The sequence below is a fragment of the Leptothermofonsia sp. ETS-13 genome, from assembly GCF_049200465.1.
Classification (GTDB): domain Bacteria; phylum Cyanobacteriota; class Cyanobacteriia; order Leptolyngbyales; family Leptolyngbyaceae; genus Leptothermofonsia.
The window spans coordinates 4,089,210-4,146,880 of record NZ_CP120836.1 but is presented as its reverse complement, the minus strand read 5'-3'; the positions used below and the strand labels follow the sequence as shown (position 1 = coordinate 4,146,880).

Annotated in this window: 44 protein-coding genes and 2 pseudogenes; 20 read left to right on the top strand and 26 right to left on the bottom strand. The window is 49.0% G+C overall.

Going from position 1 to position 57,671, the window contains the following annotated elements; all coding sequences use genetic code 11:
- Positions 1-73: 73 nt before the first annotated feature.
- From P4D80_RS18850 to shc, 3 genes are all read right to left on the bottom strand, one after another.
- Positions 74-1,009: a DUF2259 domain-containing protein gene (locus tag P4D80_RS18850; RefSeq protein ID WP_421655545.1), complete on the bottom strand. Its 936-nt coding sequence runs from the start codon at positions 1,007-1,009 to the stop codon at positions 74-76.
- A gap of 347 nt (positions 1,010-1,356) precedes the next feature.
- Complete coding sequence (locus P4D80_RS18845) at positions 1,357-1,674, bottom strand: hypothetical protein (protein ID WP_421655544.1); 318 nt, start codon at positions 1,672-1,674, stop codon at positions 1,357-1,359.
- The gene (gene shc / locus P4D80_RS18840; protein ID WP_421655543.1) at positions 1,637-3,820 is read right to left on the bottom strand and encodes a squalene--hopene cyclase; all 2,184 of its coding nucleotides are present in this window, start codon (positions 3,818-3,820) and stop codon (positions 1,637-1,639) included. Before shc ends, P4D80_RS18845 begins: the two co-directional genes overlap by 38 nt.
- 959 nt (positions 3,821-4,779) lie before the next feature.
- Here shc and P4D80_RS18835 point away from each other — a divergent pair.
- Together P4D80_RS18835 and P4D80_RS18830 are read left to right on the top strand one after the other, a co-directional pair.
- Positions 4,780-5,025 (top strand): hypothetical protein, encoded by a 246-nt coding sequence (locus P4D80_RS18835; RefSeq protein ID WP_421655542.1) that lies wholly within the window; start codon positions 4,780-4,782, stop codon positions 5,023-5,025.
- A 360-nt stretch (positions 5,026-5,385) separates the two neighbouring features.
- Positions 5,386-6,621 (top strand): glycosyltransferase, encoded by a 1,236-nt coding sequence (locus P4D80_RS18830; RefSeq protein ID WP_421655541.1) that lies wholly within the window; start codon positions 5,386-5,388, stop codon positions 6,619-6,621.
- A gap of 380 nt (positions 6,622-7,001) precedes the next feature.
- Here the strand turns inward: P4D80_RS18830 and P4D80_RS18825 are convergent, their stop codons facing one another.
- The 4 genes from P4D80_RS18825 to P4D80_RS18810 all read right to left on the bottom strand — a co-directional run bounded on the left by P4D80_RS18825 (position 7,002) and on the right by P4D80_RS18810 (position 10,065).
- Positions 7,002-7,139 (bottom strand): hypothetical protein, encoded by a 138-nt coding sequence (locus P4D80_RS18825; protein ID WP_421655540.1) that lies wholly within the window; start codon positions 7,137-7,139, stop codon positions 7,002-7,004.
- Positions 7,140-7,244: 105 nt separating this feature from the next.
- Complete coding sequence (locus tag P4D80_RS18820) at positions 7,245-7,493, bottom strand: hypothetical protein (protein ID WP_421655539.1); 249 nt, start codon at positions 7,491-7,493, stop codon at positions 7,245-7,247.
- Positions 7,494-7,626: 133 nt separating this feature from the next.
- Positions 7,627-8,451 (bottom strand): SDR family NAD(P)-dependent oxidoreductase, encoded by an 825-nt coding sequence (locus P4D80_RS18815; protein ID WP_421655538.1) that lies wholly within the window; start codon positions 8,449-8,451, stop codon positions 7,627-7,629.
- 993 nt (positions 8,452-9,444) lie between these two features.
- Positions 9,445-10,065: a class I SAM-dependent methyltransferase gene (locus P4D80_RS18810; protein ID WP_421655537.1), complete on the bottom strand. Its 621-nt coding sequence runs from the start codon at positions 10,063-10,065 to the stop codon at positions 9,445-9,447.
- A gap of 151 nt (positions 10,066-10,216) precedes the next feature.
- Here P4D80_RS18810 and P4D80_RS18805 point away from each other — a divergent pair, with 151 nt between their 5' ends.
- The gene (locus P4D80_RS18805) at positions 10,217-11,146 is read left to right on the top strand and encodes an ATP adenylyltransferase family protein (protein ID WP_421655536.1); all 930 of its coding nucleotides are present in this window, start codon (positions 10,217-10,219) and stop codon (positions 11,144-11,146) included.
- 266 nt (positions 11,147-11,412) lie between these two features.
- On the opposite strand, the gene P4D80_RS18800 is transcribed toward P4D80_RS18805, so the two are convergent.
- Positions 11,413-12,126, bottom strand: coding sequence for a CADD family putative folate metabolism protein (locus tag P4D80_RS18800; protein ID WP_421655535.1), 714 nt, complete (start codon positions 12,124-12,126; stop codon positions 11,413-11,415).
- Positions 12,127-13,258: 1,132 nt separating this feature from the next.
- Between P4D80_RS18800 and P4D80_RS18795 the strand changes: the two genes are divergently transcribed.
- The 4 genes from P4D80_RS18795 to pstB all read left to right on the top strand — a co-directional run bounded on the left by P4D80_RS18795 (position 13,259) and on the right by pstB (position 17,181).
- Complete coding sequence (locus P4D80_RS18795; RefSeq protein WP_421655534.1) at positions 13,259-14,320, top strand: PstS family phosphate ABC transporter substrate-binding protein; 1,062 nt, start codon at positions 13,259-13,261, stop codon at positions 14,318-14,320.
- A 121-nt stretch (positions 14,321-14,441) separates the two neighbouring features.
- On the top strand, positions 14,442-15,380 hold the full coding sequence (pstC, locus tag P4D80_RS18790) for a phosphate ABC transporter permease subunit PstC (protein ID WP_421655533.1): 939 nt from the start codon (positions 14,442-14,444) through the stop codon (positions 15,378-15,380).
- Complete coding sequence (gene pstA, locus P4D80_RS18785; RefSeq protein ID WP_421655532.1) at positions 15,377-16,309, top strand: phosphate ABC transporter permease PstA; 933 nt, start codon at positions 15,377-15,379, stop codon at positions 16,307-16,309. Before pstC ends, pstA begins: the two co-directional genes overlap by 4 nt.
- A gap of 92 nt (positions 16,310-16,401) precedes the next feature.
- Positions 16,402-17,181 carry a phosphate ABC transporter ATP-binding protein PstB gene (pstB, locus tag P4D80_RS18780; RefSeq protein WP_421655531.1) on the top strand — a complete coding sequence of 260 codons (780 nt, stop codon included), beginning with the start codon at positions 16,402-16,404 and terminating at the stop codon, positions 17,179-17,181.
- Positions 17,182-17,983: 802 nt separating this feature from the next.
- Here the strand turns inward: pstB and P4D80_RS18775 are convergent.
- The 5 genes from P4D80_RS18775 to P4D80_RS18755 form a co-directional block, all read right to left on the bottom strand.
- Positions 17,984-18,304, bottom strand: a complete 321-nt coding sequence (locus tag P4D80_RS18775) for a hypothetical protein (RefSeq protein ID WP_421655530.1) — start codon at positions 18,302-18,304, stop codon at positions 17,984-17,986.
- 133 nt (positions 18,305-18,437) lie between these two features.
- Positions 18,438-19,526: an alanine dehydrogenase gene (gene ald / locus P4D80_RS18770; RefSeq protein WP_421655529.1), complete on the bottom strand. Its 1,089-nt coding sequence runs from the start codon at positions 19,524-19,526 to the stop codon at positions 18,438-18,440.
- Between the two features lie 830 nt (positions 19,527-20,356).
- A complete protein-coding gene (gene thiS / locus P4D80_RS18765) occupies positions 20,357-20,569 on the bottom strand; it encodes a sulfur carrier protein ThiS (protein ID WP_421655528.1) in 213 nt (70 codons plus the stop codon).
- 180 nt (positions 20,570-20,749) lie between these two features.
- Positions 20,750-21,796, bottom strand: coding sequence for a thiamine phosphate synthase (locus P4D80_RS18760; protein ID WP_421655527.1), 1,047 nt, complete (start codon positions 21,794-21,796; stop codon positions 20,750-20,752).
- 445 nt (positions 21,797-22,241) lie between these two features.
- Positions 22,242-23,210, bottom strand: coding sequence for a ribonuclease Z (locus P4D80_RS18755; protein WP_421655526.1), 969 nt, complete (start codon positions 23,208-23,210; stop codon positions 22,242-22,244).
- Between the two features lie 735 nt (positions 23,211-23,945).
- On the opposite strand from P4D80_RS18755, the gene P4D80_RS18750 reads away from it, so the two are divergent.
- Together P4D80_RS18750 and P4D80_RS18745 are read left to right on the top strand one after the other, a co-directional pair.
- Positions 23,946-25,082 carry a SpoIID/LytB domain-containing protein gene (locus P4D80_RS18750; RefSeq protein WP_421655525.1) on the top strand — a complete coding sequence of 379 codons (1,137 nt, stop codon included), beginning with the start codon at positions 23,946-23,948 and terminating at the stop codon, positions 25,080-25,082.
- Positions 25,083-25,141: 59 nt separating this feature from the next.
- Entirely contained in the window at positions 25,142-25,417 is a 276-nt protein-coding gene (locus tag P4D80_RS18745) for a hypothetical protein (RefSeq protein WP_421655524.1), read from the top strand.
- A gap of 7 nt (positions 25,418-25,424) precedes the next feature.
- Here the strand turns inward: P4D80_RS18745 and P4D80_RS18740 are convergent, their stop codons facing one another.
- From P4D80_RS18740 to grpE, 6 genes are all read right to left on the bottom strand, one after another.
- A complete protein-coding gene (locus tag P4D80_RS18740) occupies positions 25,425-25,853 on the bottom strand; it encodes a hypothetical protein (protein WP_421655523.1) in 429 nt (142 codons plus the stop codon).
- 557 nt (positions 25,854-26,410) lie between these two features.
- A complete protein-coding gene (rsgA, locus tag P4D80_RS18735) occupies positions 26,411-27,598 on the bottom strand; it encodes a small ribosomal subunit biogenesis GTPase RsgA (RefSeq protein WP_421655522.1) in 1,188 nt (395 codons plus the stop codon).
- Between the two features lie 3 nt (positions 27,599-27,601).
- Positions 27,602-27,871, bottom strand: coding sequence for a sulfurtransferase TusA family protein (locus tag P4D80_RS18730; protein WP_421655521.1), 270 nt, complete (start codon positions 27,869-27,871; stop codon positions 27,602-27,604).
- The gene (gene dnaJ / locus P4D80_RS18725) at positions 27,868-28,995 is read right to left on the bottom strand and encodes a molecular chaperone DnaJ (protein ID WP_421655520.1); all 1,128 of its coding nucleotides are present in this window, start codon (positions 28,993-28,995) and stop codon (positions 27,868-27,870) included. Before dnaJ ends, P4D80_RS18730 begins: the two co-directional genes overlap by 4 nt.
- Positions 28,996-29,113: 118 nt before the next feature.
- The gene (gene dnaK / locus P4D80_RS18720) at positions 29,114-31,063 is read right to left on the bottom strand and encodes a molecular chaperone DnaK (protein WP_421655519.1); all 1,950 of its coding nucleotides are present in this window, start codon (positions 31,061-31,063) and stop codon (positions 29,114-29,116) included.
- A gap of 204 nt (positions 31,064-31,267) precedes the next feature.
- Positions 31,268-32,017, bottom strand: coding sequence for a nucleotide exchange factor GrpE (gene grpE / locus P4D80_RS18715; RefSeq protein ID WP_421655518.1), 750 nt, complete (start codon positions 32,015-32,017; stop codon positions 31,268-31,270).
- A gap of 657 nt (positions 32,018-32,674) precedes the next feature.
- On the opposite strand from grpE, the gene P4D80_RS18710 reads away from it, so the two are divergent.
- The 4 genes from P4D80_RS18710 (at position 32,675) to P4D80_RS18695 (ending at position 38,198) form a co-directional block, all read left to right on the top strand.
- On the top strand, positions 32,675-34,672 hold the full coding sequence (locus tag P4D80_RS18710; protein WP_421655517.1) for a GspE/PulE family protein: 1,998 nt from the start codon (positions 32,675-32,677) through the stop codon (positions 34,670-34,672).
- A gap of 195 nt (positions 34,673-34,867) precedes the next feature.
- On the top strand, positions 34,868-35,986 hold the full coding sequence (locus P4D80_RS18705) for a type IV pilus twitching motility protein PilT (protein ID WP_421655516.1): 1,119 nt from the start codon (positions 34,868-34,870) through the stop codon (positions 35,984-35,986).
- Positions 35,987-36,261: 275 nt separating this feature from the next.
- Positions 36,262-37,485, top strand: coding sequence for a type II secretion system F family protein (locus tag P4D80_RS18700; protein WP_421655515.1), 1,224 nt, complete (start codon positions 36,262-36,264; stop codon positions 37,483-37,485).
- A gap of 104 nt (positions 37,486-37,589) precedes the next feature.
- On the top strand, positions 37,590-38,198 hold the full coding sequence (locus tag P4D80_RS18695) for a hypothetical protein (protein WP_421655514.1): 609 nt from the start codon (positions 37,590-37,592) through the stop codon (positions 38,196-38,198).
- A 37-nt stretch (positions 38,199-38,235) separates the two neighbouring features.
- On the opposite strand, the gene P4D80_RS18690 is transcribed toward P4D80_RS18695, so the two are convergent.
- Positions 38,236-40,752, bottom strand: a complete 2,517-nt coding sequence (locus P4D80_RS18690) for a CHASE2 domain-containing protein (RefSeq protein ID WP_421655513.1) — start codon at positions 40,750-40,752, stop codon at positions 38,236-38,238.
- Positions 40,753-41,465: 713 nt separating this feature from the next.
- Here P4D80_RS18690 and P4D80_RS18685 point away from each other — a divergent pair.
- Positions 41,466-41,984: an NYN domain-containing protein gene (locus P4D80_RS18685; protein ID WP_421655512.1), complete on the top strand. Its 519-nt coding sequence runs from the start codon at positions 41,466-41,468 to the stop codon at positions 41,982-41,984.
- A gap of 147 nt (positions 41,985-42,131) precedes the next feature.
- Entirely contained in the window at positions 42,132-43,733 is a 1,602-nt protein-coding gene (locus P4D80_RS18680) for a 2-isopropylmalate synthase (protein WP_421655511.1), read from the top strand.
- Here the strand turns inward: P4D80_RS18680 and P4D80_RS18675 are convergent.
- The 5 genes and pseudogenes from P4D80_RS18675 to P4D80_RS18655 form a co-directional block, all read right to left on the bottom strand.
- Entirely contained in the window at positions 43,728-46,682 is a 2,955-nt protein-coding gene (locus tag P4D80_RS18675) for a glycerol-3-phosphate acyltransferase (protein ID WP_421655510.1), read from the bottom strand. The genes P4D80_RS18680 and P4D80_RS18675 overlap by 6 nt on opposite strands.
- 18 nt (positions 46,683-46,700) lie before the next feature.
- Positions 46,701-47,156 (bottom strand): bactofilin family protein, encoded by a 456-nt coding sequence (locus P4D80_RS18670; RefSeq protein WP_421655509.1) that lies wholly within the window; start codon positions 47,154-47,156, stop codon positions 46,701-46,703.
- Positions 47,157-47,624: 468 nt separating this feature from the next.
- Positions 47,625-48,705 (bottom strand): annotated as a pseudogene (psbA, locus tag P4D80_RS18665) (photosystem II q(b) protein).
- Positions 48,706-49,186: 481 nt separating this feature from the next.
- Entirely contained in the window at positions 49,187-49,537 is a 351-nt protein-coding gene (locus tag P4D80_RS18660) for a DUF1815 family protein (protein ID WP_421655508.1), read from the bottom strand.
- 448 nt (positions 49,538-49,985) lie between these two features.
- The gene (locus P4D80_RS18655; protein WP_421655507.1) at positions 49,986-50,222 is read right to left on the bottom strand and encodes a DUF2839 domain-containing protein; all 237 of its coding nucleotides are present in this window, start codon (positions 50,220-50,222) and stop codon (positions 49,986-49,988) included.
- Positions 50,223-50,534: 312 nt separating this feature from the next.
- On the opposite strand from P4D80_RS18655, the gene carB reads away from it, so the two are divergent.
- The 3 genes from carB to P4D80_RS18640 all read left to right on the top strand — a co-directional run bounded on the left by carB (position 50,535) and on the right by P4D80_RS18640 (position 55,522).
- Positions 50,535-52,508, top strand: a complete 1,974-nt coding sequence (gene carB / locus P4D80_RS18650) for a carbamoyl-phosphate synthase large subunit (protein ID WP_421655506.1) — start codon at positions 50,535-50,537, stop codon at positions 52,506-52,508.
- Positions 52,509-52,558: 50 nt separating this feature from the next.
- Positions 52,559-53,773 carry an ATP-grasp domain-containing protein gene (locus tag P4D80_RS18645; protein WP_421655505.1) on the top strand — a complete coding sequence of 405 codons (1,215 nt, stop codon included), beginning with the start codon at positions 52,559-52,561 and terminating at the stop codon, positions 53,771-53,773.
- 792 nt (positions 53,774-54,565) lie between these two features.
- Positions 54,566-55,522 carry an RNA polymerase sigma factor, RpoD/SigA family gene (locus P4D80_RS18640; RefSeq protein WP_421655504.1) on the top strand — a complete coding sequence of 319 codons (957 nt, stop codon included), beginning with the start codon at positions 54,566-54,568 and terminating at the stop codon, positions 55,520-55,522.
- Positions 55,523-55,619: 97 nt separating this feature from the next.
- Here P4D80_RS18640 and P4D80_RS18635 read toward each other — a convergent pair whose 3' ends face one another.
- Complete coding sequence (locus P4D80_RS18635) at positions 55,620-56,666, bottom strand: DUF1611 domain-containing protein (protein ID WP_421655503.1); 1,047 nt, start codon at positions 56,664-56,666, stop codon at positions 55,620-55,622.
- Between the two features lie 537 nt (positions 56,667-57,203).
- Between P4D80_RS18635 and P4D80_RS18630 the strand changes: the two genes are divergently transcribed.
- Both P4D80_RS18630 and P4D80_RS18625 read left to right on the top strand, forming a co-directional pair.
- On the top strand, positions 57,204-57,437 hold the full coding sequence (locus P4D80_RS18630) for an alanine racemase (RefSeq protein ID WP_421659567.1): 234 nt from the start codon (positions 57,204-57,206) through the stop codon (positions 57,435-57,437).
- Between the two features lie 88 nt (positions 57,438-57,525).
- Positions 57,526-57,648, top strand: a pseudogene (locus tag P4D80_RS18625) (alanine racemase C-terminal domain-containing protein); the annotation flags it as partial.
- Positions 57,649-57,671 lie beyond the last annotated feature (23 nt).

Below are 57,671 nucleotides of genomic sequence, written 5' to 3'. Positions count from 1 at the left end.
AGTGGGGGGATGTCACTCCCCCCACTCCATCTTCCTTTCCCCTTCATCCCTTTACTCCTTCATCCCCCACCTCTCACCTCAAATCAAACCCCTGCACCAGGGTTGTGCCTAGGGTACCTTCAAAGGTCGGCCTGGTTGCAGTGATGAGAATGGCTAAATGTTTGCCATTGGTAGACAGGTGTACTTCTCGGATGGAGTAGTCCAGTACCCAGGGTCGGAAGTTGTTCAGGGAGTCGAGCGATCGCCGTTGTCCATTGCTATCAATCTCTAGCATCATCGCAGTTTGAGGATTTCCTTTTTCCATTGCCCCCACTTGCTTCTGCCGCAATCGCAGTTTTAGCAAAGAATTCCGGTCATTCAGCCGCACAGTCACAGTTTCGATGCCATCGCTGGTGCGCGATCGCGATACAATTGGCAGACTTGTTCCCGCAGCAGGAGGGGTCAAGTTCAAAGCCTGTCTTAACTTCCATGTTTGTTGCAGCAGGTCATTTTCTGCGTCGGCAATATCCAGCCTGGCATCGGCTTCACCATAACGGGTTTCAATGCAACCTCGATCAATACATTGGTTAGACGATATTTCAACTAGTTGCATCGCCGCTTTGGGAATGCCAGCCCCACTATCCCGTGAGCTTTCCATGTAAATGAAGTAGCCTCCATCCCTGGAGAAGCCTGCCATCCGCTGAGCCATCCACTCAGTTGGGGTGAAGCGATTTTTGACAACTAATGTTGTCTCTACAACATTTTGCTCTCTGGCCTTTGCAATCGGGTAGTCAGAAGCGTCAGGGATGGAAGGAATTTTGGAAGAAGTCTCGATTTTTGATGGAATGGGTTGAGCCGATTCAACTTGCCTACCCTCATCAATAGGTGAATTCTCTGTCTGGACCACTATTGGACTGGGTAGCTCAACCAGAGGAGACGGGGGAAGATTTGCCTGAGAGCAGCCAGCCAGTAAAACCAGGAAAAATGAAGCCGACCAGGGTCGAAAAATCATTCTAAAACGTTGCAGCATAGTTATGAAAGAACCAGGAAACACACCGATCGCGCTGGGTGTTTGCCATCTCCCATCCCAGCGAAGATCTCTATAGCTGTCGCCAGGTTGCTCAGGACATTGGTTTTAAGAGGGTGTGGAGGCTTTGCCTCAGCAAGGGGTGGAACCCCTGCACCCCGTCCTAAGCCTGGTGGCTATCGCTATATTAGGCAACTACACGACTGACAGATCAGACTCCGGATGCCCTTTATTCAAAGTTTGCAGGGAAGCGTTGCTGAAAAGCAGTATGAATCGAAACGAGGTTTCGAGCATACAGCATCCATTTCATACCCAGATTCAGTCCATGCCGCAGGGAAGTTGGTTGCCAATCACTGGGAAAAATAACGGCCCCAATAGCCAGTTTTCGCAGCATAAAAACCAACACCTGCCATCAGGAGCCCCAGAGACAACAGGGCTGTGAGGCGGATCTGGCGGGTATGGGCAGAGGGAGTAATCGCTTCACGCACCAGAATCGAGGCGATCGCTCCCACGATATAGCTGAGGCACAGAACGAGATATAACTCATTTTGCATAAAAAACCAAGCACCACAGAATGCCAGTGCCAGCAGCAGCATCACTCCCTCCACAAACTGGGGCGGATTTTGCTGACTAATCAGAACCAGATTTCGCCATCCGTTTTGCCACATTCCGGTAACGGCCCAGAGCTGTTAATGGGAAGTGTTGATAATACAGATGGTAGCGTAAATAAAAGTGGCAGGGAAATCCAGTGCCTGTGAAGTAATCTTCATACCAGGTACCATCTGGACGCTGGGTTTCAATAAGGTAGCCAACACCCCGCTCAATCGCTTCCATTGCATAGGTGCCCGTTGCTTCTCCCGCTGCCATCAACCCAATCAGAGCCCAGGCCGTCTGGGATGCAGTGCTGTCACCCTGCCCCTTCAGTTTCGGGTCGTTATAGCTGAAGCAGGTTTCACCCCAGCCACCGTCCTGATTCTGACAGCGCACTAACCAGGCAGCACCCCGTTCAATTTCCTTCCTGTGAGATTGGGGCGCAATCAATGAAAGGGCTGACAAAACCCCGCTTGTGCCGTAGATGTAGTTCACTCCCCAACGGCCAAACCAGCAACCTTCTGGTTCCTGCTCACGGCGGAGATAAGCCAGTGCGCGGGCGATCGCATCAGGAGTGAGAGCAGTCGTTAGTTTTTGGTTGTTAGTTGTTAGAGAGGGATGGGGAGTAGGAGGGTGGATGGGTGGATGGGTAGATGAGTCTTGAGAGCTGAAGGCTGAGGGCTGAGGGCTGAGGGCTGAGTTAAAGCCTAACTCCTGACCGTTAGACCCTGGTCCCCAGGCCCTACCTTCTGACTTCTGACTTCTGACTTCTGACTCCTGGCCCCTAGCCCATCCCAACTTACCTGCCATTTCCAGCACTCTGGCAGTGACATCAGCGGTGTTGGGGTCAATCATCGCTTTGAGATCGCCGTAGGGAACGAGGTTAAGCCAGTCCTGATCGTTGTTCAGATCAAAAGCTGCCCAACCACCGGGTTTGCATTGCATGGTGGCAATCCAGTTCACGGCGCGGGCGATCGCTTGCTGCTTCAGTGGCTCATTTTCCAATTGAATGGCATGGAGAGCCATCACGACGACCGCCGTATCGTCTACGTCAGGGTAGAAGCGGTTGTCGAACTCAAATGCCCAGGCTCCTGGCTTACCTTCGCGATTTTTGACAGCCCAATCGCCATAGTCGAGGATTTGCTTCTCCAGCAACCAGTTACCGCCGCGCTGAAGGGCGGGATGGTCGGGGTTTAAGCCAGAGTCCACCAGCGATCGCATCACGAGGGCTGTATCCCAGACAGGTGAAATGCAGGGCTGGGTCCAGTACTGGTCCTCGGTTTGCAGGCAAAAGTTGTCAACCGCTTTCAGTCCCCGTTCCACAATTGGATCGGCAACGTTGTAACCGAGCGATCGCAACGCCAGCAGGGAATTGAGCATCGCAGGAATAATGCCACCCCAGTCTCCTGTATCTTCCTGACGCTCCAGCACCCATTTCTCTGCTGCTTTCAGTCCTTCTTCGCGGAAGGGGGTTAGTTTCAGGTTCTCGGCCAGCTTAAAAAGATCATCCAGGGTCACGAAAATATCCGTCCAATCACCGTGCCGGGGCAACTCAAAGCGCACATTCTCGCGCCCTTCGGCATACAGTTCATCCAGGTTGATGGCTGGATCAACTTTGTAAACAGGCTTCTGGTCAAACACAATCAGGAGAGGTACGGTGCTGCCCCGCGCCCAACTGGACATTTCATAAATAGTGAAGGGAAAGTTTTCTGGAAACAGCATGACCCAGGGGGGAATGGAGGGCAGCCCCCGCCAGTCGTAGCAGCCAATCAGAGCCAGGTGCATTTTGGTGAAAATGCGCGTTTTGCTGATGCCACCCCGTTCCAGAATGAACTGACGCGCTCTTTGCAAAGCCGGGTCAGAGGCGGGAACGCCAAGCAATCTCAATGCCATGTAAGCTTCAACGGTGGTACTCAGTTCCCCGCCATCCCCGTAGAAAAGCTCCCAACCACCGTGGTCTCGCTGTTGAACCCGCAGGTACTTTTCAACCTTATGGAGCGGGCGGGTGCGATCGGTTCCCCAAATCTTGTGCAGCAAAACCGCTTCTGCGGTAATGGTGACATTTGATTCCAGTTCTGCCCACCAGTAACCCTCTGGATACTGGATAGAAAGGAGATAGCGCTGGCTTTTGGCGATCGCGTCCTCCAACTTTGCTAAAGCGCCATCCAATGGCTCTGCTACGACTTCCAAATTGGATGCCGCATCCTTATCTTGAGTTTGCATGTTCCTATTCCCCACTCAACACACCACACATTCCACCATTCACCATTACCTCACTGCGATCTGCTTCACCTATTGGCATGAATTCAACCGTTTAAGTAGGTAGCCAAAGTTAATTTTGGCGTCGCTGAATTTGGGTACGAAACAGGTGCTGTATGCTCGAAACTTCGTTTCGAGGTAGACCTAACAAGGTAATGATGTACGGCGCTAGTTGCACATCATTATCCACTCAAGAACCATTACGATTTGGGCACCACCCGTTTCGATTCATACTGCTTTTCAGCAACGCCTTAATTTTAAAGGGGGGAGTAGGGGCTGCGCCCCCAGACAAGGGGTTTCACCCCCTCCACCCCCAAAATTATCCTTAATTTAATTATTGCGCCCAGCTACTTATAGCGGTTTTCATTTGAATAAAGTACGGGATTGTGAGTACAGTGAGTACTTCACACCCTTGAAAAGAGCTATACGTAAGCCAATGGTGGTAATTGGTAGATATTGTATTTTCCCTTGTGAGAAAGAGGATTGGCAACCAGGATAAGGCCGGTGAGCACTGTTTTGACAACAGATGTTTTTGGAGCAAGCCAGGAATCAGCAATCAGATTCATTCTGACTCCTGGCTCCCGACTCCTGACTTCCCAATCGTTGAATATAGCGTTCTCAAATAGTTTGTGAACCCTGCACCTCGTTCAAATTTCAAGAAGGATCGCTATAGTCAGGTTGCGATCAATGCTGGCCCAAACCTTCGCAAGTAATTCTGTAAACTTCACTACTTTTTCATGGCCGATTTACCGTTGCTATACCTATTCTGTCTACGAACCGGAGCATCTTATTAAAAGTTGTCCCCACAAAAAAAATGGTTTTAGATTACTGCGCTGAATTTTGCACAATATCTCAACTCTCGTGCCCGTGCAACGGTTCCCACTGGCATCTCAATTTCCTTTTCCGGCAGCGGGAGGTTTAGGATGCAAACCTCTGCTTCTGGCGGTTCTCATCAATCTTCAATTGCCCGATCTGTTTCGCAAGCACAGCCCAGTTTTTCAACCAATCGTCCCTATTCAACCCTGGCAGAGTACTGCCTGCTTGGTGTTCTGGTTTCCTTGGGAGTAGGAGCTTTGCTGTACAGGCAATACCGATTATGGATTTTTGGACGACGGGTAAAAACTCTGGAACGATTGTGGAAACTCAACATTGAAAGGAAAGCCCTTTAACCATTAGTGGGCACATCGCCCCACCGCCTTCGGCACCTCCCCTTGGCAAGGCTACTGTGTATACATCAGTGATTTGTTTCCGCTGGAAACCTCTCAGACTTAACCCCCAACCCCTTCTCTCCAAGGGAAGAGAGCTCTGATTCAAGTCCCTCTCCGTGTCGGAGAGGGACTTGGGGAGGGGTCAAGTGATTTGTGTATACATGGTAACTTGGCAAGGGTAGGTTGGGAGGTCGGATTTGCACTGTTTTCAAATCAAATTGGTATAAGCAACCTGGCGACAGCTATAAAACAATCTGAGACAATCAGTGAGGCAGAACTCTTGTTGCAGGAGCTTTTATCACAGAAAAAGTTGAGATTGGCATGGCGATCGCGTTGGGTTTAGCGCTCCTCTCTCTTAGCATCTGGCTGGTTTTGCTGCTGGGCTGGGGAGGGTTTTGGTTATGTGACCAGCGCCTGGAGTTGGGAACCGATTGCTCTGAGGATTCCACTTCTCAAGATTCCATGTCCGAATCGCGGTTGCCCTCAGTTTGTGCAGTGGTGCCTGCCCGCAATGAAGCGGATGTATTGCCGGTGAGTTTGCGATCGCTCCTGGTTCAAAACTACCCTGGCAATTTCCAGATTGTCTTGGTGGATGACCACAGCGCCGATGGAACGGCTCAGGTGGCAAAGGAAACGGCTGAAGCATCGGGCAAGGCTCACCTGTTGCACCTCATTTCCGCCGAACCACTACCAGCTGGCTGGTCGGGCAAGCTGTGGGCAATGGATCAGGGAGTTCAAAAAGCTCAAACCTTTTCCCCTGACTACATTCTGTTGACGGATGCGGATATTGAACATGACACCGCCAATCTGAACCGACTGGTTTCCAAGGCGGTAAAGCAGGATCTAGATCTGGTATCCGTCATGGTGCGGCTACGATGCGAAAGCTTCTGGGAAAAGCTGCTGATTCCAGCGTTTGTCTTTTTCTTTATGAAGCTCTACCCCTTTCGTTGGGTCAACAACCCTGCCAGGAAAATGGCGGGTGCGGCAGGAGGCTGCATTTTAATTCGGCAATCAGCGCTGGATCGCATCGGTGGACTGCAAACCATTCGGCGGGCGCTGATTGATGACTGTACGCTGGCCCAAAGGGTGAAAGGAACAGGGAACAGGGAGCAGGAAACAGCAGACACAGAAGCAAGGGATGGAGCAACTGGTCGGATTTGGTTAGGACTCAGCGACCTGACGCAGAGCCTCCGCCCCTATCCCAACCTGAAAACGATCTGGAATATGGTGGCCCGGACAGCCTATACACAATTGAATTACAGTCCTTTACTGTTGCTAGGCACACTGGCAGGAATGGGGTTGGTTTATCTGGTGCCACCAATTGGGTTAGTCGGGGGAATCCTGACAGGACAATGGGCGATCGCTCTTATCTCTCTGACAACCTATCTCCTGATGACGCTGGCCTACTTTCCCACAGTCCGGTTCTATCGATGCCCTCCTGGGTTTGCCCTTTGTCTACCTGCGATCGCCTTCCTCTATACCCTGATGACCCTTGATTCTGCTATCCGCCACTGGCGAGGGAAGGGAGGAGCCTGGAAGGGAAGAGTGTATCCCTAATGCATTTTCAGGAGACCTTTTTTGCTAAGGGTTCTAGCAAGGGAAAATCAAAATAGTCACAGACTCTGGTCTTAACTTCTTGTCCGCTCAGTATCCGTTGTGGTTCTACAATGGCCCGCTTGGCATGAATCCACTTCGGCTCAATCGCATTCAAGCAGAGACTCTTTACAGGTAACTGAGAGAGAATCAATCGCCCCCCTATTTCCCGTTCGCTTGACTTGAGCCTGGTGTTGCCTGACCCATGGCCGCACAGGCTTGGAGAGGTGCCAGCTCACGTTATCCCCAATTAAGGGCTGCACTCGCTGACCCATTTGACTCACTTGCTGAGCGATCCAGGCTAAAAACTCACCAGTGATCTCGCTATGTTCAGTGATGCCCTGCTAGTGAACCACTTCTGCCAACAGGTCTAACGTCCAGGTGGAGCGAACTTTGCCATCCTGCCAAAGATTATAGCGGTAGTCATTATGGTTAGGACGGGGTGCAGGGGTGGAACCCCTGGCTGGAGGCGAAGCCCCCACTCCCTCTCTAATTCCAATGTCCTAACGCACCTGCGTAGAGCTATAGCATGGAGCACCTGCCGCAATTGGGCGCGCTTGTCCTCATCCAAGATGGGTTTGACCGTTTTAGGACAACTCGATCAGGCGTGCAAACAAGCTAACCCCTGCTGCTCGAAGGCACGAATCACCTTGCAAACAGTTTTGGACACTACCACCGACCGTGGTGGCAATGTCTCTGGGCTGGATACGTCTAGCCCTAGCCAGCAAGATTTGGCAGCGCCGCAGAGTAAAAGCATCTTTGCAGCGTAGTCCCTGTTTGAGGGCAGCTTGTTGTTGGGTTTCACTCAAGGGACACACGTATAGAGGGGGAAGCATCAAGATTATGAGCCAGTGGAAAGTGTCTCCTCTAAAGGATCTTTGACTCCTGCTAATTGCATAATCGGTGCGCTGAAGTCACATTAGTAGTCCTTCAAATTAGTAGACGGGTGGATAGGAATTCCTCACAACCCTAGCGGGAAACGACTCTGGCTTCCCTGAAGTTAGGGTAGAAATTTGGCTGTCTTTTGGGTAAGGGAGCAGCCATTACCAATAGTTTTTCCATTAACCAGGGAGCGAGGCGGTTCACCCACACTGCCAGGTGGCTCTGCCATCCCACCAGAATTTCATTGGAGCCTTTTGCCAATCCGGAAACGAGGGCCTGTGCGACCTGCTCAGGTGTCATGGGCATGACCCAGCGAAACCATTGCAAATTTCGCACCATATCCGTATCTGTCAGGGATGGGAGGAGGGTAACCACCTTGACGTTATGAGCGCTTAATTCACCCCGCAGTGCCTGGCTGAAGCCGAGGATGGCAAATTTGGTGGCTGAATAGGTTGCCATAGTTGGAGCTGCCAGCTTGCCCATCAGGCTAGAGACGTTGACAATCACGCCTTCCTGCTGAGCAACCATTCGCCGGGCCAGGAGACGGGTGATTGTATACATGCCAATTAGATTGGTAGAAATTTCTTCCTGTACTTGTGGTAGGCGAGTTTGCAGAAAGGGCGATTGATGGGCTACTCCAGCACAATTCACCAGCACATGAATGGGGCCGTGATCCCGCCAGGCTCTGGCAATAGCAATGCTGACTTCAACCGGTTGGCTTAAATCAATGGCCAGGGTGATGACATCAACCCCTAGGGCGGAGACTTCGGCGGCAACGCTGGCAAGACGCTGGCGATCGCGAGCAACCAACAACAGGCGTTTGACTCCGTGGGTTGCAAATTCCAGGGCGATCGCACGCCCAATGCCGCGGGAAGCTCCTGTAATGAGAGCCGTTTTTCCTTGAATATCCATGAGACAACCTCCAGAGTAGAGAGCTCACGATGCTTCTAGACAACTAAATTGCAATCAGTCGCCAGACTCACTGGTTTCCTATCATTGGGGTTCAAAACCAATCCGAAAATCCATTCATCTCTTTGATCTGTCCTCAGATTGGCACTTCCAACCTGAAGATTGGATTTTCAAATAACCTTTCAAAGGCTGGCTCGATCCTGACTCAGGTGGAAAAGAGACTGCCAGCAACCAATGGAAGCAACGTGAAACAAAGATTGATTCGCAATCAAAAATGGCGTGATTGCAAGGAAAGAAAATGACCGTGCCTCTGGGCTTGCAAAATTTTTAGCAAGGGTGAGAGGCGATTGCGGGATGATGAGCGATTAACTTCAACAATTCAGTGGATCAATCCAGTTCGTAATGAGTGTAACGGTTCAACGCATAGTCACATGAGCAACAGGGAAGATTCAGCTAGCTGAGCAGATGAAGACGTAGAGCGAATCGATTTTACGCATAGACCATGCATCCTCAGAAGGGTTGCAGAAACGTTACTTAACAACCTAAAACAAATGTTAACCTAATTATGATTGAGTGAGACTCTCCAATCGGGTGATTTTGCTCACTCATTTGCCCGCAAATAAGGGCAGAGCCTTGTCCCAGCGCGGGTTCAACAAACTCAAGCAAATTAGGCGATGGGCTGACGAATCGGCTTAAAACCAGCCATTGCACAATACCTCCTGACCAATAAATCCTGAAAATGATCCAACATGCACACCCTAACAACGGGATCAAGAACCTGCAACATTTATTAACTGAAAAATCGGATTGTTACATTTAGCGACATCTCTCTCAGAATTCCGTAGGATTACCAATCGCTTTGAGAAATTGATGAATTCAGGATTTTGAGAATTTTAGCCACTTAAGTTAATGAGAAAGAAAGGAAAAGATGAGAGTGGAGAGGGTAGGGGATAGAAGGAACTGGGGGATAGGGGAAGGGTCAGGCATTCGTCATGGTCATTCTTCGTTTGCCTTAGCGTAAATTGTCAATACTACAGGACCAAGTAAGTAATGATGCCCCTGACAAATCAATCCTGCCTGTCTGCCTAACTGCTCTCGCGCGGTAAAACCATAGAATTTGATGGCACCGGCGGGCATGGGAAGGGTTTGAGTTCCTGCTTGCCAGCGCAGGACAGGATCAACCAGATAGAAATGACCGGCTGGACGCAATACCCGGCTGACTTCAGCAAACACCATCTCTGGATTGGGGTAGTGCAAAAAGCTGAGGGTACTGAAGACCGTATCAAATTCGTTCTCTTGAAAGGGCAATGCTTCTGCGCTGCCCTGCACAAAGTTGAGCCGTGAGGGATGGCAATTCTTAAGCTCGGCCTGGCGTAGCATTTCAGGAGACAGATCCAGCCCCTTCCCAGTGAGATTGGGAAACTGGTCTGCTGAGCGGTTGAGCAGTCGTCCAGTGCCACACCCTAGGTCAAGGACGGAAGCCTGTACGGGAAGGTGAACAAATTCAAGCAGGCGCTGGTGAATCGCTTGATAGACAATGGATGGAAAGAGCCAATCGTAACTGGGTGCCCAGCAATCGAAGATCGATTGCTTGCGGCGGAGGAAATCGTTGCTCATGGTGAGAAGAAGATGGAAAGGCGTTTACAACGTTAACGCAGTATGCGACTACTCTTAAATCTCCGGTTTCTGGCAAGATAATCGGGTAAATCGATCTTTGATCAACGAGAAACTGGATTTAACCGCTCGCGATCGCCCTTAAAAAGAACCCATGCCTGCACAGAATATCCTTTTGCCGCCCGGTACATTATGGAACAAAGTCACCAAGCGAACAAAACACGCGCTTCAATGTGGCGCGTTGCAGTCAATTCCAACCACCTACGAGCTGGTTGAACAGAGTGGAATTTCTTTCCTTGTGCGCATGCTGGTCAACCTGATTCACAAGGAGGAGGCAAAGAAGCGACAGGAAGAAGAGTCTGACGGAGCGGGTAAGAGGGGGAATCCTTTTTTACCTTATGAAGAAGATTTGTTTGTAGCTGACCTTTCCGAGACTCACCTGTGCTTACTGAACAAGTTCAATGCCGTAGACTACCACCTGCTGATAATCACCCGTGCCTATGAGGAGCAGGAAAGGCTGCTCAATGCTCAAGATTTTGTTGCTACCTGGGTGTGTCTGGATGAGATCAATGGCCTAGTCTTTTACAACGGTGGACAAAAAGCAGGTGCCAGCCAGCGCCACAAACACTTGCAGCTCATTCCTCTGCCACTCATACCAAAAGGTCCGGCCATCCCTATTGAACCAGTCCTGGCGTCGGCTCACTTTCAAGGCGCGATTGGAACCGTGCTAGTGTTTCCGTTCAGGCATGCGATCGCCCGTCTCACCTTTCCACCGTCTGCCCCACTACCCTACCGGGTTGAAAAGACTCTGGAGTCCTACCAGTCCCTCCTCAAAGCAGTGGATTTACTGGATGACACAACCCTTTCCATTGGCTGGCAGCAAGGTCCCTATAATTTGCTGATGACCAGAGAGTGGATGCTACTGGTACCGCGATCTCAGGAGCGATTTGAGGCGATCGCCGTCAACTCCCTGGGATTTGCCGGAGCCTTGCTGGTTCGCAATCAGGAACAAATGGCTTTTCTGAAAGAAATCGGTCCCATCACAGTTTTGAAAGGAGTGGCCATACCTAGGCAAGGGTCCTGATGAAAGCAACAGGCAAGAGGATAGATGAGGGGAAAGCTAGATGAGTGGTAGGGCGATTACCTGACATCCATCACTCAACACCATAGCTTTGCCGAATTTGGGTATGAAATAGTTGCAGCAATGCCACGCCACCCATCTACCCATCTATAGCTCTACGCGGGAGCGTTAGGACATTGGAATTAGAGAGGGAGTGGGGGCTTCGCCCCCAGCCAGGGGTTCCACCCCCTGCACTCCGTCCTAACCATAATGACTACCGCTATACCTAACTATCTCGCCATTTCATGTTTCAAATCGCCTTTCAAATCGCCGCAGTAGGCTTCATACACTCCGTCGAGAAACTGCCACAGGGCACCGGCCGCTTTTTCAGCTACCGCCAATACTTCAGTTTGTTTTTCGGGAGTATCAGCATATTGCTCAATTAACTTCAGTTCTGCCTCAGTGTGCCACACGTCTACTTTTTCATGCACGCTGAAGAACTTATAGTCTTCAGCATTGGTCATGCCATAGAACTGCTTCAGTCCGTCGATTTTAACCGCTGCCACTTCAGGAATTTGCGATTCATAGGCATACAGGGCTGCTAAACCTGCGTAGAAGGGAGAGTTGAGGCAAAGGTTGCGGAAAGTTTCAATCAGATTTGTGGTTGTAGGCAGTGGTACTGTTTCAGCCAGTTCCGCTTCCGTTGCCCCCAGAGACATGGCAAACCGTTGCCACAGTGCCGGATGGTTGTTGTCACCCCGCTCTTCCTCAATCAGGTTCTCCAGAATTTCCTGACGCACGGCAACAGAGTTACCCAGGGCAGGCGTGTTGAAATGTACGGCGCTGAGATAGGTCGGAAACGCCAGGACATTCTGAAAATACTGAATGGCGTAATGTTTCAAATGGTCGCGAGTGAGTTTTCCTTCAGTCCAGGCAACATAAAAAGGATGGGTCAGCAAATGCTTTTGCTCAATCGTTGCCTTGAGTTGTTCACGAATAGACATGCGTCCTCCACCAGATGGGTAAGGTAATAATTCTATTCACTATATATTAAGTAGCTAATACCAATGTTTTATGAAGCTGTATATCATCAACCCGGTTGTCGCCGTCCCCCTTACTAAAAGAGACTACAGAGGGTTCTAATCCTATGCATCCTTAATATTGAGGTATAAGCCTTAAAATTATCTTTATAAGAAATTAGCTCTAAAACAACACCAATGAGCATCCTTAAAAAGATCTTGAGCAACAATTTCATACTGATGCCAATGCACTAAGGGGGATGCTAAATCAGTTAGTTCCCAAAAGACATGTGCAAAAGATAGAGGGTAACAAACATAGTTACTCACTATTGCCAATGTGCGCCAGAAGCGATCGAGTTTTATGAATGGACGAATTAGGAGAATCAAATTTTATCCAAGCTGTGATCAGTCGGTTAAATAAACAAAATCAATCTGGAAATGTTTTCGTCTTACTTTATACTTTCACATGAGTTCGTGGTGTGCTTACAAAGCATTTAGATAGATTTGCGCGATTTTCTTAAACTGACATGCAAATGAAGAGTAGATGCGCCAAAGCGCTTGCAAAGGGGGCATGACTTGCCCTAACCAGCCCGAATACCTGGAACTCGTGCTTGCGACCGACCAGTTCGAGCACTCTGACTCGGATAATTTCCATGGCTCGTTTCGCAGATTGTTTGAAATGGACTTTGCTCTAGCGCATCAATTGAACTCGACCATACTTGGGGGGCATCGATATAAATCATCTTGGTTGCCTCCAGCCAGGTACTCGAGTCGTTGGGCTTGAATTTCACACCATACTTGCGGGGGCACCTCGCCTCCATAGGCAAACAGTTCACCGGTAAACCTCAGGAGGTAATGATGAGCGGCTACGCCGCTCATCTAAAACTGAAAAAATCATTAACTGAAAAAACTATTATGATTTGGGCACTACTCCCAAGGTTTAACCCGTCCTTAAGATGAACTTAAAAGAAACTTACTTAAAAGATTGTTTTTGCAGTACAGTATTGACATCGTGATATTTTTTGAAATAATGCAAATGACCGCCATATCGAAATGTGTTCATTTCATGCTGGCTTTGAGTCTGGAACTGTTTATTTCACTGATGTAAAAGAGTTTTATGGTGTTTGTTATGCAACCGAAGCAAAAGCTTCTTTTAGCTTCACTAGCAGTCGTTTCTCTGGTGGTGGCTGCCTGTGCCGGAAATCAAACCTCTAACCAAGGGGGAACAACCGGGACGGCTAACCCTGCTGCAACGACTGCTCCCTCCAATCTCTCAGGCAGCGTACTAATCGACGGTTCTAGTACTGTGTTTCCCATCTCTGAGGCAATGGCTGAGGAGTTTCAGAAGGTAAACCCTAATGTGAAAGTAACCGTAGGTTCATCAGGAACTGGTGGTGGTTTTAAAAAGTTTTGTGCTGGTGAGACCGATATTACGGGTGCATCTCGTCCGATTAAGCCATCTGAAGTGGAACTTTGTAAAAAGAATAACATTGAGTACGTTGAGTTGCCAGTTGCCTTTGATGGTCTTTCTGTGGTGGTCAATCCTAAGAATGAGTTTGTCAAATGCCTGTCGATTGATGAACTGAAGACGGCATGGGAACCTGCGGCTCAGGGCAAAATTAAGACCTGGAATCAGATCAAATCTGATTTTCCAAATAAACCGCTTGCTCTGTATGGTCCCGGAACTGACTCTGGAACTTACGATTACTTTACGAGTGTGATCGTCGGGGAAGAAGGGAAGAGCAGGGGTGACTACACTGCCAGTGAAGATGACAACGTATTGGTGCAAGGGGTTGCGTCTGATGTTAACGCAATGGGTTTCTTTGGCTATGCCTACTATGTGCAAAATAAAGATAAACTAAAGTTGGTTGCCATTGATGGGGGCAAGGGTTGCGTTGATCCCTCTCCAGAGACAATTCAAAATGGTACTTATACCCCCCTATCCCGCCCTGAGTTTGTTTATGTGAATAAGAAATCCCTAGACAGGCCGGAAGTCGAAGCAATGGCTAAGTTTTATGTTGCTCCTGAGAATGCCAAGTTAGTAGAAGAAGTAGGCTATGTGGCTTTGCCAGCTTCGTTTGAGGAAAAAATAGCTGCACGAATTGCAGAACGGAAGACAGGTTCTGTATTCCAGGGTAAAGGATCTACGAAAGATGTAAAACTGGAAGATTTGCTCTAGGTCATAGCTAGCCTATCCCTCGACTATAGATGATGACTAGAACAGTTTTCATCGCTTAGAACTTACATGGGGTCAGGGTATTAAAGCTGGCCCCATTCGATTTGATGCTGGAGTTTTGCTGATGACCCAACCCATGTTTCCAGAAACGTCCGACTCTACCTTGTGGCAGCCTACTCGTGGGCTAAATCGTTTTGTGCAACGTTCCATTGTCATTCTATTTGGTATCTTTGCGCTGGTTTCTGTTGCTACGACGATCGGTATTGTTGTGTCGCTCATTTTTGAAACCATTGAATTCTTTAAAGAAGTTCCCCTGTCGCGCTTTTTAACCGATACTCAGTGGACTCCGCTGTTTGCGGACTCTCAGTATGGAATTTTTGTGCTCATTAGTGCAACTGTTCTGACTTCTGTGATTGCGATCGCGGTTGCGGTGCCACTAGGTTTGTTTTCTGCTATTTGCTTGAGTGAATATGCTTCGCGAAACGTACGAAAGTGGCTGAAGCCAGCAATGGAGCTTTTAGCCGGAATTCCAACGGTCGTTTATGGCTATTTTGCTCTCTTGTTAGTGACTCCATTTCTTAGGAGTTTCGCCCCCTGGATTTCTGGTTTCAATGGACTCAGTGCAGGATTAGTTTTAGGGATTTCGATTACGCCATTAATTGCTGCTTTAAGTGAAGATGCAATTTATGCCGTCCCAGATAGCCTTAGACAGGGGAGTTATGCGCTAGGCGCGACCAAGCGGGAAACAATATTGGGAGTCGTATTACCTGCAGCCTTGTCAGGTGTTGTTGCCTCTATTATTCTGGCAATATCGCGAGCAGTTGGGGAAACAATGATTGTGGCGATCGCGGCGGGACAGAATCCAACTCTAGGATTAAATCCCTTTGTCCCGATTGCTACTATGACTGCATACATTGTGCAAGTGAGTCTTGGTGACACCCCTGCAGGTTCGTTGGCATACAAATCAATTTTTGCTGTGGGTACGACATTGTTTACAATTACGCTGGTGCTTAATGCATTTAGTTTTTGGTTTGTTAGAAGGTTTCAGGAGAAGTACGAATGACTGCATCCAACCAAGCGTTTCAGGACGACTCACTGGAGGCAAAGAAGTCCAACTTTATTCCTGATCTACCCACACGATACAAAATTGATGGAATATTCAAGTTTGTTGCTTGGGCAGCAATTATCTGTGCCTTGACGGTTCTAGTAATTTTGCTAATCGATGTTGCCGTTGATGGGCTATCTAAAATCAATTGGCAATTTCTGACCAGCTATCCGTCTCGGAGACCCTCTGAAGCGGGGATTTTATCTTCAATGGTGGGAACGATTTGGGTGATGGTATTGGTTGCTATCTTTACTTTCCCAGTTGGTGTTGGAGCAGGTATCTTTCTGGAAGAATTTGTTGCTGATAGTTTCTTTGAAAATATTATCGAAGTCAACATTTCCAATCTGGCGGCTGTTCCTTCCATTATTTACGGTTTGTTAGGCTTGCAAGTATTTGTTCGATGGATGTTTCCAATCACAGGTGGACGAACGATTATATCTGGTGCGTTCACTCTCACCTTGCTGGTCTTGCCGATTGTCATTATTGCCACCCGTGAAGCATTGAGAGCGGTTCCAGGCAGTATGCGTCAGGCAGGGTTTGCTTTGGGGGCAACTCGTTGGCAGGTGGTGCGGGATATTATCTTCCCACAAGCGCTTCCGGGAATTTTGACTGGAACGATTTTGGCATTGTCACGGGCGATCGGGGAAACAGCACCTCTGATCACGATTGGAGCACTTACCTACGTTGCCTTCTTACCTCCGCTCTCACTTGAAGGCTTACAGAGTACATTTTCCGTGATGCCCATTCAGATTTTTAACTGGGTTTCTCGTCCCCAGAAAGAATTCCATCTTCTAGCAGCAGGTGCGATTCTTGTGCTGATGGTGTTGTTATTGATGATGAATGGAATCGCGATTTATCTCCGCAATCGGTTTCAGATAAGCCGCTAATTACTTATTCTGTTGCTTCTAACTATTTGCTCTTCCGTCATTCTTCACTCAAGGCTCTCTCGATTATGGCTTTCAACTCTTCCACTACAACGATGACTGAGGCAGTTCTTAGCCTTAAGCATCTCAATGTTTTTTATGGTTCCAGTCTGGCGGTCCGAGATGTAGATATTGATATTCCTCCGAATCAGGTTGTGGCATTTATTGGACCCTCGGGCTGTGGCAAAAGTACAGTGCTACGGTGTTTGAACCGGATGAATGATTTGATTCCATCTGCACGAGTTGAAGGTCAAGTTCTTTATCACAGCAAAAATATTTACGATAAAGACGTTGATCCAGTTGATCTAAGACGGCGAATTGGTATGGTGTTTCAAAAACCCAATCCATTTCCAAAATCCATCTATGACAACATTGCCTTTGGTGCCAAGATAAACGGCTATAAAGGCAATATGGATGAATTGGTCGAAACGTCTCTCAGGAAAGCTGCTCTATGGGATGAGGTAAAAGATCAACTGAAGAAAAGTGGTTTAGCGTTATCCGGTGGGCAACAGCAACGGCTGTGCATTGCGCGGGCGATCGCCCTTCAGCCGGATGTCATTTTAATGGACGAGCCGTGCTCTGCCCTTGATCCCATTTCAACCTTGAAAGTGGAGGACTTGATTCACGAACTGAAAACCCAGTACACCATTGTGATTGTGACCCACAATATGCAGCAGGCTTCGCGCGTATCGGACCATACAGCTTTCTTCAATGCTGAATCGACTGCAAAAGGAGGAAAAGTTGGTTACTTGGTGGAATATGGTGCAACTGAGAGGATATTTAACAACCCCCAAGAGCAATCGACTCAAGCATATGTCTCTGGACAATTCGGTTAGTGCCTAATTTTGGCGATACGGATCACATTTACTTAGATTCATCTAAATTGAAAATAATAATCGCTCCCTGTACGACAATGTGCTGATGTGGGATTGTTTTTACTCCGGAGATGAGGGTCATAAACTCGTGGTTGCAGTTAATTTATTGGTAATTGTATTTTTTATTGGTAATGTATTTCTCTATGCTCCTTTTAGTCGCTGACTGTTAGCAGTCGATGATCTGACCATTTCGTCGCCGACAATCACTTTTCAGTCTTGATTTATGTGGCGTTACCGCTGATTGCAGGAATTTATTTTCGCTACTAGCTTTTTAAGCACAAAGGACGGGAGTGGTTTGAACGACGTTTTCTGAAATACCTGAGTCCGTTTGTAATTTCGGCCCCTACTAATCACGCTGGTTTTGCTGTTTGCGTTCAGAGTTTGCTGTCTGCATCCAAAGGTGAACTAAGCGTTGCTTTTCAGCAACGCTATGAATTTATTATTATTGTGGTTTCTAAGAGAGCTAGAGAAGGCAACTCTACAAAGTAGACCTCAATAAGTAATAATAAGCGGCACTAGCCGTCATCATTTCAAACTGAAAAATCATTATGACTTGCGCACTACCCTCTACAATATCATTGCTGTGTCAGCCGTTATCAAGCCCTTATCATTAGTTCATTGCAATATAGCTTTACGCGAGCGCGTTAGGACATTGGAATTAGAGAGGGAGTGAGGGCTTCGCCCCCAGCCGGGGGTTCCACCCCTGCACTCCGTCCTAACCATAATGACTACTGCTATACGAACGAACACATTTCATCAGCGCTCACTTCCTCAGTGTCCACCCGACGTGGTCATTGTGAACCAGCAAGGCTCTCGAACTGAAGAAGCGAATGATGCGGACGACCGTGTTGTATGCTAGCCCATTAATGCGGCTGATGCCTTGAAAACCGGTGCCTTCGCTGTGGGCTTGCAATACTTGGTCAATCTGCTGAGGTCTGGTGTGACGATAGTAGGAGAAGGGTATCGAAACTTTCAGCAAACCTTTGCTGAAAGTGGGGGCAGAAATAGCGTTGACGACCGTTGGGCATTGTGCAATGTTTATGCGTTTTGGCGTGACCACAAGGCTGACATTCCATTGCTTCACTCCAGGCAGAAGGATGCTTCTACCTTACCCATCCCACACTAGCTTGACGCACTACCCAACAAACCTTTTCAGCCAATGTAAGCAGGATCTTGGTAGTGAAGTAAAGATTATATTCTGCTTCTAAAGAGGAATGTTAATTCACCAAATCGGGGAAGACTTCCTGTACAGCGGGATGGATTAGATGGTGGTTTTGAACGTTTAATCCTTTTGCCAGCACCAAGTCTTTATCAAGGGCAGCCCAGCCGTAATCAGCCAGTTTCAAAACGTAGGGCAGTGTGCTGTTGTTCAACGCCTGCGTAGCTGTCCAGGGAACAGCTCCAGGCATATTGGGTACGCCGTAATGAATGATACCTTCTTCAACATAGGTGGGATGGGAGTGAGTCGTGGGTCTGACGGTTTCGATACAGCCCCCCTGGTCCACAGCTACATCCACAATGACAGAGCCGGGACGCATTCTCTTTAGCAATTCGCGCCTGACCAGGATCGGGGGGCGGCGTCCGGGAACCAGTACCGCACCTATCAGCAGGTCTGCCTTGGGAACAACCGCCTCAATATGGCTGGTGCTGCTATAGAGCAATTCAACTCTGGAGCCAAACAGGGTTTCCAGGTAGGAGAGGCGATCGACACTGATATCTAAGATTTGTACCCGGGCACCCATACCAACGGCAATCCGGGCAGCTTCTGTGCCCACCACACCTCCCCCTAAGATCACCACATCGCCAGGGCTAACGCCGGGAACTCCACCCAGCAAAACACCCCGCCCACCCTGTTGCCGCTCCAGGTAACGGGCCCCAAACTGCACGGCCAATCGTCCGGCAATGATGCTCATGGGAGCGAGGAGCGGAAAGCGTTTGTCGGGAAGTTCGACGGTTTCATAGGCGATCGCCGTCGCGCCACTGTGCAACAAATGTTCAGTCAGGGTGCGATCAGCAGCCAGGTGCAGATACGTAAACAGCATCTGCCCTTTACGGAGGTAAGGATATTCACTGACCTGGGGTTCTTTCACCTTGATGACCAAATCTCGATCCCAGGCATCTTTAGCCAGGGAAACAATCTTGGCACCGGCCTGGATGTAGTCTTCATCGGTGAACCCAGCGCCTATCCCGGCACCCGTTTCTACAAAGACAGTATGCCCATGCTCGGTTAAACTTCTGACGCTACCAGGACTGAGCCCCACCCGGTATTCCTGATCTTTCGTTTCCTTTGGAACACCAATCTCCATGGCGACCTCGCTCTAGTGGTTTGTCAAATTTGGATTTGACAGGTAGCTTAAGCAGAACGGGGTGATTGGGGTTCAAAATTGAGGGTTTCGACCCGTCAAAATTTTCCTGCTGAAATAGCAGAAGAGAACCGTTTATCGCCCCTTCTGCTTCTAGCTTAATCTGGAGAAATCAAAATCGGTGTAACGGTCCTTCTCTATGTGGGTAGATTCCCATTTTTTTACAGAATCTTCTTCCAGGGAGTTGACTTTCTTCCAGCCATAATCATCGGTAATTCTGGGTTGGATAGACTCCAGTTGATTCAGCATTTCGCAGAGTGCTGTGGCCAGACACTGGCATTCACCGGATCATTCGTTAACTGGGCACACTGGAGATAAGTCAACAAAGTAATAGAACTGTTCAAAGTTAATTGTTCGAGAGTCATCATGAGCTTATTTCTGCTGTAGAACACACACTTTAGAGCAGGTGGCTGTCCTGGGAGCTTGGTGATAAACTTTGCTTATCATTAAAACAAAAGCGATATTTCAGGGACTTTGTTTGAGATGAAAGAGTAGCATAAGCTACTCTTTCACCGGCAAGCCGGAAGAACCGAGTAGGTATTCAGGTATTCAGCGTTAGGTGGACAGATGATAGGGGTAAAAATACGGTTTGTTTGGGTTTTCGCCTATTATCTTTCCTAACTTTTGGAGGTATGTTATGCCTACTCTTAGTAAGGGATACAAACTGACGGTGCATCCTTTTTGAGAGGAAAGTTTTTGAGAGGAAAGGATGTATACCCCGTAGGAGGAATGGGAGTGGAAGGAATTGTAGGGGAAACGTGGTTCTCTACTCTTTAACCACCACCAACAATGGTGACAATTTCGAGGCGATCGCCCTCTTTCATCTCCGTTTCTTCCCAAAATTGGCGGTGCAAAATCTCACCGTTATACTCTACAGCAACCAGACGAGGATTCATCCCCAGTTGTTCTAGAAACCTGGGTAAGGTTGTTTTAAGGGAACACGTTTTAGACTCACCATTAACTTGAAGTGTGATTAAGTCAGTCATCGTTATAAATTAATTCAATAATTCAATCTAAAGATTTGGAAACGTTAATGTGAACTCTAAATCAGTAAAAGAACATTAGTATGTGGGCTGTGTTAGTTGAGACATAATGCATCAACCCCCAGAACAGTATAAGTTATGCAGTAATCGCCAGCCCTGCAATAGTTGGTTTCAATCCTATCTTCATGGTTTGCTGACTTCTTTTGATTTTAACCGAGACAAAAAATACTGAGTTACTAGAGCCGGATCTTCCGCATGCATGATGGCGCGGACAACAGCAACGCGATCGCTTCCAGCCTGCATCACCTCCGGCAGATTGTCGAGATCAATACCACCGATCGCAAACCAGGGAATAGTTGCATGTTCAGCCGCATACTTTGCGTATTCCAATCCAGCAGCAGGTCTGCCCTCCTTGGTGGGAGTTTCGTAGATAGGACCAACGCCAATATAATCAGCCCCTTCCTGAATAGCTCGATGTAAGTCATCAGGACAGTGAGTAGATCGCCCAATCAGACGCTGGGAGCCGAGAAGCTGGCGGGCCAGAACGATCGGGATATCCTGCTGGCCCAGATGAACGCCATCGGCATCGACAGCAGAGGCCAAATCAACGCGATCGTTGACAATAAACAGGGCACCGTAGCGACGGCATAGTTGACAGAGTTTATGAGCGTTTTCGAGCCGGACACAATCATCAGCATTTTTATCCCGGTACTGCACCAGAGTCAGCCCACCCTGGAGTGCCGCTTCCACAACAGCCAATAAATTATCGGTGGGAGAGGTCACCAGATACAGTAGGGAACTCTTTAATAATTGCTGACGCTGGTAAACCATCAAAGTACTGTCCAGGGTGTAAACCCGGTAGCGCATCTGCTTGAACGCGGCTCCCATTTGGGGGCTGTAAAGTTTGCCGTATTCTTCCAACACCCGCAATGCCTCCTGCACGCGACACAGGTTGACTTCCAATACCTGCTGCACACTCGAACGCCGCGCTTCCTGAGCATGGGTCAGGTCAGTCCCCAAATCACCGGGAGTATTTCTGGCCGCCCGAATGTCAGCAGAATGCCAGCGAGCCAATTCTTGCCGCAAATTCTTACACTCTTCAGTTAACCGGACATCATCCAGTCCAAATCGGCACCATTCCTCTACAACCCGCAACCCCTCACGGGCACGATCCAGATTCGCATCCAGAATCCGGTAAAGCGCCGATTGAACAAATCGGATCGGGTTCATTGTTTCGCCCATAATATAGTCGCTATAGTTGTTGAAGTGTGCTTGAAGTAAGGGAATAATGAAAACAGTGTCAGGTGGACTTTACAGAAAGTCGCAATGGATTACTTCCAGTTACATTGTATAGATCCCTGTATCACATGACATGCATAGATAACCTTGCTTCGATTATTGAAAATGTTCTGTTGTTTCATAACGCAGCATACAGACGAGGGCTGGTAGAAGCCCTGAATTTAAAGCTGTCAAATGGTAAGTGGAAAGTAGCAGATTATCAGATCCTGAATTAAGGATTAAGAGCAATAGAGTTAGTAGATCAAAACAGGATTAAGAGCAATAGAGTTAGTAGATCAAAACAAAAGTTTTGAAGAGGGTGAAACCCTCTTTTGGGGGCGAAGCCCCACTCCTCATGTTGCAAATCCTCATGTTGCAAAATTTAGCGTTTGCAACACTACTGGCATGAAATTCCTACCCCACTTAGTTCTATTAACTCCCGGCGAGAAATTTCATAAGTCCAAAAATCAGATGCCAGCTCTGTGTTGGGAAAAATGGAGCGGGCTTCTGCCAACAGGTCCTTCACTTCCAGTTCATTTCCAGGTGCGTAGCGAGGGCTGAAGTGTGTCATGATTAACTGCCGTACCTGGGCCGCCAGTGCTACCTGAGCCGCCATCGTCGAAGTTGAATGCAGTCGCTGGTAAGCGAGTTCGGCATCCTGGTGGGCAAATGTTGCTTCATGAATCAGCACATCAACATCCCGTGCAAGTTCTACAGCAGCATCACAATAAATGGTATCCGTACAGTAAGCGAGCTTGCGCCCAACCTGGGTAGGACCGCACAATTCTGCCCCATGAATCTGCCGCCCATCTGGTAACACAATCACTTCACCCCGTTTTAATCGGCCATAAATGGGGCCAGGTGGAATACCTATTGCAGCTGCTCGCTCCGCATCAAAGTGGCCAGGACGATCTTTCTCAGCAACCCGATAGCCAAAAGCAGGCACCCGGTGCTTCAACAAGGCGCAACTGACTGTAAATTCTTCATCTTCAAAAATGACACCGGGACGAACGGTATGAACTTTCACAGGGTAGGAGAAATGGGTTTGGGAGTAACGACGGCAAGCCTTGAGGTAATCTTCTAAGTCGGGAGGACCATAGATATCGATTCGTTGAGCATTGCCTGCCAGCCCACAACTGGCAAGTAAACCCATCAGCCCAAAGATGTGGTCTCCGTGCATGTGAGTAATGAAAATTCGCGTCAACTGGCTGATCTTAAGGTCGCTTCGGAGAATTTGATGTTGAGTTCCTTCTCCGCAGTCAAATAGCCAGAATTCGGCTCTTTGAGGTAAGCGCAAGGCAACACCTGAAACATTTCGTATCCGGGTTGGTACACCAGAGCTGGTTCCTAAAAATGTAATCTGCAAAACTCAGCAACCCAAGCTAGTCATTCTTCTGAAACTATACTGACACAGGCAAGAAGAAACCAGGAAAAGGAAACAGAACCTTAAGAACCTTACTCGCCTCCAATCCAGTAGCGTTTCAGAAATATTGTTTTTATCTGTAGGGACGTTCCACAAATATTCCTATAAATAATCATCACAGACTTAGAACAAATCTTTCAATTCCCTATTCCCCAATTCCGCCAATTCCTCTTCTGGCTTGCCTTCAATAGACACTGTAACCCTACTGATTGGGCTCTGAACAGGTTTATAGCATTAGTCATTATGGTTAGGACGGGGTGCAGGGGTGGAACCCCTGGCTGGGGGCGAAGCCCCCACTCCCCCTCTAATTCCAATGTCCTAACGCACCCGCGTAGAGCTATAACTTCAAGAAACCTCGCCGCTTTAGAAAACTTAACAAAAGTATCAGTACGCTATATATGTGGTTTGCATCCGATTTCTGTGGGATAGAAGACTGAATCTGGCGTGTTGAGGGATGGATTTGTCAAGTATCTAGTTCCAGTTTGGGAAATTTGACTTATATTAAGCGTCGGTGACAATACAAGCTGGGCTAAACCTTCTCGATTGAAGCGCTGCGAGGCGTCTTTTTTGTTAAGTGCTTGAACCTGTGAGGAGTCTTCAGAGATGCCATTGGAACGCTTCTCCTTCTTATTGCTATCTCAGCCTAAATCACTCACGCAGTCAGGAAGATATGGTTTGTTGCTTGTCTTGACTTGGCTGGCAATACTTGCTGAGTTTTTGGTAGGGATTGCTCCAGCTCACTCCGCTTCGGTAGATTTGCGCGTTGCGATTGAGGATGGCGTTAGTCAGGTAACGGTGGGCAGCTCTACTCAAGCCGTTGTCAAGGATGGGGCGGGACGTCAGGTGGGTGAAATTGCAGCCATGAATGCTTTCGTCGCTCAGCCCAAAAAGGGCCTGATCACGATGGATCGCTGGCAGGCGGGGCAGTTTTGGATCGAGCCAACGGGTAGCGGTTTCGTGTTCATTGGCGATCGCTGGTACCGCGGACGCACCCAGGTAGTTCCCAACGGAAAAGGAATCACAGCGATAAACCATGTAAATCTAGAACACTACCTCTACAGTGTTTTGGGTGGAGAAATGAACGGAAACTGGCCCCAGGAAGCCCTCAAGGCCCAGGCCGTAGCGGCTCGCTCCTACGCGCTCTATCAGCGAGAACGGGCCGGAAATCGAGCATTTGATCTGGGCGATACCCCAGCCTGGCAAGTTTATGGTGGAATTGTAGATGAGTCTGCCGGAACGCAAGCTGCTGTCAATGCAACCGCAGGGCAGGTGCTGACCTTTAATGGTCAAATTATTGAAGCTGTTTTTCACTCTTCAGCAGGAGGTTGCACCGATAATGTGGAAGAAGTATGGGTTCAACCCCTTCCCTATCTCCGCTCAGTGCAAGATTATGATCAGGGCTCGCCTGTGTTTCGGTGGTCAAAGACTTTTTCCCGCAGCGAGCTGAGTAAACTCATCCCCGGTGTCGGAAACGTTTTAGCCCTTCAACCCGAAAAAACAACGAAATGCGGTCGGATTATTTCCGCGCAGGTGATTGGGGATGCGGGCAGGCGAACGATAAAGGGTGAGAGCTTGCGAACGGCTTTAGGGCTAAGAAGCACTCTATTTGAAGTGGTTCCTCAGACGGGCTCGACCTCTGGTAAGGGAAAAGCCCAACTTCCAACTGCGTTTCATATTAATGGTCGTGGATTTGGGCATGGTTTGGGTATGAGCCAGTGGGGTGCTTACGGTCTAGCAGCACGGGGTGCCAATTACCAACAAATTTTGGGGCATTACTACCAGGGCACAACCCTCGCTAAAATTCAGGTTAAGTGAGCAGTGCCATTGTCCAGATGGACTGTTCATTTACAGTTTGAGTCATAAGGTCTTCGAGAGTGGACGTTCAAAGTCGTCTGGAATCCCTAGAGTCGATTGTTCAGCAAATTGGAGAAGCTGTCCTGGCAACCACTGAAACGATTGATCGTCTTTCTGACCGCATGGATGCACTGGTTGATCAGGTTCAACAGCAGGGCTATCAGAACTTTGCCCTCAGTGATGCGGTTCAAACAATTACTGAAGTTCAGCAAGAGTCACTCAAACGACTCGACAAGGTGGCGGATGCTTTAGAACGTCTGGTGCGGGCCATTGAACAACCAGACCCCCCACCCTAATACCTGGTTACCAGCGCCAGTAAGAACGCCCCTTCCAAAATACACCGACAATCATGCTCACGATATGGGTTGGGTCAATGTCAAAGAGTAGCGCAGGCAAGGGAAACAGACGTCTGACCAAAAAAATCAAGAAAATGCACGCCACCAAGCCCCACAGGCTATTGGTGTTCATCGTCGGACAGCCCAATCGTTCCAAAATAATCACGGCGAGTGCTCCTACTCCTACTCCTGCGGCAACAATTAGCAAGACATCCAGGGAAGTCGCCAGCACTTCATCTATAAACCCTTTTAGATCAGGAAACTGCTGAGTTGCCACCAGCAGTACAAATTCCAGAAAAATGATAATCAGTGCCGTCAGGAGAGCTGCTTGAAACAGCGATCGCCACGGCATAAACTTGAGAGGACGCAGGGGATTACTCATCTGGTCAACCACCATAAATTGTCTCGTTTCTATTCTGTCAGTTATCCCAGCTTGCCAGTGAAAGAAGCAAGACTCACCATCAAGCTCCTGAAGGAGTCATTCTGTCTAAAAATTAGAAACCAAAACAGTTGAGAGATGAAATCATCAAGATGGCTTTGCTACTTTCTAAAAATCCACCGAGATTTTGCCAGGAGAAAGATTTTATGAGCGTAGACCAATTCAACTGATTCAAAAGGTTTTCTGGGCCCTGTCTCTCAGTTCTGTTTTTTCTTTCAGTGCTCCTTAGCCTATTTAACACCCGCCCAATCTAGGCATAGGAACCCGTTCCCCTCCCCTCACCCGTCTTATCCTGCGCGATCGCATCGTCACAATCGCCTCCACCGCAAGTGGTCTGGTCTATTCCATCAGCACAGAAACCGGCACCGTATTGAAACAGAACCTCAGCGAGAAGGAACTGATTACCAGGTATCCTGATTTGTACGAAAGTATTCGTCCAGCAATCGCCAAACCTGAAGGGCACAGTTCGACTATTCCATGGGCTGGAATGTGAATCTTGCCTCCTCCATCCTCACCTACTCGTCATCCAGCGGTGCTTCCTCAAGCTCTGCGCTAAATTCCTGGAGCCCCTGTTGTTGGGTGCGACGAGAGGCACGCCGGTACTTCTTTGCCTCCAGCTTTGGTTCGTAATACTGCTGACCGTGGCGTCTGGTTTTCAGCTTCAGGCTTGACTCTTCATCCCCCATCTGATTGAGCCGTTCCCTGCGGGCGATCGCCTCCTCCAAAAAAACTAGATAGTGGTCATAGCGTTCCCAATCTCCCCGCACGGCACAGTTGGGTTCCTCCCGATGCAAGCAGTTACTAAACTGGCAATCTGCTACCGCAAGACGTTGTCGGGCTTCAGGAAAGTAAGACGCCAATGCTTCTGGCGCACAATCAAGTTCAGGTTGGTTAAATCCTGGCGTATCGGCAAGGAGCCCACCAAACGGCAACTCAAACAGTTCCACATGACGGGTGGTATGACGACCTCTAGCAAGCTTGCCCGAAACAGTCCCAACCCGTAAATTTACCTGGGGAATCAACCAGTTAATTAAACTCGACTTACCCACCCCAGAGGGTCCAGAAACAATCGTCATGCGATCGCGGAGCCGGGTTTTCAGATCATTCAGCCCCAAAACTGCTCGAACGCTAATCAACACAGGAACGTAGCCCCATTGCTGCAACCGTTTCTGCCATTGTTCTTGCTGTTCCTGGGGCATTAGGTCACTTTTATTCAGGCACAGGCAAACCTGCAATTTCGTAGACTCGGCTTTGATCAGAAAACGGCTGAGTTGGTAAGGGTCAAGATCCGGTTCCTTGAGGGCGAACACCAGCAGAATTTGATTAGCGTTGGCGACGGGTGGGCGATCCAATTCAGACTGGCGAGGAAACACCTGGGAAATAGCTCCTCGTCCGCCTGCCCAATCAGGTTCTTCGATCTCAACGCGATCTCCCACCATTACCCGCTGTCCGATTTTTTTTAAGCGCGATCGGCGGGTGCAAAGGAGGATAGGGGGTGAGAGAGCAAGAGGGAGAGTGGAAGGAATCTCACGATGGGAGTTATCTGTCCCACTCCATTCCGGTGTTTGTTCGTTTACTCCTGCTACTGACTCTGGTAGCTTATCAAGCTGAACCCGATAGTAATTCGCCTGAATCGCCAGCACAGTTCCGACCAATGTGTTTGTGTCTGAGTTTTTTTGCGGCTCTTGCAACTCAGAACTCATAATTCAATACTCAGCATTCTTCAGCTCAGGTCGCCGCACTTTGACCGCAAAAAAGCCAGCGCAGTCTTCAATCTGCTCAATACTATAGCCTTCCATCGTGAGACTGTCAGGCACCTGCTCAATCGGTTCCCCCGGATCTAACCAAACTTCCAGGAGCGACCCCGGAGACATTTGCTCCAGGCGTAGTTTCGTCCGCACAAAATTGATCGGGCAGGGAGTTCCCCGCAGGTCAAGTTGAGCATCGGGAGTAGTAGAAATATCAGACTGACTCATCCGCCAAAAATCTTACCAAAAATACCTTCGCCACCTTTACCAACGCGATCGCCCCTCAGCTTTGCCAGTTTTTCCAGCAGCTCTCGTTCCTCAGCCGAAACTCGCGTCGGAATTTCGACCTGAATGGTAATTAAATGGTCGCCTCGGCTCACCGGATTGCCCAATCTGGGTACTCCCTTCCCTTCCAGGGTTAACACCTTGCCGGGCTGGGTTCCAGGTGGAATTGTCAACTCCTGCGGTCCATCCACCGTGTTGACATCAACCCGACTCCCCAAAATTGCCTGCAAGTAGCTAATCTTGAGTTCTGACAGAATGTTGATTCCTTCTCGCTGAAACTCAGCGTCTTCGTTCACAAACAGATATACGTAAAGATCGCCTGCAGGGCCGCCCCGCTGCCCCGCATCTCCTTCACCCGACACCCGCAGGCGAGTGCCATTGTCTACCCCTGCCGGGATATTGATCTTCAGCTTCTTCGTTTCCTGTCGTTGGCCATTGCCCCCGCAAGCCTCACACTTTTCTTCAATCACCTGTCCGCTGCCATTGCAGGTTGGGCACACCGAAACCTGAGTAAAACTCCCAAAGGGAGTGCGGGTAGCACGGCGCACCTGACCCGATCCGCTACAGGTTGAACAGGTACGAGGACGGGTTCCTGGTTTTGCTCCCGACCCGCCACAGGTGACACAGGTTTCTAGATGGTTGATCCGAATTTCCCGCTCACCGCCAAATACGGCTTCCCGGAACTCTAGCTTCAAATCCAGACGAAGATCATCGCCCCGCACAGGGCCACTGCGCCTGCGGGCAGTTTGACCCGATACTCCACCAAATCCGCTGAAGAAGCTCTCGAAGATATCGGCGAAACCGCCCATATCACCGAAATCTTGAAACCCGCCTGCTCCAGCGCCCGAGCTGACGCCCGCTTCCCCAAACCGATCATAGCGAGCACGAGTTTCCGGCTCTGAAAGAATTTCATAGGCGCGGTTAATCTCTTTAAAGCGCTCTTCAGCCCCGTCTTCCTTGTTGACGTCAGGGTGATATTTGCGAGCTAGACGCCGATACGCCCGCTTAATTTCCTCTTTGTCTGCATCACGGGAAACGCCAAGGATGTCATAGTAATCACGAGCCATAGACTGCTGGTTCAGAGGGTAAAGGGATTTTTAAGCACTAGGGTCATTCTAAACGTTGGGGCCTGGGCTGGGACAATGAACCCTCACCTCACCCACTACCTACCACCCTATACCTTAACTAATCTACAGCCTCATAATCCGCTGTGACCGTCGCATCATTCTCAAAGTTATCATCATCTTCTAAGTCGGAGGGGCCAGCCGGTCTATCAAATCGCACCGTTGCATTTTCGTCCAGGTCTTCATCATCCTGACTCTGGTTAGCTCGTTGATATACAGATGCGCCAATGTCAAACAGCGTCTGCTGCAATGCATCAAGACGGGCTCGCATTTCTTCGACTGAAACACTGGGATTGGCGATCGCCGCTTTTAGCTCAGCGACTTTCTCGGTAGCCTGAACTTTCAGGTTATCGGGAATAAACTCGATATTATCTCTCAAGGTCGTTTCATAACTGTAAAAAAGGCTATCTGCCTGGTTCTTAAGCTCAACCAGTTTCTTGCGCCGAGCATCATCCTCTGCATAGACTTCGGCCTCCTGACGCATCCGGTCGATTTCTACAGAGCTTAAACCACCCGTATTGGTGATGGAAACACTTTGCTCTCGGCCGGTGCCTTTGTCCCGGGCAGACACCTTCAAAATACCGTTGGCATCAATGTCAAAGGACACTTCAATCTGAGGAACCCCGCGAGGTGCTGGAGGAATTCCATTCAATTGAAACTTACCCAGGCTCTTATTGTCCTTCGCCATTGCCCGTTCGCCCTGGAGGACGTGGATCTCAACCGAGGTCTGTCCATCGGTCGCAGTGGAGAAAACCTGAGTCTTGCTGGTAGGGAGGGTAGTATTGCGCTCAATAATCTTGGTAAATACCTCACCTAGTGTTTCAATTCCCAATGAAAGGGGCGTTACGTCTAGCAGTAGGAGATCCTTAACCTCACCCCCCAGCACACCACCCTGGATGGCTGCTCCCAGAGCAACGGCTTCGTCTGGGTTGACGGAACGGTCTGGGATTTTTCCTTTGAAATAATCGGTGATTGCCTTCTGAACGGCTGGGATCCGGGTTGAACCGCCAACCAGTAAAATGCGATCAATGTTGTCAACGCCCAGGCCTGCATCTTTCAACGCTTGTTCGGTGGGTTCGATTGTGCTTTCAACCAGTTGCTTGACCAATTCTTCAAATTTGGCCCGGGTCAACTCCATCTCCAGATGCTTGGGGCCAGTTTCGTCTGCCGTAATAAAGGGCAAGTTGATGGAGGTGGAAAGGGTGCCAGACAACTCGATCTTGGCCTTCTCCGCGGCTTCTCGCAACCGCTGGAGCGCCATTTTATCAATCGACAGATCAATGCCTTCTTGTTGTTTGAAGTTAGTAATCATCCATTCTACAATACAGGCATCGAAATCATCTCCACCCAGGTGGTTATTGCCAGAAGTTGCCTTGACTTCAAAGACACCGTCCCCCATTTGCAGGATAGAGACATCAAAGGTACCGCCACCCAGGTCAAAGACCAGAATGCATTGATCCTGGTCCTGTTTATCCATGCCATAGGCCAGGGCAGCAGCGGTTGGCTCGTTTATGATTCGCATTACTTCTAAGCCAGCGATGGTGCCTGCGTCTTTAGTTGCCTGTCGCTGGGCATCGCTGAAGTAAGCGGGAACGGTGATAACCGCCTGCCGTACAGGTTCACCCAAATAATTCTCTGCATCCTGCTTGAGTTTTTGCAGGATCATGGCGGAAATTTCCTGGGGGGTGAAGATGTTACCGCGAATTTGCACATTCACCGTATCGTCCTTACCTTTGATGCAGTTGTAAGGAACTCGATAGCGTTCTGTCTCGGTATCGTCCCAACGACGACCAATAAACCGCTTGATGCTGAAGACGGTGTTTTCGGCATTTGTCACTGCTTGCCGCTTGGCGAGTTGCCCCACAAGGCGATCGCCCGCCTTGCCGAAACCAACCATACTTGGCGTAGTTCGCCCGCCCTCCGAACTGGAGATCACAATCGGTTGACCGCCTTCTAAGACAGCAACACAGCTATTTGTCGTACCTAAGTCGATACCGATGACTTTTCCCATAGCTAGTGGCGGTGAGTGTATTGATAATTGATAGATGGGGGTAGTTAAGTTGTGAGCCTGATGAAAACTAATCCAATTTGTTCAACCAATCAAACAACCTAATCCCCAATGTTCCCAAACTTAAGCATGAATCTTACGCATTTGGAAAAAAATTAGACGTAGAAACTGGCAGATTTTGAGAACAAACAAAACTAAAAACAAAAACTAGCTCTCCGAGCCACCCTGATTATTTTCCTCTGAGTCTAGCCCAGGCTCTGGAGCCGCAGCAACTTTTACCAGCGCATGCCGCAAAACGCGATCGCCCAGCATATAACCACGCTGCAATTCCTCCAGTACAGTGCCCTCTGGATGCTCATTAGTTGGCTGACGCATTACGGCTTCGTGAAGGTTGGGGTCAAACTCTTTGCCCTCAGAACGCATCGGAGCGACCCCGATTCGCTTAAGACAGTCAACCAATTGCTTGTAGACGCTTTGATAGCTCTTGTGAATGCTGGTTTCTTGCTCTGTTTGGGGTTTAATTTGCGATCGCGCCCGCTCGAAATTATCAACGACAGGGAGCAGCTCATTAATGGTTGAGCATTTGATTTGTTGCTCCAATTCCTCCCGCTCTCGTTGTGTCCGCTTGCGGTAATTATCAAAGTCCGCAGCAATACGAACACATTGATTAGTCCGCTCTTCTAACTGAAGCTTCAAGTTTTTAATTTCAGCAGTCAATTCGGCGATCGCTGCGCTGTAGTCAAAGTTATCGGCTTGACTCTCGCTGACCTCCGCCACTCCTAACTCGGTGCCCTCCCCAACTGAAGTTTCTTCTTCAACCACTGGGGTTTGAGTATCTGAGAGTCCCTCTCCAGTCATCTCTGCCTCTTCAAGGGCGCTGGCTGCCCCTTGAGAATTTTCTGGGGATTCAACGGTTGAATTTTGCATATTCTCCAATTGGTTCTCTTCGTCAATCATCCTGATCTATTCCCAAACTTTATGACTGCGTTATTACACTACCAAACCTATCCTATACGCTCTCAGAATGAAGCGATCGCAATTGAAATGAGCCCTCTTTAATTACACCCGTTTCTAACATCTCTAGACATTCCCAGGTTACCTCAACTCAAAAAGGGTTACCTGCACCTGATTTAAGGACAGCTAGAACTTCCCCGATTTCCCAAAAGGTTCAGAGGCAACAATTTGTATCTCAAATACCTGACGTTTCCACCATACCGGGCTATTATCTTGAGGAAGTTCGGTATCCAACCTAAACTGCATTCGAGAGAGCCGCAACCTGTTGCCATTTTTTCCCTGCAGCAGGCTTAGCAATGAAAATCACTCTCGAACATACAATTTCAGATTCGGATACTGTGTCACGTCCGTGCATCTACCGTCCAGAGCTATGATGTTACCCCGTTTCTCCTTCATAGACACGCCTGTTGGCTACTCGTCCAAAGCGGGACGGTTTTTGGAAGGCAAAAATGGGCCAAACCCTTTCTTGCTCCGCCCGACACCAGTAACCATCTGGTTGATTAATGGTTTGGCGCTAGGGAAAGTGGCTTTTTCTAGCAGGCGTTCTTTCCGGAAGTTTTGGGAATATTCTAGTAAAATGGCATTCTCTATCCACCTGCTATGACTAACTCCTCATCGTCGCGCCGCGCTCTTGTTGTCCAAAACAATTTCTCCCCATTTGGAAACAAGCTGATTCAATCTGGCTATGTCAACAATGAGCAGATGCAGCAGGCTCTTGTTGAAAGCCGCAAGACCGGCCGCTCCCTGACAGACGTGCTGGAGTCTATCACTAGACAGCAACTCCCCCCTGACTTGCTTCGCCAGTACAAGAGGCAGCAACTCTTTGAACTCAAGATTCTTTATGGGGTCGAGTCACTGGATCCGGAGATTAGTCAGATTTCCACCAATCAAGTTAGTGAACTGATTGATTCGTTAATCTCTATCGATCTCTGCCGTCGCTATCGCCTAGTTCCTCTTTCCAAGAATGAAGAGACTCGCAGCGTTCTGGTAGCCATGGTGGATCCAGATAACCTGGGTGCCCAGGATGACTTGAATCGAATTCTACGTCCCCAGGGGCTGACCTTGCAGCGCCTGGTAATTACCGCTGAAGACTACCAGCGACTGATTAACCGCTATCTGGATGAGCAGGTTGAGCGTCAGAAAGCTTATGAGGAGCAAAAGAAGGTTGATGTTCAGGCAGATCTCGAAGAACTGGGCTATCTGGATTTGCAGGATGCCCCGGAAGAAGCCGATGCCAATCTGGACATCGCAGATGCCGAAGCTGCCCCAGTTATCGCTTTAGTTAACAAAATTATGATTAAAGCGTTGCAGGAGGGGGTTTCCGATATTCACATCGAACCGCAAGAAGAGTTTTTAAGAGTTCGTTTTCGGAAAGATGGAGTTTTGCGAGAAGCGTTTCCTGAACCTTTTCCCAAGAAAATCATTCCCGCGGTTACTGCTCGCTTCAAGATTATTGCCCAACTGGACATTGCAGAGCGAAGGATGCCTCAGGATGGCCGCATTCGCCGTATTTATGAAAATCGCAAGATTGATTTCCGGGTCAGTACGCTTCCCAGCCGCTACGGTGAAAAAGTGGTACTACGGATTCTGGATAACTCTGCGACCCAACTCGGCCTGGATAAACTAATTACGGATCCCCAATCGCTCCAGATCGTTCAGGAGATGGTAAGGCGTCCCTTTGGTTTGATTCTGGTTACAGGTCCAACGGGTTCGGGTAAAACAACGACACTCTATTCGGCTCTGGCTGAGAGAAACGAACCAGGAGTTAACATCAGTACAGCCGAAGATCCAATTGAATACACCCTGCCAGGTCTCACCCAGGTTCAGGTTATCCGGGAAAAAGGAATGGACTTTGCGGCTATCCTGAGAGCCTTTTTGCGTCAGGATCCGGACGTGATTCTGGTAGGTGAAACGCGGGACCGAGAAACGGCAAAAACAGCAATTGAAGCGGCCTTAACCGGACACCTGGTATTGACCACCCTGCATACAAACGATGCGGCAGGTGCGATCGCTCGTCTGGAAGAAATGGGGGTTGAACCCTTCATGATTTCTGGGGCATTGATTGGCGTTGTCGCTCAGCGTCTGGTTCGGAGAGTCTGTGACGAGTGCCGCATTCCTTACATTCCTTCCAGGGAAGAGCTGGCACGCTTTGGTCTATCCTCCTCACGAGATAATGAAATCACTCTCTATCGAGCAAATACCTTGCACCCCAATGAAATTAATGAAGCCAGAGCCAGAAATCAACTCTGCCCCAAGTGTAATGGAGTTGGCTACAAAGGACGCTGCGGAGTCTACGAAATCATGCGGGTTACAGAACGACTGCAAACGATGATCAACCAGGGAGCTCCCACCGAAAGCATTAAGGAAGTTGCCGTAGAAGAGGGAATGCAAACCCTACTGGCTTACAGTCTCAACCTGGTTCGTAACGGATACACCACGTTAGAGGAGGTGGAGCGGGTAACCTTTACAGATACAGGCTTAGAGGCAGAACTGCGAGCAAAACGTAAAACTTCTCTAACTTGCAAAACCTGTAGTGCTGAACTTAAGCAGGAATGGTTAGATTGCCCATACTGTATGACTCCGCGCTTCCATGACTAGGCGGTGCTAAAAAACTACCAGGAAATGAAGCGGCAATCGTCCCCCCTGAAAACATACCAACCTGCATGGGTAAACTAAGACTCTGAAAGACCCAGGCAATGCCAGACATCTGTATTTGGCATGTTACATCTGTATTTGGCATGTTAAGTGTAAGCAGCAAACATCTGAAACCTAGTCACCAAAGGAGCAAGTCTCATGGAGTTAATGATTGAAGACCTGATGGAGCAATTAATTGAGATGGGTGGCTCCGACTTGCACTTAACAGCGGGTCTCCCCCCTTACTTCCGGATCAGTGGCCACTTACAGCCGATTGGCGACCAGGCTCTGACCGCAGAAGAATGCCAGCGACTCATCTTTAGCATGTTGAACAACACCCAGCGCAAAAACCTGGAACAGAACTGGGAACTGGACTGCTCCTATGGCGTTAGAGGCTTGGCACGTTTCCGAGTCAACGTTTACAAAGACCGGGGTACCTACGCCGCCTGTTTAAGAGCTCTCAGTTCAAAAATTCCCAGCTTCGACAAACTCGGTCTGCCAGACGTGGTTCGGGAGATGTCAGAAAAGCCCAGAGGATTGATTCTGGTGACTGGACCAACCGGATCAGGTAAAACTACCACTCTGGCTGCCATGATTGACCTGATTAACCGAACTCGAGCGGAGCACATTCTGACTATTGAAGATCCCATCGAATTTGTCTATGAGCCTATTAAGAGCTTGATCCACCAGCGCCAACTGGGTGAAGATACCAAGAGTTTTGCAAACGCTCTGAGAGCCGCGCTCAGGGAAGACCCCGATATTATCCTTGTTGGTGAAATGCGAGACCTGGAGACGATCTCCCTAGCAATCTCGGCAGCAGAGACGGGTCACTTAGTCTTTGCGACGTTGCACACAAGTTCAGCAGCCCAGACCGTTGACCGGATGATTGACGTATTTCCGGCTGAGCGGCAAACCCAGGTAAGAGTACAGCTTTCCAACTCACTGGTCGCAGTTTTCAGCCAGACGTTAGTGCCTAAAAAGAATCCAAAACCCGGTGAGTATGGTCGGGTTATGGCCCAGGAAATCATGATTGTGACCCCCGCTATCTCCAACCTGATTCGAGAAGGAAAGACTGCTCAGATTTACTCCGCCATTCAAACGGGAGGTAAATTGGGGATGCAGACTCTAGAAAAGGTTCTGGCTGATCAATACAAAGCTGGGCTAATTACCTTTGAATCGGCAATGTCTAAGACCTCTCGACCAGATGAACTCCAGCGTTTGATTGGAGGGTCTTCACCCATGGGTACTGCCCAGCCTGGTGTGGCTGCCCGCCATTAAGCAAATGGCTCAAATTTGACATCTATTCCTGATTAACACCTCTCCTGATTAGCACCTCAGGAATGAGAAGCTGAGTCACTTTCTACTTTTGCTATCTGGCTCCCCCCTGTCGCATCAGTTACAACTCGTTACACTTTTCTTGAACACGAAATCGTTGGGCATGATAGAAGAGTCATAAGTTTTGTATTGATCATAGGGAGCAACCCTGAGACTGTTTCCCGCTCCCTTTTGTTCCAGAGTTTCCAGGTCACTTTCGTTCCATCCAGGTATCTGCTATGCCTACCTTCGTTGCTCGCGTTCAAGACGCTAAAGGGAATGCCCGAAGAGAGAAAATTGTTGCTGAAACTATTTCGGATGCCCGCACTGCTCTACGTGAGCGAGGACTCTTTATTCAGGATCTGAAGCAAGATGAAGGCTTGTCGTTGAATATCGACATGAAAAAGCTTCAGACCTCGATCGCGACTGTTTCGGTCAAGGATAAAGCAATCTTTTCGCGTCAATTTGCTGCCCTGGTGAATGCAGGTGTTGCGATGGTACGTGGGTTAGGTGTGTTATCGGAGCAGTGTCAAAATCCCAAGCTTAAGAACGCATTAATGGAGATTAGTGCGGATGTGCAGCAGGGGATCAACCTCTCTGATGCAATGCGTAAACATCCCCAGTGTTTTGATAATTTGTATACTAGCATGATCCAGGCTGGCGAAGTCGGCGGGGTACTGGATGAGGTTTTAAACCGTCTGGCAAAGCTACTGGAAGACATTGCGCGCTTGCAAAATCAGATCAAGTCAGCAATGGCCTACCCGGTGACGGTAGGCTTTCTGGCGACCGTGATTTTTATTGCCATGACGGTGTTTTTGCTACCTATCTTTGGCAACATTTTTAAGGAGCTTGGAACTGAGTTACCCGCATTCACCCAATTTATGTTGGGAATCAGTGAGTTTCTGCGAAGTCCTAAAGTTTTGATTCTGATCATTTTGATTCCAGTGGTCATTTTTGCTTATACCCAGTACTACAAGACGCGGGTCGGGCGGGAAACGATGGATCGTCTGTTCCTGAAACTCCCTTTGTTTGGTGATTTGATTCAGAAAACGGCAACAGCTCGTTTCTGCCGCATCTTTGGTGCACTGACCCGTTCTGGAGTTCCGATTTTGACGTGTTTAGAAATTGTGAGGGATACGGCGGGCAACCAGGTGATTGCGAATGCAGTGGATGAAGCCAGACGGGAAATCCAAACGGGAGGCTTGATTAGTATTGCCTTGCAGAAGGAACAGGTCTTTCCGTTGATGGCTATTCAGATGATCAGTATTGGGGAAGAGACAGGTGAACTGGATAAGATGCTGATGAAGGTTGCTGATTTCTACGAAGATGAAGTGGAGCAGGCGGTTAAAGCACTAACCAGCATCATGGAACCAATTATGATCATATTCTTGGGGGGCATGGTTGGTTCGATTTTGCTTTCAATGTATTTGCCGATGTTTAAGGTGTTCGAGACGCTGGGTTAGCGATCGCTCATTTACCCCAAAACTCAATCCTTTCAATAGCAGTGGATTGACTCAGTTCACCGGATTGAAATCCCAGAAGTGATCATTCTGTTTGTTGAATCTTGATGGCTGTCAAACGAGCCCACTACGAAGAATTGCTGGCTGAGTACAGCAATAGCTTGGCGGCGATCGGGCTGTTGAAACGATACCGTCCTTATCTGGAACTGCTCCCCAGTATGCGCCGTCCAGGGGAGAGCTTGATTACAATTCCCCTACCTGTAATCAAACTCCGTAATGGAGTGTCCCTACCAAGTCAAAGTGGCATTTACGGAACGACCAGTAAAACCCTCTGCCTGCCCTGCGATATTGCCATCCTCATGTGCGACCCGGAGTGGAAGATCAAGATGGGTATCGAGATCTTTATCTTTATCCATCGTCCCGAAGAAGACTTCTCCAATCTACTGGGCCGTTGGCGGCAAACCCAGGTTCTCTTGAGCCGAGGCTACGAGTGGGAGATGCCATTGCGCTATCGGCACATCTTGAGTGAGGGAGCCGATACCCTCTATCCACTGTTTGTGTTGTTTGAGGAAACCCCAGAACGCATTAAGCGGGGCTTAAGGGGGGCGTTTTTGCCGTTTGTAACGCAGATGTTAAATTCCAGTGCTGAGGAGGCAGTTGAACCTTCTGCGAGCGAAGTACTTTGGGGCGATCAAGAAGCTCGAGCTTCAGATTGACATCCCAAGCAGAGTCGGGCAAATGGTGGAGAAAAGTTTAATCGGCTTTTGGCTTCTCAGGGTCGGAGCCGAAAGTCTGGGGCCATGGCCTGGTCTCCTCAACAATGTAGACATCCGAATCATCTGACAAAGCGGGAGGCATCAATGGTTCATCTTCCACGGGCAACTGTGGCGAGGAGGCGATGGGAAGATGGTTGAGGTCTTGTAGGACTTGAGTGGCAGTTTGATAGCGTTTGCGATAGTCATAGAGCACCATCTTACTCAAGACTTCCGCTAAAGCGTGGCTGACCTGTGCTCGTTCTCTCCAGGCAATTTCGCCGGTTTTTGGATCTTCTTTTTCCCGCAGTTGACTTGGAAACAATCCGGTAAGTGCCTGAATTCCTATCATGCCTAATGCATAAATATCACTATTGGGCTTGGGTTTGCCTTCACTTTGCTCGCTGGGCATGTAGCCTTTGGTGCCAATACCAACTGTAATCGCGCTTTGCCCATTGTCTTCTATCTGTTCTGAAACTTTAACCGCCCCAAAGTCAATCAGGACGAGTTTACCGTCTGAGTCGCGCCGGATAATGTTACCAGGCTTGATGTCACGATGAATCACATCCTGACTATGAACAAACTCCAGAATTTGAAGAATTTCTCGCAGGATAGCGACGACTTTGGCTTCTGGGAGGCGTTTGCCCAGGGGGAGTTCGCTGTTAAGGGGTTGGCCAGGAATAAACTCTTGAATCAGGTAAAATTCACCATCCTCCTCAAAGTTTGCCAGAAGTTGGGGAATTTGATTATGAGTGCCGAGTTTTTCGAGGGTACGAGCTTCCCGGTCAAACAGACGTTTGGCAAGTTGCACCAGATTAGGATTGTCGCTGACGGGTCTCAACTGTTTAACCACACAGAGTGGATTGCCTGGTCGTTGAGTATCTTCGGCAATATAGGTTCTACCAAAACCGCCAGAGCCCAAAACCTTGGTGATTCTGTAGCGATCTTTCAGAATTTTTCCAAAAAATGCTTGTTCTGGTTCCTGGAGCAAGTCCTGGAACTCAACATACTCGTTAAGAATTCTTTGAACGACTTCTGAGCGAGGGAACTGGGCCAGAATTTTGACAATTTGCAGTTTGCTGCGGTATTCGCTAACAGAGGCGGAAACAAAGTAGGTTAGCCCGCTGAAGGCGATGGCTGCCATTGGCACAGCGGTCGGCAAAATCAGACGTTGGCTGACAAAAGTGGCATAGCTGACGCCGCCCCAAGCGATCGCGATTGCCAGAGAAAGCACCAGATGAACGGTTCCCGCTGCTAGGATCAATCGCATTAGGGACGGTTGCAACCGTTGCTGAAGTCGCTTACTCAACAACACAATGACCAACAGCACTGCGCTTTGTAGAGTTGCAGCAGATACAACCAGTGCGTAGACAACTCCCCCACGCCAGGCGGCACTTGGAATGGCTTCAGCAATAGATTTATTCTCCAGTAAGGTGGCAATCGCATTGGCATTGACCTCCACCCCTGCCATCGGTGAGGGATAGAGAAAGGTTTTGGAAAAAGGAGTTGGGTGGAAGTCCTGATAGAACTTTGCTGTAGGACCAATAATTACGATTTTGTCTTTGAATGTGCCGTCCTGCAAATGCCTGTCCCATTCTTGAGGGTCTAAGACATCGATTAGGGAAACGTGTTTAAATGTATTGTCTGGACCATAGAAGAAAATGTTATTTCCCACAGCGGATTGGTAGGAAATTCCTGCTGCTTTGAGAGTTGCTTCTGCAAATGAAGGAAGATCTTTGCCCTGCTGAAAAAAGAGTTCTCGATCGCGTCTGACGATCTCCTCAGCAACGTCAGGTGCATACTGCTTGGCCTGCTGAATGGAGTTTTGTATCTCTAGTTCTGGGTAAGCGCTACCAAGCAAATGAATTTTGCCATCTGGAGAAATTGGGTAGTTAATGAACCCTATAGAAGCGGGAGAGGTACGAAACATGGGATCCGGCAAAATTGGTTCGATTTGTCTACCTTGAGGAATTTCCTCCGCGTTGTACTGTGCTGCCAATGTCACCCGACCCGCATAACGCTGTAAGGTCTTTTGAAACTGTTGATCATCCTCAGGAAAATTGCTGGAGGTATCGAATATTAAATCGATCGCAACGGTTCTGGCACCGGCGCTCATCAATCGCTCAATCGAGATGGCATAGGTAGAGCGCCGAGGAGGCGAGGTTTGCAGCGGTTCCAGATAGGAATAGGTTTCAGGATCGCTGCGATAAAACTGGCTGGCCTTGATCGTGTTGTCGTCGATAGCCAGAATGACCACGTCTTCGGGAGGGGCGACAGGCCCCCGAAGGGCGAAGAACAAGGTTTGCATCTGGCGTTCCCAGGCCTGCGCCAGGTTAGACTGACTGGCGGTGGCGATCGCGGCAACTGCAGCCCACACTCCCACCAATAAGTGTCCTCTTAAGAGCGACTTCCGTTTCTGCCCGCTGATGGCATAGGATTTTTGTGTTCGGCTATGGCTAGAGGATGGAAGAGATTCGGTTGGGGGCAATGGCAAATTAGAAAATTGATTGTTAAACATCTGTGGAACCCACCTCAACAATTTCTAGTGTTGCAAACACTAAATTTTGCAACATGGGAGTTTAGGGGCTTTGCCCCCAAGCAGGGGTTTCACCCCTGCACCCCCAACAAACTTTCGTATTGCTGTACTAGCCCATGCACCCAAGGGCAACGGTCATGCCTGAATCCTGATGATTTTTTGCTGAGAATGATAGCAGCTATCACTGCTCATCATCTCCACCTGAGGTCTATCTGAGCAGCAATGAATACTCTCCCTTAATCGATAGCATGGAGAATCAGGTACTGCCAGCAAGTTTTAAGTTTTTTTGCGATAATAGTGCCATTTATTGCAATCGACAATAGGATTTCTCATTTTTATTGGTAAAAGTGTGGTATCAATACTCAGAATAAGTCGTTAAGGCTGTCAGATAATGATGACTTTTCTTTTAGGATTCAATGTTCACTGATTATCAATAATTCTCTAAATCCTCCGCCAGGAGGATGTTTTGATAGAGATGGATTAATCTATGTTGAGTTCTAGGTTATCTATGAATTCGCTATGAGTAAAAATCATCGCCCACTTAAACCTAATCTACTACCAAAATCTTTAAAACTGACGATTGGCCGATAGTAAATCGTGCGATCTCAGTATCTGTGTAAGCCGGTCAGAGGCAAATTGTTACAATTGATTATTTGCAATAATTACCTTTACAAATTCTAGGTCTGTTACTTTCTATGCCTAACTCAATGAACCGTCTCTCGATATTTGTAGACGGCAACAATATGTTCTACGCCCAGCAAAAAAATGGTTGGTTCTTTGATCCCAAACGTGTATTGGAATACTTTACAAGAGATCCCGATGTCGTTCTAGTAAATGCATTTTGGTATACAGGGTTGAAGGATCTTCAGGACCAGCGGGGCTTTCGAGATGCCCTTATTAGCTTGGGTTACACCGTTAGAATTAAGATTTTGAAAGAATATTATGACGATAATTCTGGACGTTTCTCCCAAAAAGCGAATTTAGATATTGAAATTGTTGTTGATATGTTTAATACGGTTGACCAATTTGACCGGGTGGTTTTATTCAGTGGGGATGGAGATTTTGAACGGGCGATCGAGCTTCTGCGAGGCAAGAACACCCACATCACAGTAGTTTCGACCGAAGGCATGATTGCACGAGAGCTCCGCAATGCAACCGATCACTATATTGACCTAAACGACATCCGAAAAGAAATTGAGAAGATTGATTATTAGGATGGGAGTTTGGAGAACCAGGAACACTGGGAGATGGGGCCTCCCCCTTTGCTTTCTAACTCCGAAACCTGGCCCCCACACCCTAACAACGCCCCTAGCCCCTAAAATAGGGATGGCGTTATTTTTTGGATCTCCAGGGAATGGACCATGAGCATTAAACCCAGTCAGGATCGAATCATTATCTTTGATACGACCCTTCGAGATGGCGAGCAGGCTCCGGGAGCTGCACTAAACATTGATGAAAAGTTAACGATCGCTCGTCAATTGGCTCGACTGGGTGTAGATGTGATTGAAGCGGGGTTTCCCTACTCCAGCCCCGGAGATTTTGAGGCGGTGCAGAGGATTGCGGAAACCGTTGGGGTTGAAGGGGGACCGATTATCTGTGGGTTGGCGCGCACCACTAAACAGGACATTCAAACCGCTGCAGAAGCCTTGAAACCTGCTGCCCGACCCCGGATTCATACCTTCATTGCCACATCGGATATTCACCTGGAATACAAGTTAAAGAAGACGCGCAAAGAAGTATTGGCGATCGCAGAAGAGATGGTTGCATTTGCCAAATCCTTTGTAGACGATGTTGAATTTTCGCCGGAAGATGCAGGGCGGTCTGATCCTGAATTTCTCTACCAGGTATTGGAGCGGGCAATCGCGGCAGGGGCCACCACTGTCAATATCCCTGACACCGTTGGTTACACCACTCCTGCCGAGTTTGGTGCACTCATTCGTGGCATCAAGGAAAACGTGGCCAACATTGATCAGGCAATTATTTCCGTTCACGGGCACAACGACCTGGGCTTGGCCGTTGCCAACTTCCTGGAGGCCGTGAAAAACGGGGCAAGACAGCTAGAATGCACCATTAACGGCATTGGAGAGCGGGCTGGCAATGCAGCGATGGAAGAATTAGTGATGGCGCTGCATGTGCGGCGGCAGTATTTCAACCCCTTCCTGGGGCGTCCCGTAGACTCAGAAGCCCCCCTGACCAACATTGATACAAAGCAAATTTATAAAACCTCCCGTCTGGTTTCTAATCTCACAGGTATGCTGGTTCAGCCTAATAAGGCGATTGTTGGAGCGAATGCCTTTGCTCATGAATCAGGCATCCATCAGGATGGAGTGTTAAAGAACCGATTAACCTATGAAATTATGGATGCCCAGTCCATTGGTTTGACCGACAACCAGATTGTGCTGGGCAAACTGTCGGGCCGGAATGCTTTCCGTTCGCGGTTAAGAGAACTGGGCTTTGAGTTATCGGAGCAGGAATTGAACAAAGCCTTTGTTCGATTTAAGGAACTGGCAGATAAGAAAAAGGAAGTCACCGATTGGGATCTGGAATCGATCGTGAATGACGAGATCCAGCAGACACCAGAACTGTTTCGAGTGGAGTTGGTACAAGTTTCCTGCGGTAACCATGCCTGCCCCACCGCAACTGTTACCCTGCGGACTCCTGATGGACAGGAGTTGACCGATGCTGCTACCGGAACGGGACCCGTAGATGCGGTCTACAAAGCGATCAACCGGGTGGTCAACGTTCCGAACCAGCTGATCGAATTCTCAGTACAGTCGGTGACGGCGGGAATTGATGCGATTGGTGAGGTCACCATTCGCCTGCGTCATAACGATCGCATTTACTCTGGACATGCCGCCAACACCGATATCATCGTTGCTTCTGCCCATGCTTACGTAAACGCGCTAAACCGCCTTTATGCAGCTTTGCAGCGACAGAAGAATGAAGTAGCGGCTGTCTCATAGAATTTCTACAATTCCCTGTTGACCATCGATTCTGACTGACTGACCATCCTGCAGTAAATGGGTGGCATCGTGAACATCCATCACAGCCGGGATGCGATACTCGCGTGCCACGATCGCCCCGTGGGACAATCTTCCCCCCACTTCGGCAATTAATCCACCCGCCCTGGCCAGCAGGGGTGCCCAACCAGAATCGGTGTAAGGTACAACCAGAATCGTGTCTTTATCGATATCGGGAAGGGTGCCTAAACTACGCACAACCCGCACATGGCCCTCTGCCTGACCCGGACTGGCTGCAATACCCTGTAATTGCTGAGTTGCCTGCCAGTGACCCCGCGTCACCGGAGTAGGGGGATCATCCCCATAGACTAAGAACGGCACGGCTTCCAGTTGGCGATCTTGCTCCAACTGTGCCTTACGCTGAGCAATAATATCAGCCCACGGTTCCGGATCGCCCTGAACGATGACCCGCCGCACTTCCTCAAATTTCAAAAAGAAAATATCCCCTTCATGGGTTAATAGACCTGTTTCTAACCAGCGCTTTTCTAACGCCACAAAGCTCCAGCGCAACTCTGCCAGCAGACGGCTGTAAACTTCTGTCACTCGCCCCTTGAGCGTGATGCGGCGCTGTACTCGACGGGCTTTCTGGCGTTGTCCCTGAGGAGGCGGGATCGGTGGAGTTGGATTGAGACAGAACTGAGTAAACAGTTCCCGCACGGGCTGAGGATCTTCTTTCCAGGTGGGAACGGCAATATCCGTGCCAACTTCACTTAAGTAGCCGTAGCGATCTAGCAACCGGTCAAATTGAGCCAGAATTGCCTGACCAGCGGAAGTTTCTGCTAATTGGGTGAGGAGTGAGGAGTGAGGGTTAAAAGGTGAGGATGGCGCTTGCTGATTTTGGTTCTGAAGTAAGGGTTGGACCGCAAGGGCTAATTCCTGGAGCGATCGCAATGCCGCTACCTCCGGAGTATCGCGGTTATCCAGTTCCCCATCGCTGACTTTAAAGATGGCCTTACGTAAAGCCGCACTGAGAGGAGCAAGGATACTGTAATAGGTCGCCTTCTCCAGCAAATTGAGAATGGTATCAACCCGTTTCAGTAGCTCTGAGTCAGAGAGGGTAGAAGCTGGAATCTGGGTCAGTTGAGTTAATGCAGGGGTAAAGCAGTCTCGCTGATCTCGCTGAAAATCCTTCTCCAGTGACAATTCTCGGCTCAACAAGCGCAGTAGTCCTGGCAGATTTCGCAACGTGGATTGCAGCGGCGGCTTACTAAAGCTGGCACCCCTAGTTAGAAATTCTAAACTTTCGGGAGGCAAACCCATACGGCGAAAAATTGCTCCCAGCAAAGACGCATTGAAGTAAGCGCGGGAGTAATGAAGGGTTGCCGTTTCATTGAAATCAAGCCCCTGTGCCCGATCTGCCAGTACGATGGTGAAAATTTTGCCCCAAACACCACAGGTCAGGGGGCGATTGATCGACCAGGTAAGGGGATGGATCAGCCCCGGAATGACTTCTGAAGCAATTTTACGGGTCCAGATGGGAAGCAGGGTGGTAATCGGTCGGGCTTGTAGCAGCCAGAGTGTTTTCCCATCGAAACTCCACTCCACATCTTGGGGAATCCCGTGATAGTGAGCTTCCAGGTGACGGGCTAGAAAAGCCACCTGTTGAATCAGACGCGGCGGGACTTCTCCCTCGCCTTCTGTTGCTAGGGTAATGTCGTCAGGCAACTGCCAGGAAGGTAATTCTCCCGATTCGTGTACTCGAATGGTAGCTTCTGGTACGAACACTTGATAGCTTTCAGGCGTAACCTGCCCGGAAACAATCTGAGCCGCGCTTCCTGGTAAGGCTTCAATCACCACCGCCTCTCCCTGCCTGGAAATTGGGTCACGGCTAAAGGCAACTCCAGAAAAGATACCCCGAACTTGCTGCTGGATCAGAACTGCCATGGACGCGTTAGGTAAATGGAGATCACCCGGTTTCCGTGCTGCAAAATCACGTCTATACTGAACCGCCGCAGGAGCGTCAAACGAGGCAAGACAGCGTGCAATAGCAGGCATTAACTCTTCTTTGCGGGTAATGCCCAGGACGGTTTCGTATAGTCCCGCCGCAGAGGTTGTCTCCGAATCCTCACCAACGGCGGAAGAGCGAACGACTAGCGGTTGTTTAGGAGAGGGGTCCAGCAGATTGAGCAGAGGTTCCGGGTCATCGCCGGGGATGAGCACCCATCCCATAGGCACCGGGTACCCCAAACGCCTGAGATAGGAAAGCGTCGCTGCTTTCTGCCCTACTTTGTGGGCATCCAGGGGTTTATCGAGAGAATTTACAGCGCGATCGCCCCGGAAGAAGCGAAACACTTCCTGGGAGCCTGACCGCACTTCCTGAGGCGACAAATCCAGATCATCGGGAATTTTCATATAAATCCAGCCCAAGAGAACGGCAAGGGCGATCGTTGCCACGATCAAATCAGGCTCTTGCAGGTGACGCAGAGCCGTAATTAGCGGAAACAGCACCAGAATCCCAAAACGTGCTTGCCGTCTTTCCCGCAAAATCGTGAAACCAATACCACCTATGAGAAAAACCAGGCCAGCGGCGATCGGGTCATGCGCCGTATATCCCCAAACCACATTCGTCGTTCCTGCCCCCTTTCCAAACCAATAGCGACCCATCACTAAGGCAATCAACGCCATGATTTCCCAGGAAGGGTCCTGGGGAAAGAAATAGCGCGCCAGCAAAACCGCCACAATTCCTTTCAATGCCTCAGAAAGGACTGCCAAAATTCCAGTCAGCCTGCCACCGTGATAGAACGCGGCTGAAACACTGATATTTCGGGTACCCAACCGCTGGAGTTCTCGGCCAGTTAAAGCACGGGTAATCCAGCGAATCAGGGGCACCCCTCCTAAAAGAGGGCAAATCGTAAAAATCAGAAAGGCACCCCAGACCTGCGTTAGCGTCATAGAATGTGGGACAGTTCCCTAATATCCTTCTTTGTTATAGTACTGGTCTGAAGTCCCAGTGAGTTCCGGTCTGGCTCGGCTGACAGGCAAAGCTTTTACATCCCCCGTTTCGATGTAGCCGATATAGAAGGCTCCTGCCTCAATGCTCAGTGCATTCGCATTCACATCTCCCTCCAATCGAGCAGTGTGACTCAGAGTCAACGTTCCCTCCAACAGCACCCTTGACTTCAAAACACCGTGAACTACTAGATTTTTAGCTCGCAGTTCAGGACCTTCAATTAAGCCCGTCTCAGAAATCACAACATCACCCCTGACTTCGACCGAGCCATGTACAATCCCATCCACCAGTAGGTCACCTTCAACATGCATGGAGCCCTGAAACTCGCTATTGGGAGCAATGTAAGTAGGTCCAACCTTTTTAGGAGTCTGGGAAACCTGTTGATAATTTCGCTGTGGATTTTTTCTTCCAAACATGATTTCCTCGGAAGTTAAAACTCAAAGACTTTACTACTGGCGGATCCTGAAAATCTAAAGAAAAGGGGTATTGCTGTGGATCATGACACATATCTCTGCAGAAATTGAGAAGTTATTAATAAGAACTTTTCACAAATAAATGAGTCATCGAAGGTATAGCTGTAGCCACCAGGCTTAGAACGGGGTGGAGAGGGTTCCACCCCCCGAATCTATCTTCAATTTAATTTTGTTTAGTTACTTATAATCCTGTGCAGTCTTATATAGCTCTACGCAGGTGGGTTAGGACACTGGAATTAGAGAGGGAGTGGGTGCTTCGTCCCCAGCCAGGGTTTCCACCCCTGCACCCCGTCCTAACCATAATGACTATCGCTATAAAGGCACGATTTTCCTGAGACCAATTTGGGTAATAAAAAAGCACCCCCCTGGCGGAGGCGCTTTGGATTACCAAATCAGAATCTCAGAATCGAATTAGCCCTGGATAGCAGGAGCCGAGAGCGCAACCGGAGTCGCTTCCCTAGCCGCCAAATCCAACGGGAAGTTGTGCGCATTCCGCTCGTGCATCACTTCCATCCCCAGGTTCGCCCGGTTCAGAATGTCCGCCCAGGTGCTCACTACACGTCCCTGAGAATCAACAATGCTCTGGTTGAAGTTGAACCCGTTCAGGTTGAACGCCATCGTGCTGATGCCCAACGCCGTAAACCAGATCCCAATTACTGGCCATGCACCCAGGAAGAAGTGCAGCGCCCGCGAGTTGTTGAAGCTCGCATATTGGAAGATCAACCGCCCAAAGTAACCGTGAGCTGCCACGATGTTGTAGGTCTCTTCTTCTTGACCAAACTTGTAGCCATAATTGGCAGACTCGTCTTCAGTGGTTTCGCGCACCAGAGAAGAAGTCACCAAGGAACCATGCATCGCACTGAATAGGCTACCGCCAAACACCCCGGCAACCCCCAGCATGTGGAACGGATGCATCAGGATGTTGTGCTCTGCCTGGAACACAAACATGAAGTTGAAGGTACCAGAGATACCCAGAGGCATGCCATCGGAGAAGGATCCTGACCGATGGGATAGATCAGAAATACAGCGGTTGCTGCAGCCACTGGCGCAGAATAAGCCACACAAATCCAGGGACGCATGCCCAGACGGTAGCTCAATTCCACTCGCGGCCCATGTAGGTGAAAACACCAATCAGGAAGTGGAACACAATCAGCTGGTAGGGACCGCCGTTGTACAGCCACTCATCGAGGGAAGCCGCTTCCCAGATAGGGTAGAAGTGCAGGCCGATAGCGTTGGAAGAAGGCACTACTGCACCGGAGATGATGTTGTTGCCATACATCAGTGAACCAGCTACGGGTTCACGGATACCATCGATGTCCACTGGGGGAGCCGCGATGAAGGCGATGATGAAGCAGATGGTAGCAGTCAGCAGGGTGGGAATCATCAGCACGCCGAACCAACCTACGTACAGGCGGTTTTCCGTACTGGTCACCCACTCGCAAAACTGACTCCACAGGGTTTGGCGCTCGACGCGCTGCAATGTGGTTGTCATAGTCTTAATGAGTGCGATAAAAAACTGGTATGAATGATTGACTGTTACACAGCCGTAATATTTATTTTACTGACACTCTTTATTTTGTAAAGTATTATTTCCAAATTTTTCCAATGTTATGAGCGATCGACCCTTTCCTTTCAAGCCTTTCAGGGAATCAGCTAGCTCTTTAAAGGAGCGATCCACTAATTTTTTCGCTTCATGTCGTTACTAAACTTAGATATCTCGCAAATCTACATATAACTATCGCTAGGTTGCTTAGGACATTGGCTTTAAGGGGGTGTGGAGGCTGCGCCCCCAGCCAGAGGTCCACCCCTGAACCCCTTCCTAAACCTGGTGGCTAAGCTATAAAAAGGCCCACTAAAAAGGCCCACAATTGATAAGTGTCAAATCAATCGCGGGCCAATTCATACAACCAAGTTTATTATGCCTCCAGTGGGGGGAGGGTCTCAAATGAGCTGCAAAAGGCTATGAAGGTTTATTAGTAAATGCTTTCAGCAGCAAGCGCAGGGCGATATTGAGAAGGCTTAATTTGATACTTCACCAAATTAGCCAACTCTTGAAGTTGGCTAATGGCTTCTGCCCCCTCCAGCTTCATCAGTTCGCGATCGTCACGCATTTCAGTCCAGGTAATGCCGTAGTCCGAAACCAAGAAACGAATGAGATGGTTGTCTCCCAGGCTGACCATAAACGAAGCGCTATTCATTTGACCACCACAGGTATAGCAGGATGCCAGATAACCTTGACGTTCAAGCACAATCGCAAGAGCTTGGAGATTCATCACAAGATCCTGGACAAATTGACGGTGTTGATATGCGAGTCTTAGGAACACAGTTGTCCTCCTGTCACCACACCTAATTCTAAACACTTTTAATACTTTCTTAAGAAACTCACCGAAAATGACACTTTCTGGAGTGGCAAGGAATTTAAAATTGGTTGGTTCAAGTGCGGAGCTAGCCTCAGGTTAACCGACTGTCCTCCAAAATTAGTATCACTCGAAACAATCAGCTAAAGTTTGCTGCTCGACTAAATCACCCTGCAAAGAGAAACCCAGTAATATCAGACGTAATACCAAACGACTCAACATTTTATTTTCAGGCTAGTGATATCCAGGTCGGCCACCCTTAAGATACACCCACCCTCATTTAGCCAAATTCGGGAAACTCTCTAGGCTGAGTCTGCCTTCCCAAATCAGAAGCGGCATCCGTATTTAAACAATCTTTATTATTCAAAATAATCTTTATTATTCGTATGCTCGTAACAAAATCATCAATTCATAATCAGGGCGTCAGTTCCCACCAGCCAAATGCTGGCCCAACAAAGCGAATGGTCAACCAAAAGATTACCAAAAATCCAATTCCAACCCATGCACCTCTAGTTGTCCACTTTACAAACTGATTGGCCTGGGTTTTTGTAATTGGTAACCAGGGAAGAATGTTGGGTTCCTGACCGTATTTTTCTCCAAGCGCTTCTTTGCGCCGTTTTGACTCGCCCATATCTGCAAGTTTAGAAATCATGGTTTATATAGTCTAGCGTGCCAGGCAGACCCTTTGATCGGGGAGTTTTGATAGCAAACAGTTATCTAAAATCTGGTAGCCGCTTATTGATTTGAAAATAGAAATCAAGAGCCAGGACCAGAATCTAGAATCCGTTTATCTTTTGGCTCTTGACTCTCTGATTTCATGGGTACTGCTGTACAGAGTTCATTGTCGCCAGGTTGGAAAAGCAGCCTGACGTCATTAAACCTTGGGATTAGATAAAGCGCTACCGACTGATGGAACGAAAACTCTTACAATAGGTGGGATTTTTAGACACAAGCTGCTAGCCCTATGCCTCGCCGCAATGATCTTCAAAAGATTCTGCTCATTGGCTCTGGTCCCATTGTGATTGGGCAAGCCTGTGAATTTGACTACTCTGGAACCCAAGCGTGCAAAGCCCTGCGCGATGAAGGCTATGAGGTGGTGCTGGTCAACTCCAATCCGGCAACCATTATGACGGATCCAGAAACAGCAGACCGGACTTACATCGAACCTCTGACTCCTGAAATTGTCGGCAAGATCATTGAGAAGGAACGACCTGATGCCTTGTTGCCAACTATGGGTGGGCAAACTGCGTTGAATCTGGCAGTGGCTTTGGCTAAGAGCGGAATCCTTGACGAATACGGGGTGGAATTGATCGGGGCAAAGTTGCCTGCGATTGAAAAAGCGGAAGACCGGAAGCTGTTTAAAGAGGCAATGGAAAAAATTGGAGTTGCGGTCTGCCCTTCTGGTCTGGCAAATACCCTGGAGGAGGCGCGGGCGATCGCTCAGCAAATTGCCAGCTATCCGCTGATCATCCGTCCGGCATTTACCCTGGGTGGAACAGGTGGCGGCATTGCCTACAACCAGGAAGAGTTTGAAGAGATTGCCCAGTCGGGTATCGATGCCAGCCCGGTGTCCCAGATCTTGATTGAAAAGTCCCTTCTTGGCTGGAAAGAGTATGAACTGGAAGTAATGCGAGATCTGGCGGATAACGTGGTAATTATCTGCTCCATTGAGAACCTTGACCCGATGGGAGTCCATACAGGTGACTCGATTACCGTTGCTCCAGCCCAAACCCTGACCGATAAGGAATACCAGCGGCTACGGGATGCCTCGATCAAAATCATCCGCGAAATTGGGGTAGAAACGGGCGGCTCTAACATTCAGTTTGCCGTGAATCCCGTTACCGGCGAGGTAATTGTAATTGAGATGAATCCACGGGTATCTCGTAGTTCTGCTCTGGCATCCAAGGCAACAGGCTTTCCGATCGCCAAAATGGCTGCCAAACTTGCTGTCGGGTACACCCTGGATGAGATTCCCAACGATATCACTAAGAAAACACCCGCCAGCTTTGAACCCACCATTGACTATGTCGTGACCAAGATCCCCCGCTTTGCCTTCGAGAAATTTCCCGGCTCTCAACCCGTACTGACCACTCAAATGAAATCGGTAGGCGAGGCAATGGCGATCGGGCGCACCTTTCAGGAGTCGTTTCAAAAAGCGCTGCGTTCTCTGGAAACCGGGCGGGCTGGCTGGGGGTGTGACAAAGCTGAAAAACTGCCCAGCCTGGAGCAAATTCGAGCAGGACTGCGGACTCCCAACCCGGAGCGAATCTTCACCCTGCGCCACGCCATGCTGATGGGGATGTCGGTCGAGGAGATTTTTGAGCTGACCAGCATCGATCCCTGGTTTCTTGACAAAATGCAGGAACTCCTGGAAACCGAAAAGTTTCTCAAGCGCACTCCTCTGAAAAGCCTGACCAGCGAGCAGATGTTTGCCGTTAAGCGCCAGGGATTTAGCGATCGCCAAATTGCCTTCGCCACCAAAACGACTGAGGATGAAGTGCGAGCCTATCGCAAGTCTTTAGGGATCGTTCCGGTCTACAAAACCGTCGATACCTGTGCTGCTGAGTTTGAAGCTCTCACTCCCTACTACTACTCCACCTACGAAGAGGAAAGCGAAATCCTACCCTCTGAAAAACGCAAAGTCATGATTCTGGGTGGTGGCCCGAACCGAATTGGGCAAGGAATTGAGTTTGACTACTGCTGCTGCCACACTTCCTTTGCCCTTCGGGATGACGGGTTTGAAACCATCATGGTCAACTCTAACCCAGAAACCGTTTCTACCGACTACGATACCAGCGATCGCCTCTACTTTGAACCGCTGACCAAAGAAGATGTGCTCAACATCATCGAAGCCGAGAATCCAGAGGGTGTGATAATCCAATTTGGTGGACAAACGCCATTAAAGTTGGCTGTGCCCCCTACAGAAGTATCTGGCTAGCGATCACTGCACCGTTCAAACCCAAATTTTGGGCACCTCCCCTGACTCGATTGACATTGCCGAAGACCGGGAGCGGTTTGAAAAAAATTCTGCGTGAACTCAATATTAAGCAACCGCCTAACGGTACGGCCCGCAGCTACCAGGAAGCCCTGGACGTGGCCCGCCGCATCAATTATCCGGTTGTAGTTCGTCCCAGTTATGTCCTGGGTGGCAGGGCAATGGAAATCGTCTACTCCGACACCGAACTGGAGCGATACATGACCTATGCCGTTCAGGTCGAACCAGACCACCCCATCCTGATTGACAAGTTCTTAGAAAATGCAGTGGAGGTCGATGTGGATGCGATCGCTGACCAGACCGGTAATGTTGTCATTGGCGGCATCATGGAACACATCGAGCAGGCTGGAATTCACTCTGGTGACTCTGCCTGCTCCCTCCCTGCCGTTTTCTTGAGCCCGTCCGTCCTCGACCAGATCCGCACCTGGACCGTGCAACTGGCAAAGGCGCTGAAGGTTGTGGGCTTGATGAATATCCAGTTTGCCGTCCAGGGGGATCAGGTTTATATCCTGGAAGCAAACCCTCGTGCTTCAAGAACTGTTCCCTTTGTGTCAAAGGCGATCGGGGTGCCTCTGGCAAAAATGGCGGCACGGATTATGACAGGCAAATCGTTAACAGAACTGGGCTATACCCAGGAAATCATTCCTCAGCATATCTCAGTGAAAGAAGCTGTGCTGCCCTTTGAGAAGTTCCCCGGTACTGATACTATTCTGGGGCCTGAGATGCGCTCTACTGGGGAGGTAATGGGGATTGATGCCAGCTTTGGTGTAGCCTTTGCCAAAGCCGAACTGGCTGCAAATCAGCGTCTCCCATTCAAAGGCACTGTCTTTGTGTCTATGAACAACCGTGACAAAGAAGCCGTTGTTCCTGTTGTGAAGGACCTGATGGCTCTTGGATTTTCCATTGTGGCCACAGAAGGCACTCGCAAAACCTTGCTCGAACATGGGCTAGATGTGGAACTGGTGCTTAAGCTGCATGAAGGCCGTCCCCATGTACTGGACTGGATCAAAAATGAGAAAGTGCAACTAATTATTAACACTCCATCCGGAGAAGAAGCTCAGGCAGATGGCCGCCTGATTCGCCGTACTGCCCTGGGCTACAAGATCCCTATCATCACCACAATCGCCGGAGCAAAAGCCACTGCCGCCGCCATTCGGGCCCTACAGTCCCAGCAATTATCAGTTAAGGCTTTGCAGGACTACCTCTGACAGTAAGTATCAATTATTATTGTTGCCTGGGGAGAAGGTGGAGAGAGTGAAGAGGTGCAATTCCTCACTCCCTTACCCCCTATTTCTTCCCTTCTTCGCTTATCCACTCATCTACCCTTCTACACCTTACCCCTTCTGGCTCCTGGCCTTTGATTTCTTACACCTTCTACGTCTCCCCTTACTCATTCAGCTTCTGGCTTCTGACCCTAGACCCACCCTTGTCCTATTTCTGTTGTTCCTTAAGCGAATTTAACTTTTCTTACATCTTTGCTGAAGAAGATAGGAGTAACTCCAGTTCCTCTCATGCAGGTCAGGATACGTTTTGTTGTGTAGGATGCATTCCCTGAAAAGGATAGTGGGTACCCTTGATATAGTCAAATCTGAGCTTTTATTGAAAAATCTGAGTGTTTTCCTGAACTGAGTGTTTAATAAATTCATCTCAAGGGGTATACGCCTCCCCTCAGAAATGTTACACTTCTTAATGTGACAAGGTGGCTAAGGTTAAGAGTTTGATGCATTACGAAAACCCTAATGGATTAGTAACACGCTAGTTCTAATTCAATCAGGTGGTTAGATCCGGTCAGATCCCAGCAGGTAAGTTTGCGGTTGTCAGCTATTTAGACAGCTAGTTTTTGCCAAATTTAGTTTTTGCTAGATTTTTCTTTCTCGATATTTGGACCCACAGAGGGTTACAAAAGCTAAAGTCCTTGCCTTAGATTGGTAGGGCTCAATTTTGTATCTGCTTGTGAAACTTTTTTCTGTTCTCCTTCTAGCCAAGTTCCCACCAGCGCTATGAAAACTGCTCAGACCTCAACGGATTTAGTGCGCTCCTATCTAAAAGAAATCGGTCGTGTTCCCCTGCTAACTCACGAACAAGAAATTCTCTTTGGTAAGCAAGTGCAGCGGGTATCCACTCTGTATACGATGCGAGATTCCCTTGCTCCCCAGTTGGGGCATACTCCAACATTGGAGGAGTGGGCTCAATATGCGGGACTACCAGTGGACGAGCTTCAGCGGGCGATCGCAGAAGGTGAACATGCCAAGCGCAAGATGGTTGAAGCAAACCTGCGCCTAGTAGTTTCTGTGGCTAAAAAATATACCAAACGCAATGTGGATCTGCTGGATCTGATCCAGGAAGGAACCATCGGGATGCAACGGGGGGTAGAAAAGTTTGACCCTACAAAAGGCTATCGATTTTCGACCTATGCTTATTGGTGGATTCGGCAAGCGATTACGCGGGCGATCGCAGAAAAAGGGCGAACCATTCGTCTGCCGATTCATATTACGGAAAAACTGAATAAGCTGAAGAAAGCTCAACGCCAGCTTTCCCAGAAATTGGGCAGATCAGCCACTGTCGCTGAACTGGCTGATGAACTGGAAATGCCCCCTCGTCAAGTACGGGAGTATCTGGAGCGGGCTCGTCAGCCTCTATCTCTAGATCTGCGGGTGGGCGACAATCAAGATACGGAACTGGGTGAATTGCTGGAAGATCCAGGTGTTTCTCCTGAAGAATTTGCGACCCAATCTTCTTTACGCACTGATCTGGAAAAGTTAATGGCCGATTTAACGCCTCAACAGCGTGAGGTGCTGGCACTCCGATTTGGCCTGGAGGACGGACAGGCACTGACATTAGCAAAAATTGGCGATCGCCTTAATATTAGCCGCGAGCGGGTACGTCAAATTGAGCGGGAAGCCTTAAGCAAATTACGCAAGCGAAAAGCGGCGATTGGAGAATATTTAGCGAGTTAGAGGTGAAAGAAGCCCGATTAACAGTAGTGCTCCTGCCAGAGTTAGCGGTAAGAATTGCCGAGAGATGGTGGGGGTAGAACACGGGCAGGCAGATAGTCTATGAATTACGAAGAATAGCATCCAGAATCAGGTCTGCCCCAAAACGAATGGGATCAGTACAGGGTAGTCCCGTTTCGATTCCAGCCTGTTCGATCGCCAGTTGAGCATCCATATTGTCTAGATGGGCAGTGTTGAGGGCGATCGCAGCAACTTTTGCAGGAGCAAAGGTTCCACCAGCGGCGACGACTGTTTCGTACACTTTCACAACCTCCCTCAACGGTGGAATTGAAAAATTCTCATAGCGGCGAATGTGAGTTTGTCTTGCCCGATGCACTAAAACCAGGTGCGTTGGCTGACTTCCCCGCATCAGAGGCAATGTTGCGGTAGATGCTGGGTTGAAAAAGGAGCCCTGTCCCTCAACGTGTAGAATATCCTGATCGGCCCCTGCCTGCATCACCAGTTGTTCCACGGCTCCAGCCGCGAAATCAACCCGGATTGCATCCAGGGGAATGCCACTGCCAGAAATCATAATGCCTGCCTGACCCGTGCCCAGAAATTTAGAACGCAGTCCCCGCTTAAGGGAAGCTCGGTTCAATTCCAGGCTGGTAGACATTTTCCCCACCGCCATGTCTGTGCCAACTGTCAGCACTCGCAGACAGGAGAGTAATCTTGCCTGACCTGTACCTACGGGCAAATTGGGAGGTTCCTCTCGCACGTCCCAAAGCCATTGCCCTGGTTTGAGCAGAGCGTTGAGCTCTGGGTCAGCCTTCAGGCGGTAGTGCAGTCCATTGGCGATGGAAACCCCAGCCGCGATCGCCTGCCGAATATCTTCCCGCCAGTCTTCTGGTAACTCCCCACCCAGTTTGGCGATGCCAATTGCTAACACATCGGGCTCATACTGAAGCGCTTCTGCGGTGGAAGCTACAATGGGCACCTGACGGGGAATTCCGGTTAGTTCTACCAGAGATTTTCCGGCACACTCGCGATCAATCACCGCAACAATATTGGCATTCGAAAAGCGCAGCATTGCCAATCCTGTTTTACCGTGCAGACCTCGAATCCCTTCATGCATCAAAATAGTGACCTTTTGGTCAGGTTGAATCATCACGTTGTTCTCCAGTTGCCTAAAACCTAGTAGACGCAACAATAAATTCTGCAATATTCAGAGTGACGACTTTAGTTGAACAAGCTAGAGCTTGAACTAGCAAACATTGTGAAACTTTTCAGTTGGTCTGCTAGTGCATGTTAGATACAGCAAACACAGCTATTACAAAGTTGTCTGAAGTAGACTTCAACGGTCTCGTTCATCACCCCTCGCCTCTTAGTGTGTGGGCGAAGCCTAGTGGCTATCGCTATAATTCGGGCCCCTGAAACCTGAGACCTAACCCTCATTAACAACTATCCTCAGCCCCTAGCCTCTCCCTCTCCCCCTTTCCTTTTTCCTTTCCAATTTCCTTTCCAATCAAGTAGCGCCGAATGAAGCAACCTCATATTGAGGTCAAGGTTTCCACCAAAACTTTTGCGGACAATATAACTTTACGCGGGAGCGTTGGGACATTGAAATTAGAGAGGGAGTGGGGGCTTCGCCCCCAGCCAGGGGTGGAACCCTTGTACCCTGTCTTAACCATAGTGACTCCGCTATATCTGTCACATTCGCGATCTCATCGCCCCTGCCCAACTCTGCGTAGTTATGAAAGCCAACGCCTATGAACATGGGTTGCAGGCATTGGCTCCCACTGCCGTTGCCGCAGGATCCGACTATCTAGGCATTTGCACCAATCCAGAGGCAGCGATCGCCCGCAATTTGGGTCTGGGTGTCAAACTGTTGCTGATACTGTTCGCCTCATCTCCCAGTGCAACCATCTGGTCAGGGTAGGAGCAGCCTGCTACGGCGTTCACACATCCCAAGAGTTTCAAAATCCGCCTGAACTGAAGCCAGTCATGTCCATTAAACCAGGGTTACTCAGGTGCGTAAAGTTCCCGCAGGACACCCAATTGATTACGGTAGCCTGTTTACAACTCAACAGGATAGTCTGATTGCATCACTCTCGGTTGGATTTGGGGAAGGCTACCCTGTCTTTCCTTGACTCCCTTTTTTCATTCGGGCGCT

Coding starts and splice junctions, on each gene's coding strand:
- P4D80_RS18835 (WP_421655542.1), top strand. CDS start 4,780: ATGCAAACCTCTGCTTCTGGCGGTTCTCATCAATCTTCAATTGCCCGA.
- P4D80_RS18820 (WP_421655539.1), bottom strand. CDS start 7,493: ATGCTTCCCCCTCTATACGTGTGTCCCTTGAGTGAAACCCAACAACAA.
- dnaK (WP_421655519.1), bottom strand. CDS start 31,063: ATGGGAAAAGTCATCGGTATCGACTTAGGTACGACAAATAGCTGTGTT.
- P4D80_RS18830 (WP_421655541.1), top strand. CDS start 5,386: ATGGCGATCGCGTTGGGTTTAGCGCTCCTCTCTCTTAGCATCTGGCTG.
- carB (WP_421655506.1), top strand. CDS start 50,535: ATGCCTCGCCGCAATGATCTTCAAAAGATTCTGCTCATTGGCTCTGGT.
- P4D80_RS18635 (WP_421655503.1), bottom strand. CDS start 56,666: ATGATTCAACCTGACCAAAAGGTCACTATTTTGATGCATGAAGGGATT.
- P4D80_RS18730 (WP_421655521.1), bottom strand. CDS start 27,871: ATGAGTCAGTCTGATATTTCTACTACTCCCGATGCTCAACTTGACCTG.
- P4D80_RS18670 (WP_421655509.1), bottom strand. CDS start 47,156: ATGTTTGGAAGAAAAAATCCACAGCGAAATTATCAACAGGTTTCCCAG.
- P4D80_RS18800 (WP_421655535.1), bottom strand. CDS start 12,126: ATGTCTATTCGTGAACAACTCAAGGCAACGATTGAGCAAAAGCATTTG.
- pstC (WP_421655533.1), top strand. CDS start 14,442: ATGACCCAACCCATGTTTCCAGAAACGTCCGACTCTACCTTGTGGCAG.
- pstA (WP_421655532.1), top strand. CDS start 15,377: ATGACTGCATCCAACCAAGCGTTTCAGGACGACTCACTGGAGGCAAAG.
- grpE (WP_421655518.1), bottom strand. CDS start 32,017: ATGATTGACGAAGAGAACCAATTGGAGAATATGCAAAATTCAACCGTT.
- P4D80_RS18710 (WP_421655517.1), top strand. CDS start 32,675: ATGACTAACTCCTCATCGTCGCGCCGCGCTCTTGTTGTCCAAAACAAT.
- P4D80_RS18805 (WP_421655536.1), top strand. CDS start 10,217: ATGCCTGCACAGAATATCCTTTTGCCGCCCGGTACATTATGGAACAAA.
- P4D80_RS18690 (WP_421655513.1), bottom strand. CDS start 40,752: ATGTTTAACAATCAATTTTCTAATTTGCCATTGCCCCCAACCGAATCT.
- rsgA (WP_421655522.1), bottom strand. CDS start 27,598: ATGAGTTCTGAGTTGCAAGAGCCGCAAAAAAACTCAGACACAAACACA.
- ald (WP_421655529.1), bottom strand. CDS start 19,526: ATGGAGATTGGTGTTCCAAAGGAAACGAAAGATCAGGAATACCGGGTG.
- P4D80_RS18685 (WP_421655512.1), top strand. CDS start 41,466: ATGCCTAACTCAATGAACCGTCTCTCGATATTTGTAGACGGCAACAAT.
- P4D80_RS18740 (WP_421655523.1), bottom strand. CDS start 25,853: ATGGTGGTTGACCAGATGAGTAATCCCCTGCGTCCTCTCAAGTTTATG.
- P4D80_RS18795 (WP_421655534.1), top strand. CDS start 13,259: ATGGTGTTTGTTATGCAACCGAAGCAAAAGCTTCTTTTAGCTTCACTA.
- P4D80_RS18810 (WP_421655537.1), bottom strand. CDS start 10,065: ATGAGCAACGATTTCCTCCGCCGCAAGCAATCGATCTTCGATTGCTGG.
- P4D80_RS18675 (WP_421655510.1), bottom strand. CDS start 46,682: ATGACGCTAACGCAGGTCTGGGGTGCCTTTCTGATTTTTACGATTTGC.
- P4D80_RS18640 (WP_421655504.1), top strand. CDS start 54,566: ATGAAAACTGCTCAGACCTCAACGGATTTAGTGCGCTCCTATCTAAAA.
- P4D80_RS18700 (WP_421655515.1), top strand. CDS start 36,262: ATGCCTACCTTCGTTGCTCGCGTTCAAGACGCTAAAGGGAATGCCCGA.
- P4D80_RS18705 (WP_421655516.1), top strand. CDS start 34,868: ATGGAGTTAATGATTGAAGACCTGATGGAGCAATTAATTGAGATGGGT.
- P4D80_RS18760 (WP_421655527.1), bottom strand. CDS start 21,796: ATGAACCCGATCCGATTTGTTCAATCGGCGCTTTACCGGATTCTGGAT.
- P4D80_RS18815 (WP_421655538.1), bottom strand. CDS start 8,451: ATGGATATTCAAGGAAAAACGGCTCTCATTACAGGAGCTTCCCGCGGC.
- dnaJ (WP_421655520.1), bottom strand. CDS start 28,995: ATGGCTCGTGATTACTATGACATCCTTGGCGTTTCCCGTGATGCAGAC.
- P4D80_RS18845 (WP_421655544.1), bottom strand. CDS start 1,674: ATGTGGCAAAACGGATGGCGAAATCTGGTTCTGATTAGTCAGCAAAAT.
- pstB (WP_421655531.1), top strand. CDS start 16,402: ATGACTGAGGCAGTTCTTAGCCTTAAGCATCTCAATGTTTTTTATGGT.
- P4D80_RS18850 (WP_421655545.1), bottom strand. CDS start 1,009: ATGCTGCAACGTTTTAGAATGATTTTTCGACCCTGGTCGGCTTCATTT.
- P4D80_RS18680 (WP_421655511.1), top strand. CDS start 42,132: ATGAGCATTAAACCCAGTCAGGATCGAATCATTATCTTTGATACGACC.
- P4D80_RS18695 (WP_421655514.1), top strand. CDS start 37,590: ATGGCTGTCAAACGAGCCCACTACGAAGAATTGCTGGCTGAGTACAGC.
- thiS (WP_421655528.1), bottom strand. CDS start 20,569: ATGACTGACTTAATCACACTTCAAGTTAATGGTGAGTCTAAAACGTGT.
- P4D80_RS18655 (WP_421655507.1), bottom strand. CDS start 50,222: ATGATTTCTAAACTTGCAGATATGGGCGAGTCAAAACGGCGCAAAGAA.
- shc (WP_421655543.1), bottom strand. CDS start 3,820: ATGCAAACTCAAGATAAGGATGCGGCATCCAATTTGGAAGTCGTAGCA.